The 56,442-nt window shown below is 73.1% G+C and carries 54 protein-coding genes, 1 tRNA gene and 1 pseudogene (2 of these 56 only partly in view); 34 read left to right on the top strand and 22 right to left on the bottom strand.

The genetic code is table 11. From position 1 onward, the window contains the following. Positions 1-951: the 3' portion of a nucleoside triphosphate pyrophosphohydrolase gene (locus ACGFI2_RS03690; RefSeq protein ID WP_393509997.1), read on the top strand. The gene continues 39 nt to the left of window position 1, outside the view; the window shows 951 of its 990 coding nt (coding positions 40-990); its start codon lies beyond the left edge, outside the window; the stop codon is at positions 949-951. A 354-nt stretch (positions 952-1,305) separates the two neighbouring features. Further along, positions 1,306-2,925 (top strand): DUF885 domain-containing protein, encoded by a 1,620-nt coding sequence (locus ACGFI2_RS03685; protein WP_393509994.1) that lies wholly within the window; start codon positions 1,306-1,308, stop codon positions 2,923-2,925. A 3-nt stretch (positions 2,926-2,928) separates the two neighbouring features. On the opposite strand, the gene ACGFI2_RS03680 is transcribed toward ACGFI2_RS03685, so the two are convergent. Then, positions 2,929-3,621 (bottom strand): hypothetical protein, encoded by a 693-nt coding sequence (locus tag ACGFI2_RS03680; protein ID WP_393509992.1) that lies wholly within the window; start codon positions 3,619-3,621, stop codon positions 2,929-2,931. Between the two features lie 212 nt (positions 3,622-3,833). On the opposite strand from ACGFI2_RS03680, the gene eno reads away from it, so the two are divergent. The 5 genes from eno to ACGFI2_RS03655 are packed head-to-tail and all read left to right on the top strand — an operon-like array spanning position 3,834 to position 7,848. Continuing rightward, on the top strand, positions 3,834-5,117 hold the full coding sequence (eno, locus tag ACGFI2_RS03675; RefSeq protein ID WP_393509989.1) for a phosphopyruvate hydratase: 1,284 nt from the start codon (positions 3,834-3,836) through the stop codon (positions 5,115-5,117). A 28-nt stretch (positions 5,118-5,145) separates the two neighbouring features. After that, positions 5,146-5,781, top strand: coding sequence for a septum formation initiator family protein (locus ACGFI2_RS03670; protein WP_393509986.1), 636 nt, complete (start codon positions 5,146-5,148; stop codon positions 5,779-5,781). Between the two features lie 22 nt (positions 5,782-5,803). Further along, positions 5,804-6,361 (top strand): DUF501 domain-containing protein, encoded by a 558-nt coding sequence (locus ACGFI2_RS03665; RefSeq protein WP_393509983.1) that lies wholly within the window; start codon positions 5,804-5,806, stop codon positions 6,359-6,361. Position 6,362: 1 nt separating this feature from the next. Next, positions 6,363-6,875, top strand: a complete 513-nt coding sequence (locus ACGFI2_RS03660) for an amino-acid N-acetyltransferase (protein WP_393509980.1) — start codon at positions 6,363-6,365, stop codon at positions 6,873-6,875. 43 nt (positions 6,876-6,918) lie between these two features. Then, positions 6,919-7,848 (top strand): exopolyphosphatase, encoded by a 930-nt coding sequence (locus ACGFI2_RS03655; RefSeq protein ID WP_393510092.1) that lies wholly within the window; start codon positions 6,919-6,921, stop codon positions 7,846-7,848. A gap of 196 nt (positions 7,849-8,044) precedes the next feature. On the opposite strand, the gene ACGFI2_RS03650 is transcribed toward ACGFI2_RS03655, so the two are convergent. After that, complete coding sequence (locus ACGFI2_RS03650) at positions 8,045-8,233, bottom strand: hypothetical protein (protein WP_393509977.1); 189 nt, start codon at positions 8,231-8,233, stop codon at positions 8,045-8,047. A gap of 226 nt (positions 8,234-8,459) precedes the next feature. Here ACGFI2_RS03650 and ACGFI2_RS03645 point away from each other — a divergent pair, with 226 nt between their 5' ends. The 11 genes from ACGFI2_RS03645 to ACGFI2_RS03595 all read left to right on the top strand — a co-directional run bounded on the left by ACGFI2_RS03645 (position 8,460) and on the right by ACGFI2_RS03595 (position 17,400). Next, complete coding sequence (locus ACGFI2_RS03645; RefSeq protein WP_393509974.1) at positions 8,460-8,609, top strand: hypothetical protein; 150 nt, start codon at positions 8,460-8,462, stop codon at positions 8,607-8,609. A gap of 120 nt (positions 8,610-8,729) precedes the next feature. After that, a complete protein-coding gene (locus ACGFI2_RS03640; RefSeq protein ID WP_269693751.1) occupies positions 8,730-9,062 on the top strand; it encodes a PadR family transcriptional regulator in 333 nt (110 codons plus the stop codon). Then, entirely contained in the window at positions 9,059-10,024 is a 966-nt protein-coding gene (locus tag ACGFI2_RS03635; protein WP_393509971.1) for an HAAS signaling domain-containing protein, read from the top strand. The genes ACGFI2_RS03640 and ACGFI2_RS03635 overlap by 4 nt, the downstream gene beginning before the upstream one ends. Positions 10,025-10,288: 264 nt before the next feature. Beyond that, entirely contained in the window at positions 10,289-10,975 is a 687-nt protein-coding gene (locus ACGFI2_RS03630) for a dienelactone hydrolase family protein (RefSeq protein ID WP_393509969.1), read from the top strand. A 19-nt stretch (positions 10,976-10,994) separates the two neighbouring features. Beyond that, positions 10,995-11,708, top strand: coding sequence for a uracil-DNA glycosylase (locus ACGFI2_RS03625; RefSeq protein WP_393510089.1), 714 nt, complete (start codon positions 10,995-10,997; stop codon positions 11,706-11,708). A 20-nt stretch (positions 11,709-11,728) separates the two neighbouring features. Then, on the top strand, positions 11,729-12,466 hold the full coding sequence (locus tag ACGFI2_RS03620; protein WP_393509966.1) for a DUF4129 domain-containing protein: 738 nt from the start codon (positions 11,729-11,731) through the stop codon (positions 12,464-12,466). Next, the gene (locus tag ACGFI2_RS03615; RefSeq protein ID WP_393509963.1) at positions 12,463-13,044 is read left to right on the top strand and encodes a hypothetical protein; all 582 of its coding nucleotides are present in this window, start codon (positions 12,463-12,465) and stop codon (positions 13,042-13,044) included. Before ACGFI2_RS03620 ends, ACGFI2_RS03615 begins: the two co-directional genes overlap by 4 nt. Then, positions 13,044-14,042, top strand: coding sequence for an AAA family ATPase (locus ACGFI2_RS03610; protein WP_393509961.1), 999 nt, complete (start codon positions 13,044-13,046; stop codon positions 14,040-14,042). Before ACGFI2_RS03615 ends, ACGFI2_RS03610 begins: the two co-directional genes overlap by 1 nt. Beyond that, a complete protein-coding gene (locus ACGFI2_RS03605) occupies positions 14,042-15,406 on the top strand; it encodes a DUF58 domain-containing protein (protein WP_393509958.1) in 1,365 nt (454 codons plus the stop codon). The genes ACGFI2_RS03610 and ACGFI2_RS03605 overlap by 1 nt, the downstream gene beginning before the upstream one ends. Next, positions 15,403-15,963 carry a hypothetical protein gene (locus tag ACGFI2_RS03600; protein ID WP_393509956.1) on the top strand — a complete coding sequence of 187 codons (561 nt, stop codon included), beginning with the start codon at positions 15,403-15,405 and terminating at the stop codon, positions 15,961-15,963. The genes ACGFI2_RS03605 and ACGFI2_RS03600 overlap by 4 nt, the downstream gene beginning before the upstream one ends. 102 nt (positions 15,964-16,065) lie before the next feature. Further along, the gene (locus tag ACGFI2_RS03595; protein WP_393509953.1) at positions 16,066-17,400 is read left to right on the top strand and encodes an NAD(P)/FAD-dependent oxidoreductase; all 1,335 of its coding nucleotides are present in this window, start codon (positions 16,066-16,068) and stop codon (positions 17,398-17,400) included. A 13-nt stretch (positions 17,401-17,413) separates the two neighbouring features. Here ACGFI2_RS03595 and ACGFI2_RS03590 read toward each other — a convergent pair whose 3' ends face one another. Continuing rightward, the gene (locus ACGFI2_RS03590) at positions 17,414-19,243 is read right to left on the bottom strand and encodes a hypothetical protein (RefSeq protein WP_393509950.1); all 1,830 of its coding nucleotides are present in this window, start codon (positions 19,241-19,243) and stop codon (positions 17,414-17,416) included. A 102-nt stretch (positions 19,244-19,345) separates the two neighbouring features. Between ACGFI2_RS03590 and ACGFI2_RS03585 the strand changes: the two genes are divergently transcribed. From ACGFI2_RS03585 to ACGFI2_RS03575, 3 genes are all read left to right on the top strand, one after another. Next, a tRNA-Leu gene (locus ACGFI2_RS03585) sits at positions 19,346-19,426 on the top strand. Positions 19,427-19,536: 110 nt separating this feature from the next. Continuing rightward, positions 19,537-20,370, top strand: a complete 834-nt coding sequence (locus ACGFI2_RS03580; RefSeq protein ID WP_393509947.1) for a Bax inhibitor-1/YccA family protein — start codon at positions 19,537-19,539, stop codon at positions 20,368-20,370. Between the two features lie 76 nt (positions 20,371-20,446). Next, the gene (locus tag ACGFI2_RS03575) at positions 20,447-20,767 is read left to right on the top strand and encodes a hypothetical protein (protein WP_393509944.1); all 321 of its coding nucleotides are present in this window, start codon (positions 20,447-20,449) and stop codon (positions 20,765-20,767) included. Positions 20,768-20,933: 166 nt separating this feature from the next. Here ACGFI2_RS03575 and ACGFI2_RS03570 read toward each other — a convergent pair whose 3' ends face one another. The 4 genes and pseudogenes from ACGFI2_RS03570 to ACGFI2_RS03555 form a co-directional block, all read right to left on the bottom strand. Next, positions 20,934-22,409: a CHAD domain-containing protein gene (locus ACGFI2_RS03570; RefSeq protein WP_393509941.1), complete on the bottom strand. Its 1,476-nt coding sequence runs from the start codon at positions 22,407-22,409 to the stop codon at positions 20,934-20,936. Positions 22,410-22,449: 40 nt separating this feature from the next. Beyond that, entirely contained in the window at positions 22,450-23,712 is a 1,263-nt protein-coding gene (locus ACGFI2_RS03565) for an acetyl-CoA C-acetyltransferase (protein ID WP_393509938.1), read from the bottom strand. Positions 23,713-23,769: 57 nt separating this feature from the next. Continuing rightward, positions 23,770-24,582: an SGNH/GDSL hydrolase family protein gene (locus tag ACGFI2_RS03560; RefSeq protein WP_393509935.1), complete on the bottom strand. Its 813-nt coding sequence runs from the start codon at positions 24,580-24,582 to the stop codon at positions 23,770-23,772. After that, positions 24,579-25,663 (bottom strand): annotated as a pseudogene (locus ACGFI2_RS03555) (SGNH/GDSL hydrolase family protein). Before ACGFI2_RS03555 ends, ACGFI2_RS03560 begins: the two are co-directional and overlap by 4 nt. A 140-nt stretch (positions 25,664-25,803) precedes the next feature. Here ACGFI2_RS03555 and ACGFI2_RS03550 point away from each other — a divergent pair. Together ACGFI2_RS03550 and ACGFI2_RS03545 are read left to right on the top strand one after the other, a co-directional pair. Beyond that, positions 25,804-26,160 (top strand): YkvA family protein, encoded by a 357-nt coding sequence (locus tag ACGFI2_RS03550; RefSeq protein WP_393509932.1) that lies wholly within the window; start codon positions 25,804-25,806, stop codon positions 26,158-26,160. Positions 26,161-26,236: 76 nt separating this feature from the next. Continuing rightward, the gene (locus ACGFI2_RS03545) at positions 26,237-27,607 is read left to right on the top strand and encodes a cystathionine beta-synthase (protein WP_393509929.1); all 1,371 of its coding nucleotides are present in this window, start codon (positions 26,237-26,239) and stop codon (positions 27,605-27,607) included. Between the two features lie 82 nt (positions 27,608-27,689). Here the strand turns inward: ACGFI2_RS03545 and ACGFI2_RS03540 are convergent, their stop codons facing one another. The 5 genes from ACGFI2_RS03540 to ACGFI2_RS03520 all read right to left on the bottom strand — a co-directional run bounded on the left by ACGFI2_RS03540 (position 27,690) and on the right by ACGFI2_RS03520 (position 34,324). Beyond that, positions 27,690-28,199 carry a GNAT family N-acetyltransferase gene (locus ACGFI2_RS03540; protein ID WP_393509926.1) on the bottom strand — a complete coding sequence of 170 codons (510 nt, stop codon included), beginning with the start codon at positions 28,197-28,199 and terminating at the stop codon, positions 27,690-27,692. Continuing rightward, positions 28,199-29,125, bottom strand: coding sequence for a ribonuclease Z (locus ACGFI2_RS03535; protein ID WP_393509923.1), 927 nt, complete (start codon positions 29,123-29,125; stop codon positions 28,199-28,201). Before ACGFI2_RS03535 ends, ACGFI2_RS03540 begins: the two co-directional genes overlap by 1 nt. Positions 29,126-29,508: 383 nt before the next feature. Further along, positions 29,509-30,693 (bottom strand): osmoprotectant NAGGN system M42 family peptidase, encoded by a 1,185-nt coding sequence (locus tag ACGFI2_RS03530; protein ID WP_393509920.1) that lies wholly within the window; start codon positions 30,691-30,693, stop codon positions 29,509-29,511. Further along, entirely contained in the window at positions 30,690-32,531 is a 1,842-nt protein-coding gene (gene ngg, locus ACGFI2_RS03525) for an N-acetylglutaminylglutamine synthetase (protein WP_393509917.1), read from the bottom strand. The genes ACGFI2_RS03530 and ngg overlap by 4 nt, the downstream gene beginning before the upstream one ends. Then, positions 32,528-34,324, bottom strand: a complete 1,797-nt coding sequence (locus ACGFI2_RS03520; RefSeq protein ID WP_393509914.1) for an N-acetylglutaminylglutamine amidotransferase — start codon at positions 34,322-34,324, stop codon at positions 32,528-32,530. The genes ngg and ACGFI2_RS03520 overlap by 4 nt, the downstream gene beginning before the upstream one ends. 630 nt (positions 34,325-34,954) lie before the next feature. Here ACGFI2_RS03520 and ACGFI2_RS03515 point away from each other — a divergent pair. Beyond that, positions 34,955-35,917, top strand: a complete 963-nt coding sequence (locus tag ACGFI2_RS03515) for a radical SAM protein (RefSeq protein WP_393509911.1) — start codon at positions 34,955-34,957, stop codon at positions 35,915-35,917. A gap of 9 nt (positions 35,918-35,926) precedes the next feature. Here the strand turns inward: ACGFI2_RS03515 and ACGFI2_RS03510 are convergent, their stop codons facing one another. From ACGFI2_RS03510 to ACGFI2_RS03485, 6 genes are all read right to left on the bottom strand, one after another. Beyond that, complete coding sequence (locus ACGFI2_RS03510) at positions 35,927-36,211, bottom strand: hypothetical protein (RefSeq protein WP_393509909.1); 285 nt, start codon at positions 36,209-36,211, stop codon at positions 35,927-35,929. 169 nt (positions 36,212-36,380) lie between these two features. Beyond that, positions 36,381-36,974: a hypothetical protein gene (locus tag ACGFI2_RS03505; protein ID WP_393509906.1), complete on the bottom strand. Its 594-nt coding sequence runs from the start codon at positions 36,972-36,974 to the stop codon at positions 36,381-36,383. 115 nt (positions 36,975-37,089) lie between these two features. Beyond that, positions 37,090-37,752 (bottom strand): peptide-methionine (S)-S-oxide reductase MsrA, encoded by a 663-nt coding sequence (msrA, locus tag ACGFI2_RS03500; RefSeq protein WP_393509903.1) that lies wholly within the window; start codon positions 37,750-37,752, stop codon positions 37,090-37,092. Between the two features lie 76 nt (positions 37,753-37,828). Continuing rightward, a complete protein-coding gene (locus tag ACGFI2_RS03495) occupies positions 37,829-38,080 on the bottom strand; it encodes a hypothetical protein (RefSeq protein ID WP_393509900.1) in 252 nt (83 codons plus the stop codon). Further along, a complete protein-coding gene (locus ACGFI2_RS03490; protein ID WP_393509897.1) occupies positions 38,068-38,253 on the bottom strand; it encodes a hypothetical protein in 186 nt (61 codons plus the stop codon). Before ACGFI2_RS03490 ends, ACGFI2_RS03495 begins: the two co-directional genes overlap by 13 nt. 131 nt (positions 38,254-38,384) lie before the next feature. Further along, entirely contained in the window at positions 38,385-38,801 is a 417-nt protein-coding gene (locus tag ACGFI2_RS03485; protein WP_393509894.1) for an HIT family protein, read from the bottom strand. Between the two features lie 222 nt (positions 38,802-39,023). Between ACGFI2_RS03485 and ACGFI2_RS03480 the strand changes: the two genes are divergently transcribed. The 4 genes from ACGFI2_RS03480 (at position 39,024) to ilvA (ending at position 44,027) form a co-directional block, all read left to right on the top strand. Further along, positions 39,024-40,079: a YncE family protein gene (locus ACGFI2_RS03480; RefSeq protein WP_393509891.1), complete on the top strand. Its 1,056-nt coding sequence runs from the start codon at positions 39,024-39,026 to the stop codon at positions 40,077-40,079. Positions 40,080-40,180: 101 nt separating this feature from the next. Continuing rightward, positions 40,181-41,323: a cystathionine gamma-synthase gene (locus tag ACGFI2_RS03475; protein ID WP_393509888.1), complete on the top strand. Its 1,143-nt coding sequence runs from the start codon at positions 40,181-40,183 to the stop codon at positions 41,321-41,323. Between the two features lie 17 nt (positions 41,324-41,340). Beyond that, the gene (locus ACGFI2_RS03470) at positions 41,341-42,753 is read left to right on the top strand and encodes an amidase (RefSeq protein ID WP_393509885.1); all 1,413 of its coding nucleotides are present in this window, start codon (positions 41,341-41,343) and stop codon (positions 42,751-42,753) included. Between the two features lie 53 nt (positions 42,754-42,806). Further along, on the top strand, positions 42,807-44,027 hold the full coding sequence (gene ilvA / locus ACGFI2_RS03465; RefSeq protein ID WP_393509882.1) for a threonine ammonia-lyase: 1,221 nt from the start codon (positions 42,807-42,809) through the stop codon (positions 44,025-44,027). Positions 44,028-44,158: 131 nt separating this feature from the next. On the opposite strand, the gene greA is transcribed toward ilvA, so the two are convergent. Beyond that, positions 44,159-44,659, bottom strand: coding sequence for a transcription elongation factor GreA (gene greA / locus ACGFI2_RS03460; RefSeq protein ID WP_393509879.1), 501 nt, complete (start codon positions 44,657-44,659; stop codon positions 44,159-44,161). A gap of 146 nt (positions 44,660-44,805) precedes the next feature. After that, on the bottom strand, positions 44,806-45,240 hold the full coding sequence (locus tag ACGFI2_RS03455; RefSeq protein ID WP_393509876.1) for a DUF4307 domain-containing protein: 435 nt from the start codon (positions 45,238-45,240) through the stop codon (positions 44,806-44,808). Positions 45,241-45,462: 222 nt separating this feature from the next. Here ACGFI2_RS03455 and mca point away from each other — a divergent pair, with 222 nt between their 5' ends. The 3 genes from mca (at position 45,463) to ACGFI2_RS03440 (ending at position 49,389) form a co-directional block, all read left to right on the top strand. Then, a complete protein-coding gene (gene mca, locus ACGFI2_RS03450; RefSeq protein ID WP_393509873.1) occupies positions 45,463-46,344 on the top strand; it encodes a mycothiol conjugate amidase Mca in 882 nt (293 codons plus the stop codon). 48 nt (positions 46,345-46,392) lie between these two features. Further along, positions 46,393-46,677: a hypothetical protein gene (locus ACGFI2_RS03445; RefSeq protein ID WP_393509870.1), complete on the top strand. Its 285-nt coding sequence runs from the start codon at positions 46,393-46,395 to the stop codon at positions 46,675-46,677. Between the two features lie 180 nt (positions 46,678-46,857). Continuing rightward, entirely contained in the window at positions 46,858-49,389 is a 2,532-nt protein-coding gene (locus ACGFI2_RS03440) for a putative bifunctional diguanylate cyclase/phosphodiesterase (RefSeq protein ID WP_393509867.1), read from the top strand. Between the two features lie 40 nt (positions 49,390-49,429). On the opposite strand, the gene ACGFI2_RS03435 is transcribed toward ACGFI2_RS03440, so the two are convergent. Next, the gene (locus tag ACGFI2_RS03435) at positions 49,430-50,455 is read right to left on the bottom strand and encodes a phosphatidylinositol-specific phospholipase C domain-containing protein (RefSeq protein WP_393509864.1); all 1,026 of its coding nucleotides are present in this window, start codon (positions 50,453-50,455) and stop codon (positions 49,430-49,432) included. Between the two features lie 142 nt (positions 50,456-50,597). Here ACGFI2_RS03435 and ACGFI2_RS03430 point away from each other — a divergent pair, with 142 nt between their 5' ends. The 3 genes from ACGFI2_RS03430 to purE all read left to right on the top strand — a co-directional run bounded on the left by ACGFI2_RS03430 (position 50,598) and on the right by purE (position 54,358). Continuing rightward, the gene (locus ACGFI2_RS03430; protein ID WP_393509861.1) at positions 50,598-52,634 is read left to right on the top strand and encodes a thioredoxin domain-containing protein; all 2,037 of its coding nucleotides are present in this window, start codon (positions 50,598-50,600) and stop codon (positions 52,632-52,634) included. Positions 52,635-52,709: 75 nt separating this feature from the next. Continuing rightward, a complete protein-coding gene (locus ACGFI2_RS03425; RefSeq protein ID WP_393509858.1) occupies positions 52,710-53,870 on the top strand; it encodes a 5-(carboxyamino)imidazole ribonucleotide synthase in 1,161 nt (386 codons plus the stop codon). Beyond that, the gene (gene purE, locus ACGFI2_RS03420; protein ID WP_393509855.1) at positions 53,867-54,358 is read left to right on the top strand and encodes a 5-(carboxyamino)imidazole ribonucleotide mutase; all 492 of its coding nucleotides are present in this window, start codon (positions 53,867-53,869) and stop codon (positions 54,356-54,358) included. The genes ACGFI2_RS03425 and purE overlap by 4 nt, the downstream gene beginning before the upstream one ends. A gap of 383 nt (positions 54,359-54,741) precedes the next feature. Here purE and ACGFI2_RS03415 read toward each other — a convergent pair whose 3' ends face one another. Beyond that, positions 54,742-56,442, bottom strand: partial view of an SCO7613 C-terminal domain-containing membrane protein gene (locus ACGFI2_RS03415; RefSeq protein WP_393509852.1) — the 3' end only. The gene runs 3,213 nt beyond the window's last position; only the last 1,701 of its 4,914 coding nucleotides appear in the window; its start codon lies beyond the right edge, outside the window; its stop codon occupies positions 54,742-54,744.

The following is a 56,442-nucleotide window of genomic DNA, read 5'->3' as shown; positions in this document are numbered from 1 at the left end:
CTCCCGGCCGGCCTGCTGACCTCGGCCGCCTGGGACGCCGTACGCTCCGCGCCCGTTCTCACCGGCGTCGACGGCGAGCTGACCCGGGCGGTCCGGACGGCCGGCGCCGAGGTGCGCGTGGTGACCGAGGGCGCGACGCAGGCGCTGCTGGACGCCGCCGCGACGCACGGCGGCGCGGTCTGGCTGGCCGGCCCGGCCGGCGACGAGGCGCTCGCCCGAGAGCTGGGGTTGCGGCTGGCCCGCCAACCGGGCCTGGCCGAGCTGGAGCTGATGTACGGCTCCTGGGACCCGCCGGGCGCCCGGCTGCTCGACGCGGTCGAGGTGATGGACCGGCTGGCGTCCCCGGGCGGCGATCCGTGGAAGCGGGCGCAGACCCACCGCAGCCTGGCCGCGTTCCTGCTCGAGGAGTGCTACGAGGCGTACGACGCGATCGGCGCCGACGACACCGACGCGCTGCGCGAGGAGCTGGGCGACGTGCTGCTCCAGGTGCTGCTGCACGCCCGGTTGGCGGAAGACCTGCCGGAGGGAAAGAGCTGGACCGTCGACGACGTGGCCGGCGGCCTGGTCGAGAAGATGGTGCGGCGCAACCCGCACGTGTTCTCCGGCGAACAGGCCGGCACGATCGAAGAGATCGAGGCCAACTGGGAGCGGATCAAGCGGGCCGAGAAGACCCGTGACTCGGTGCTCGACGGCATCGCGCTGAGCCAGCCCGCGCTCGCCCTGGCCGCGAAGATCCTGGACCGCGCCGGCCGGGTGGGGTTGGCCGTGCCACCGCCGCTCGCCGAGTCGCAGGTCGACCCGGAGGCGCGGCTGGGCGCGAGCCTGCTGGCCACCGTGGCCGCGGCCCGGCAGGCCGGCATCGACCCGGAGGCGGCGCTCCGTCGCGCCACCCTGGCGTACGCCGAGGCGGTCCGCGCCGCCGAGCGCGCCACCCCCGACCAGCCCACCTGACCCACACTCGCCCCCGGCCCTCGGCCCCCGCGCGCCCGGGCCTTCTGACGCGGGAACGACCGTCGATCTTGGAGTTACGGCCCTCGGGAATCGGGTGAATCGGATAAAGGTGGGGCCGCAACTGCAAGATCGCGGTTCTGAGCCCGGAGCTCGGAGCCTGCGCTGTATTCGATCTGCTTCCTGAAGTGCGAGATCTGGTATCCGCACCTCGGGAGTTCTGAAGATCTTGGAAGGAAAGTGCCCCTGGAAGGGCAGCCCCTGGAAGGGCCGTTTCGTACCAAGATCTCGCAGCCGAGCCGAGCCGAGCCGGGTTCGGTTGGGGGGCGCGTCGGGGGCGGTCGGTAGGGTTCGGGGATGGAAGCGTTCGTGCCGCTGGCGGAGCGGATCGTGGAGGCGTTGCTGGAGAGCCGGCCCGGGTTGGCCACCTCCGCCGGGGACCACCGTTACGACGACCGCCTGCCCGACCTCTCCGCGGACGCGCTCGCCGCCGACCAGGCGATGCTGAAGGACGCGGCCGACGCGCTCTCCGAGATCGACCCGGATGTGCTCGACGTCGACGAGGGCGTCGACCACGCGCTGCTCAGCAGCCTGGTCGACCGGGCGCTGTTCGAGGCCACCGAGATCCGCAGCCACGAGTGGGACCCGCTGCGGCACAACCCGGGTCCGCTGCTGCACGCGTTGCTGGCCCGCCCCTACGCGCCGGTCGAGGAGCGACTCGGCCACCTTGCCGGGCGCCTCGATGCCGTACCCGATGCGTTGGCGACCGCCCGCGCGACGCTGCGGGACATGCCGCGGGTCCACGCCGAGACGGCGGTCGGGCAGTTCGCCGGCGCGGCGGCGCTGGTCCGCGACGAGGTGCCGGCGCTGCTCGCGCAGGCGCCGGCGCTGCGTGACCGGGTGGAGCCGGCGGCCACCGCCGCGATCGCCGCGCTGGACGAGTTCGTGGCGTGGCTGCGGGCGGGGCTGGCGGCGGACGCCGGGCCGGGGCGTGACCCGCGGCTGGGCCGGCGGCGCTGGGAGGCGCGGCTGTGGCACACGCTCGACACCGAGCTGGGCGCCGCCGAGGTGCAGCGCCGTGCGTGGGCCAACCTGGACCGGGTGACCGACGAGATCCGGGCGGCGGCGGTCGAGCTGGTCGGCGGTCCGGCCGACGACGAGACGGTACGCCGCGCGCTGGGCCTGCTCGCCGCGGAGCACCCGGACGACGCGACCATCGTGGACCTCGCCTCGGTGACGCTCGACGAGGCCGCCGACTTCGTCCGCCACCACGACCTGGTGAGCACGGTCGACGACCCGTGCGTGATCCAGGAGATGCCGGAGTTCGCCCGGGGCGTGGCGGTGGCCTACTGCGACTCGCCGGGGCCGCTGGAGACCGCCGACGTGCCGACGTTCTACTGCATCGCGCCCACCCCGTCGGACTGGCCGGCGGAGCGGGTGGAGTCGTTCTACCGGGAATACAACGACCACATGATCCGCAATCTGACCGTGCATGAGGCGATGCCCGGTCACTTCCTCCAGCTCGCCCACGCCCGCCGCTACGCCGGCCCGACCCGGGTGCGCGCGCTCACCGAGTCCGGCGTGTTCATCGAGGGCTGGGCGGTCTACACCGAGGAGCTGATGGCCGGGCTGGGCTTCGGTGGGCTGCCGGTGCGGTTGCAGCAGCTCAAGATGCAGCTCCGGATGACCATCAACGCGCTGCTCGACCAGCTCGTGCACTGCGACGACCTGCCCGAGGCGGAGGCGATGGCGCTGATGACCGGGCGTGGCTTCCAGGAGGAGGGTGAGGCGAGCGGGAAGTGGCGGCGCGCGTTGCTCACCTCCACCCAGCTCTCCACCTACTTCGTCGGCTACAGCGAGATGGCCGGGATCGCCGCGGCCCGGCCGGACGGCGTGGCGGTGCGCGACTGGCACGACGCGATGCTGGCGCACGACTGCCCGCCGCCGCGCCACCTGCGCACGCTGCTGGGGGTGTAGAGGTCAGGACGTCTTCGTGCGGCGGTCCACCACGCCGGCGCCGGCCGGCGGGTCGAACGTGGCGGCCTCCACCGTCTCGGTGTAGCGACTCAGCGTGACCTCGGCGGCCTTGCCGTCGAGCGTTCCGGTGAAGCTGCCCAGCACTCCCTCGTTCGTCACGCAGGTGGCGAAGCGTTCCCCGGCGTTGGCGACGTCCACGCAGGTGGCGTGGTGCCCGGCGAGGGTGGTGTCGCTCTGCTTGATGACCGCGTCGGGCTCCAGCGCCGCGTCGGTGAGCAGCCGGATCACCGCCGGCGGGGTGACCAGGCCCTGCTTGCGGGCCTCGTCGTAGACGATCACCGACGGCTTGCCGGCGGTGAGCACCGGCGGCGACACCGTGCAGGAGGTGCGGGCGGAGGTGCTCGCGCACCGGGTCACCGCCTCCTGGGTCACCGTGATCTTGCCACCCGGCCAGGTGTAGGCGGAGCGGAGCGGCTTGGCGGTCTGCGCGATCGAGGCGGTCCGGCCGCCGGCGAGTTGGTAGTCGGCGGCCCAGGTCTGCTCCAGCGCCCGGTCCATCCGCGCGGCGAGGTCGTTGACCAGGTCGGCCCGCCCGAGCGCGACGCCCGCGTCGTCCAGGGTCTGGCAGCCGGTGACCGAGAGCGACGCGATGACCGAGGCGGCGAGCACGCGGAGAGTGGTCGTGGCGGCAGGCATGATGCCCAGCCTTGTCGATCGACGCAACCTCTCGCAAACCGGTTGCCGGTTGACGACCGGTAAACCGGGAATGTCCGTCTCATTCGTCACGGTGAGGGCCGCCCCGACCAGCATGCCGGAAGGCGGGGACCGATACGCTGCGTTCAACACCTGCCCCAGCCGCACCGTCGCGGCCCGAACCGGACCGGCACACACAAACGAGGAGCGACTCAGTGGCAACCATCGAGGGAATTGTCGCCCGGGAGATCCTGGACTCGCGGGGCAACCCGACGGTCGAGGTCGAGGTCGGGCTCGACGACGGCACGATCGCCCGCGCCGCGGTGCCGTCCGGCGCCTCCACCGGCGCCTTCGAGGCGGTCGAGCTGCGCGACGGCGACAAGGACCGCTACCTGGGCAAGGGTGTCGAGAAGGCGGTCGCCAACATCGAGGACCGGATCGTCGACCAGCTCATCGGCTACGAGGCCAGCGAGCAGCGGCTGATCGACCAGAAGATGATCGACATCGACGGCTCGGACAACAAGGGCGAGCTGGGCGCCAACGCCATCCTCGGCGTCTCGCTGGCCGTGGCGAAGGCCGCCGCGGGCAGCGCCGAGCTGAGCCTGTTCCGCTACCTGGGCGGCCCCAACGCGCACCTGCTCCCGGTGCCGATGATGAACATCCTCAACGGTGGCGCGCACGCCGACTCGAACGTCGACATCCAGGAGTTCATGATCGCGCCGATCGGCGCGCCGACGTTCCGGGACGCGGTCCGCTCCGGCGCCGAGGTCTACCACGCGCTGAAGTCGGTGCTGAAGAAGAAGGACCTGTCCACCGGCCTGGGCGACGAGGGCGGCTTCGCCCCGAACCTGCCCACCAACGCCGCCGCGCTGGACCTGATCGCCGAGGCGGTGGAGAAGGCCGGCTACCGGCTCGGCACCGACATCGTCTTCGCGCTCGACGTGGCCGCCACCGAGTTCTTCGACAACGGCGCCTACACGTTCGAGGGCAGCGCGAAGAGTGCCGAGGAGATGAGCAACTACTACACCAAGCTCGCCGGCGACTACCCGATCGTGTCCATCGAGGACCCGCTGGCCGAGGACGACTGGAGCGGCTGGGCCACGCTGACCGCCGCGCTGGGCGACCGGATCCAGATCGTCGGCGACGACCTGTTCGTGACCAACCCGCAGCGCATCGCCCGGGGCATCGCCGAGCGGGCCGCCAACGCGGTGCTGGTCAAGGTCAACCAGATCGGCTCGCTCACCGAGACGCTGGACGCCGTGGACCTGGCCCACCGGGCCGGCTTCAAGTGCATGATGAGCCACCGTTCCGGCGAGACCGAGGACACCACCATCGCCGACCTGGCGGTCGCCACCGGCTGCGGCCAGATCAAGACCGGCGCCCCGGCCCGCTCGGACCGGGTGGCCAAGTACAACCAGCTCCTGCGGATCGAGGAGGAGCTGGCCGACGCGGCGCGGTACGCCGGCGCCGGCGCGTTCCCGCGTTACCGTTCGGCCTGAGGTCAGCGCTCCGGGGAGGGGTGTGACGATGCAGCAGCGCCGCACACCGGGTGGCCAGCGGCCCGCCCGCCGGCCGGGTCAGGCCGGCCGGGCGGGCGGTGCCCGGGTCCGGTCCACGGCCCGCGACGGCGGCGTCCGCGCGGAGACGCGCGCCGCCGGGCGGTCACCCGGCGCGTCCCGCGTCACCGAGGGCGTACGCGCCGCGAACCGTCCGGGCGCGGCCCGGCGCACCGCGGCCGGCGGCCCGGTCAAGCGGCTCACCGCACCCCAACCCCGGCGCTTCACCGGGCGCGCCACCGTGCTGTTCGCGGTGCTGATCGCGCTCGCCCTGGCGTACACCTACCCGGTCCGGGTCTACCTGGACCAGCAGGCGAACATCGAGCGGATGGAGGCCTCCCAGGCCGAGCAGCGGCGGCTGATCGAGAGCCTGACCGCCGAGGCGGCCAAGTGGAAGGACGACGCCTACGTCGAGACCAAGGCGCGCGAGCGCTTCTTCATGGTCCGTCCGGGCGAGACGGCGCTCGTGGTGCTGCGGGACCCGGAAGGCGCGGCCAAGGACGCCGGCAAGGGCGCGAAGCCGGGGGCGCCGAGCGCGCCCGAGCCCTGGTACGACACCCTGTGGTCGAGCGTGCAGGGGGCCAACGCCGAACGCCCCGACAAGTGAACGATTTCGAGAGGCAACGTCCGTGAACGTCGTACCACCGCAGGATCCGGCGGCGGACTCCGTACCCCCGCCGGAGCGCCGGCCGGCCACCGAGGCCGACCTGGCCGCGGTGGCCGCCCAGCTCGGACGCACACCGCGCGGCACCCGGGCGGTGGCCCACCGGTGCCCCTGCGGCCTGCCCGACGTGGTGGAGACGACGCCCCGGCTGGCCGACGGCACGCCCTTCCCGACGCTGTTCTACCTGACCTGCCCCCGGGCCACCGCGGCGTGCAGCCGGCTGGAGTCGGCCGGGCTGATGAAGGAGATGGCCGAGCGGCTCGCCGAGGACCCGGAGCTGGCCGCCCGCTACCGGGCCGCGCACGATGACTACCTGGCCCGCCGCGACGCGATCGGCGAGGTGCCGGAGATCGCCGGCATCTCCGCCGGCGGAATGCCCGGCCGGGTGAAGTGCCTGCACGTGCATCTCGGCCACGCGCTGGCCGCCGGCCCGGGGGTGAACCCGTTCGGCGACGAGACGCTGGCCCTGGTGGAGAAGTGGTGGGCCGCCGGCCCCTGCGTGGACGTGCCCGCGGCGGAGTGAGATGAGCACCTCCGACGAGGTCGTGGTCCGCCGCGCCCGGACCGCCGACGTGCGCGGCATCCGCCGGCTGGTGGACACCTACACCGACGACCGGCGGCTGCTCAGCAAGGCGACCGTGACGCTCTACGAGGACGTGCAGGAGTTCCGGGTCGCGGTGACGCCGGACGGCACGGTGGTCGGCTGCGGCGCGCTGCACGTGATGTGGGAGGACCTGGCCGAGATCCGTACGGTGGCGGTGGACCCGTCCCGCCGGGGGCACCGGCTCGGGCACCGGATCGTCGGCGAGCTGATCGACGCGGCGCGCGAGCTGGGCGTCGCCCGGATCTTCGTGCTGACGTTCGAGACCGGCTTCTTCGGCGCGTTCGGCTTCCGCGAGATCGACGGCGCCCCGGTGCCGCAGCCGGTCTACGAGCAGCTCCTCCGCTCCTACGACGAGGGTGTCGCCGAGTTCCTCGACCTGGAGCGGGTGAAGCCCAACACCCTCGGCAACACCCGCATGCTGCTGCGCCTCTGACGGTGCCGGTGGCTGTCGTAGGGTGACAGCCGTGACTGCGCGCGTGGGGGCCATCGACTGCGGGACCAACTCGATCCGACTGCTGATCGCCGACCTGCCGGATCCGGCCGCGGGAGACGCCGCGCCGCTGGTGGACGTCAGCCGGCGGATGGAGATCGTGCGGCTGGGGCAGGGCGTCGACCGGACCGGCATGCTCGCGCCCGAGGCGATCGAGCGGACCCGGGTGGCGCTCGCCGACTACGCGGCGGAGATCGAGAAGGCCGGCGTCGACCGGGTGCGGATGTGCGCCACCTCGGCCTCCCGCGACGCGTCCAACGCCGCTGACTTCCGGGCCATGGTCGAGCGGACCCTCGGCGTGTCGCCGGAGGTGGTGACCGGCGACGAGGAGGCCCGGCTCTCGTTCACCGGCGCGGTGCGCGGCCTGCCCGCCGACGCCGAGCCGCCGTACCTGGTGGTCGACATCGGCGGCGGCTCCACCGAGTTCGTGGTCGGCACCCGCGAGGACGGCGTGCGCGGGGCGATCTCGGTGGACATCGGCTGCGTCCGGATGACCGAGCGGCACCTGCACGGCGATCCGCCCGGCCCGGCGGAGATCGCCGCCGCCGAGGCGGACATCGCGGCGGCGGTGGACCGGGCGTTGGCCGCCGTGCCCGGCCGGGAGGCCGCCACACTGGTCGGGCTCGCCGGTTCGGTCACCACCGTGGTGGCCCTGGCCGAAGGGCTCCGGGAGTACGACCCGAGCCGCATCCACCACGCCCGGGTGCCGTACGAGCGGGTGGCTTCGGTGACCGCCTACCTGCTCGGGGCCACTCGGGAGCAGCGGCTGGCCGAGCCGGTGATGCACCCGGGCCGGGCCGACGTGATCGGCGCCGGCGCGCTGGTGCTGCGCGTGATCATGGAGCGGGCCGGAATGCCGTCGGTGGTCGCCTCCGAGCACGACATCCTCGACGGCATCGCCTGGAGCCTCGCGTAGCCATGGTCGATCTGCCCGACGAGAGGCTCGATCGTCCCACCTGCCAGGAAGCCGGGAGATCTTGGAAGGCGAGTGCCCCTCTAGGGGCCATTTCGCTCCAAGATCTCGGGCGGCGGCGTCGATCTAGGAGGTGTGGCGCCACGGTATGTCGGGTTGTGGCCGATATCGGAGATGCCACAACTCCATGGTCGACGGCTCAGCCGGTCGACAGGTCCGGTCGGTGCTCCCGCACCCACTTCTCAACGTCCGACTTCCGCCAGACCTTGCCCATGGCCAGCACGGCGATCGGCTCCGGGAAGTTGCGCTGATTGGCGATCACCGACGCACGCTGGCGCGATACGTTGCCGAGCATCGCCCGGATCTCCGACACGCCCACCAACTCCACACGTTGACGATCGCAGCGGCGCAGTCCGTATACGGCGACAACTGCGGAGGCTATTGACTGCGTCAACAGGAGCCGACACGATCGGGGGATGAGTGCGTCCAATGCCTCTCCCGTGCCCGATCGCGGTCGCCGGGCCATACGACCGCACGCACCGATGCGGCCGCGCTGGCTCTGTCGGGTCTGCGCGGGCCCCTGGCCGTGCCAACCGGCCCGCCTTTTGCTGCTGATGGACTACCGGCGCGACCGGGTCGCCCTGTCGATCTACATGGCGGCCTGCCTGTTCGACGCCACCGCCGACCTGTTGAAGCAGAACCCGGATCCCCAGGAACTGTTCGACCGCTTCGTCCGCTGGACCGCCCGCCCTCCGCTCCGGTGATCAAGGAGTTCGCGTCCGAATCGCTTTCGGCCGCCGACACAAACTCCTTGATCTTCCGGTGGTGGGGTCCTGGTATGGCGTTCTTGACGGTACTACGTAATGCGGACTAGTGTGCCGAGTGTGGATACGACGCAGCTCCTCAAGGGTGTCCTCGACCTGGCCGTGCTCGCCGTGCTCAAGGACGAGGACGGCTACGGCTACGACATCCTGCGCCGGCTGCGCGAGGCCGGCCTGACCGAGGTCGGCGACGCCTCGGTCTACGGCACACTGCGCCGGCTCTTCGCCGCCGGCCTGCTCACCACCTACGTGGTGCCCAGCGAGTCCGGGCCGCACCGCAAGTACTACGCGTTGAACGCCTCCGGGCGGGACCAGCTCACCCGCTCCGGCAAGACCTGGCGCTCGTTCGCCACCACCATGGACGCACTGCTCGACGATCGGGGGATGGCGGCATGACCGTCACTGGGCAGGAGATCACGGACTACGTCGACCGGGTGCGGGCCGCGCTCGCCGACCTCCCGCCGGCTCTCCGCGACGAGTTGACCGAGGACCTTCCGGAGCACCTCGCCGAGGTGGCCGCCGAGGGCGACGGCGCGCTCGTCGACCGGCTCGGCCCGCCGGAGGCGTACGCGACGGAGTTGCGGACCGCGGCCGGCGCGGAGCCCGGCGGGCGGCCGGTCCGCCTGCGCCGGGTGAACGCCGCGCGAGAGCGGGCGGTCACCCAGCTACGCCTGCTCGACCGCCAGCTGGGCCCGCTGTTCGGGCACGCCCGGGTGGCGGACTTCCTGCGCTCGCTGCGCCCGGCCTGGTGGCTGCTGCGCGGCTGGCTGGCCGCACTGCTGGTGAGCGAGGTGATCGGTGGCGGCCGGTCCGGCCTGCTGCCCCGCCTCGACGACAGCGCGCTGGCCGGTCTGCTGCTGCTGGCCAGCGCGGTCCTCGCGTCGCTGTGGCTCGGCCGCCGCTCCGGCGGCCTCACCGGCTGGCCGCGACGACTGCACCTGCTCGGCACCGCCGTGCTGGTGCTCTTCTCCCTCGTGGTCCTGGCCGACGTGGACCGGCACGCCAGCTCGGACATGTACGCCGACTACCAGCAGACCTCGGTGGACCGGCGGCTCGACCGGATCGAGGACGTCTTCGTCTACGACCAGCAGGGGCGGTTGATCCGCGACGCCCAGCTCTTCGACCAGAACGGCGTGCCGATCCGGCTCGGCTGGCCCAACTGCGTGGACGCCTCCGGCAACGTGCCCGCGCCGCGCAACGCCTACCCGTACTGCGCCATGCGGGCCCCGTTCGGGCCGCCGGCAGACCCGACCGCACCGCCGGCGCCGACGCCGAGCGGCGCACCCGCGTCGAGCGGCGCACCCGCGCCGACGGCGACCGCCGGGCCCGAAACGCCGGTGCCGACCCCGACGCGCTGAGCCGCCCCCGCCGGTCGGCCCGGGTCGGCACGTCCACGAGCCACGCCTGTCGAGTTGAGTCGTCAACGACATCAGCTCGACAGGCGTCTCGACGAACAGCCGCCGCGTAGTCGCGGAAGGCCCTCCCACCCGGGTGGATCCACAGGAGGTGAATGCCACTGTTCTTCCGTCTTCCCCGGGCCGGTGACCGCATGGCACGCTACCGGCACGTAACAGCCAACTGTGCGACCAGCCAACGTTGACTGACCGCTAGGAGGACGGCCCATGGGCGAGATGGTGAGCTTCACCGGCAACGGGGGGACGAGCGAGGGGTATCTCGCGATACCCTCCGGCGGTGTGGCCAGCCCGGCGGTCATCGTCATCCAGGACTGGTGGGGTCTGGTGCCCCACGTGCGGGCCGTGGTCGACCGCTTCGCCGAGGCCGGCTTCGTCGCCCTCGCGCCCGACTTCCGCCACGGCGGGCCGGCCGTCAAGCCGACCGAGCCCCGGCAGATGTTGAACAGCGCCCAGATGGACGAGGCGGCCAGCGACATCGCGGCCGCCGCCGAATACCTGGCGAACCGGCCCGAGGTAGCCGGCAAGGTGGGCTGCGCCGGGTTCTGCGCGGGCGCCAGCCTGGCCCTGTGGTCCGGCACGTTCTCCGAGCGGATCGTCGCCACCGCCGCCTTCTACCCGCGCCTGCCCTGGGAGGGCATGGCCAACGGCTGGGCCGGCTACGCCGGGAAGGCGTCGCTCATCCACTGCTCCGAGGCGGACGGCCTCTCCGCCGCCGACGGGGTGCAGAGCGTCTGCCGGTCCATCGAGGCCGCCGGCGGCATCTGCCAGACGTTCGACTACCCGGGCACCGCGCACGCGTTCTTCAACGAGGACCGGCCGGAGCACTTCGACCAGCGTGCCGCCGCCACCGCGTGGGCCCGCACGCTTGAACTGTTCCGGGCCAAGCTTGGCTGAGTCACGTACCCCGGCGGAGGTGGTCGCCCGCGCGGCGCGGGCGACCGACCTGGCCGACCTCGACGGCGCGGTCAGCGACTGCTTCGCGTGCCCGCGCCTGGTCGCCTGGCGGGAGGAGGTGGCCCGGGTCAAGCGGGCCGCGTTCCGCGACCAGCACTACTGGGGACGGCCGGTGCCGGGCCTCGGCCCGCCGGACGCGCGGATCGCGATCCTCGGCCTGGCGCCGGCCGCGCACGGCGGCAACCGCACCGGCCGGATCTTCACCGGGGACCGCTCCGGCGACGTGCTCTTCGCCGCGTTGCACCGGGCCGGGCTGGCCAACCAGCCCACCAGCGTCGCCGCCGACGACGGCCTCACGCTGCGGGACACCCGGATCTTCGCCGCCGTGCGCTGTGCGCCGCCGGACAACAAACCCACCCCGGCCGAGCGGGACACCTGCGCGCCGTGGGTGCACCGCGAGGTCGAACTGGTACGCCCCACGCTGCGCGTGGTGGTCGCGCTGGGCGCGTTCGCCTGGGCCGCGTGGTGGCCGGTGCTACGGCAGGTGTACGGACAGCGCCCGCCCACACCGCGACCGGTGTTCGGTCATGGGGCACACTGGTCCGGCGAGTCCGTGCCGGCGTTGCTCGGCTGCTATCACGTCAGCCAGCAGAACACCTTCACCGGCCGGCTCACGCCCTCGATGCTGGACGACGTGTTCACCCGGGCGAAACAGCTGGCCGGGGTGGACTGAGCAACACCTGAGGCGGTGGGATGGTTTTCGGCGTACTGCGCAGGTGGTGGCCGGTCGTAGCGGTGGCGGCGCTGCTCGCGGTCGCCGCGCTCGCCGCCGGTCACTCCGCCATCGGGGCCAGCCGGATCCCACCCGCGGCGGACACCATCCCGTACGTGCCGGACTATCCGTCCGAGGCGCCGCCCTCGATCCCGGCCGAACCACGGGGGGCCGCCGAGTCCACTTCGGGTGGTGTGCCCGACTGGCTGGCCACCGCCGCCGTGGCGCTGCTCTTCGCGGTCGTGCTGGGCGCCGTCGGCTACGTGATGTTCAACGTGGTACGCGGCGCGCTGCGCCGGACCACCCGCGCGGTGCCCGCCCGGCGCACCCGGCGTACCGCCGAGGGCACCGCCCGCGAGGTGGTGGCCGCCCTGGACGCCGGGCTGGAGGAGCTGGACGACCGCGCCACCGACCCGCGGACCGCGGTGATCGCCTGCTGGGTCCGGCTGGAGGAGGCCGCGGAGGACGCCGGTGTCCCTCGGCAGACCGGTGACACCCCCACCGACCTGGTCGGTCGACTGCTGCGCGGCGACCCCGAGGCCGGCATCCCGGCGATCGCCAGCGCCGACGTGCTGGACGGGTTCGCGCACGTCTACCGGGAGGCCCGCTACGCCACCCGGGACGTCGACGAACGCACCCGCGACCAGGCCCGGGCGGCGCTGCGCCGGCTGCGCGGCGAGCTGACCAGCGTGGCGGCGGGGGAGGCCAACCCCACATGAGCACCAGCATCGACGATCTGCTCACCTCCGGCGAGGAGCCCACCGGCGGAGCCGAACGGCCGTCCGGCGGTCGGGCCCGGGCGCTGCTGCGTACCGTGCTGGTCACCGCCGCCGTCGTGGCGGTGATCCTGGTCGGCCTGCGCGCCGTCGGCCTGCGGGTGCCGATCTGGATCATCGTGGCGGGCGTGCTCGCCGTGCTCGCCGTACGCCGGGTCACCGCCGCGCTCTCGCCCCCGCCGCCGCCCCGCGCCGGCGCCCGGGCCCCCGCCGGGGAGGAGCCCGGCACCTGGAACTGGTCCGCGCGGGACGCGCTGCGGACCGCGATCAACGGCTGGGAACGGCCGCTCGACTGGTGCGCCGACAACCGGGAGCGGTTCACCTCGCGGGTGCTGCCCCGCCTGGGCGAGCTGGCCGACGAGCGGCTGCGCCAGCGGCACGGCGTGACCCGCGAGTCCGACCCGGCGCGCGCCCGCGCCCTGCTGGGCGAGCCGCTCTGGACGTTCCTCGGCACCCCCGTCCGCCGCCCTCCGACGCCGCGCGACCTCGCGGCGATCGTCGCCGAACTGGAGAAACTCTGATGAACGACGTGGACCGGAGCATGCCCCCCGCCGAGGTGGGCCGGCTCGCCCGGGCCGTCCTGGACGCGGTCGGCACCGTCGTGGTCGGCAAGCGGGAGGCGCTGGAACTCGTGCTGGCCGGCATCCTCGCCGGCGGTCACGTGCTGCTGGAGGACCTGCCCGGCCTGGGCAAGACGCTCACCGCGCGCTGCTTCGCGCAGGCGCTCGGGCTGGACTTCCGCCGGCTCCAGTTCACCCCGGACCTGTTGCCCGCCGACGTCACCGGCTCCTTCCTCTACGACCAGAGCAGCGGCGACTTCTCCTTCCGCGCCGGCCCGCTCTTCACCAACCTGCTGCTCGCCGACGAGATCAACCGGACGCCGCCGAAGACCCAGTCGGCGTTGCTGGAGGCGATGCAGGAGAAGCAGGTCTCGGTGGAGGGCGTGACCTACCGGCTGGACGAGCCGTTCCACGTGCTGGCCACCGCCAACCCGATCGAGTACGAGGGCACCTACCCGCTGCCCGAGGCGCAGCTCGACCGGTTCCTGCTGCGCGTCTCCTTCGGCTATCCCGACCACGACGAGGAGTGGGAGGTGCTGCGCCGGCGCATCGCCCGCCGCCGTGAGGAGGCCGAGATCAAGCCGGTGGTGGACGCCGGCACGGTGCGCGCCATGCAGGCCGCGCTGGAGGACGTGGTCGTCGAGGACTCGATCGGCCGCTACATCGTGGCGCTCACCGCGGCCACCCGGGAACACCCGTCCGTGCTGGTCGGCGCGTCGCCGCGCGGTTCGCTGGCGCTGCTGCTGCTGTCCCGGGTGCGGGCGGTGCTCGCCAACCGGGACTACGTGGTGCCGGAGGACGTGAAGGCGGTGGCGGCGCCCGCGCTGGCGCACCGGGTCACCCTGCGGCCGGAGATGTGGCTGCGCCGGGTGGACCCGTCGTTCGTGGTCGGCGAGGTGCTCGAGTCGACGCCCGCGCCGGCCAGCGGCGCGCTGCCCAGCTACGCCGCCGGGCGCTGATGGACGCGCGGGCCGAGCCGGCGGGCGGCTGGACGCCCACCTGGGCGCTCGGCCGGGCCGTGCTGCTCACCGGCGTGCTGGTCGTCGCGGCCGTGCTGCTCGGCCGGATCGATCTGGTGGTGCTGGCCACGCCGTTCGCGCTGGGCACCGCGTACGGGCTGCGCCGCCGCCCGGCCGCGCAGCCCGAGCTGGAGTTGAGCGTCACCGACACCCACCTGGTCGAGGGGTCGCCGATGGCCGCCGCGGTGGCGGTGGCCAACCCGGACCAGATCGGGTACGACCTGGCGGTGGTGCGGACCCGGATGTCGCACTGGCTGCGGGTGGAGCAGGTCGGTTTCGGCGGCGCCGGGCTGGACGTGAGCCGCTCCGGCGGCGCGGACCGGCCGTTCGTCACCTCGGTGCCCCCGGGCGCCGCCGTCGACCTGGAGCTGACCGGCACCGCGTTGCGCTGGGGCCGGCACCCGTTCGGCCCGGCCGGCGTCCGGGTCGCCGCCGCCGACGGGCTGCTGGTGTCCCGGGCCGTGATCACCGATTCGATCCGGGCCCGGGTCTACCCGCGCACCGAGCCGTTCGACGCGGTCGAGGCGATGCCCCGGGCCGCCGGGCTGGTCGGCGGCCACCGGTCGCGGCGCCCGGGGGAGGGCGGCGAGCTGGCCGGGGTACGCGTCTTCGCGCCCGGGGACCGGCTGCGCCGGATCGACTGGCGGGTGTCGTTGCGGGCCCGCCAACTGCACGTCGCGGCCACCCTCTCCGACCGGGACGCCGAGGTCGTGGTGCTGCTGGACGTGCTGGCCGAGGCGGGCCGCTCCGGCGGCGTACGCGGGCCGGCGTCCGTGCTCGACACCACGGTCCGGGCCGCCGCCGCGATCGCCGAGCACTACCTGCACCGGGGTGACCGGGTGGCGCTGCTGGAGTACGGTCCGGCCGCCCGACGGCTGCGCCCGGCCACCGGTCGCCGCCAGTACCTCACCGTGCTGGAGTGGCTGCTGGACGTGCACGCCGACGCCTCCCCGCACGAGCCGTACGACCAGGTGTTCGGCCCGCAGGTGCTCTCCTCGGACGCGCTGGTGGTGGTGCTCACCCCGTTGCTGGACGAGCGTTCGGCGCAGATGTTGGCCCGGCTGGCCCGCGGTGGGCGGTTCGTGGTGGCGGTGGACACGCTGCCGGCCGAGCTGCCGGTGCCGAAGGACCGGGGTTGGGCCGAGGTGGCGTACCGGCTGTGGCGGCTGGACCGGGACACGATGATCGGCCAGCTCCGGGAGCACGGGGTGCCGGTGGTGCGCTGGGACGGCGCGGGCAGCCTGGACGAGGTGCTGCGGGACGTGTCCCGCCTGGCCACGGCGCCCAGGGTGGGGGCCCGATGAACGCCGTGGTCGAGCGGGTTCGGGGGCTGCGGTTCCGGGCCGCGCGGGTCAGCGCGCTGCCGCTGCTGGTGCGCGGCGGCATCTTCCTGGTCGTGCTGGCCGGCCTGCTGCTCGCGTACCCGGTGCAGTTCCTGGCCCCGCGGGCGCTGCTGGCCCTGACGGTGGTCGCGGTGCTGCCGGCGGTCGGGCCGCGCCGGATCTGGCCGACCTTCGCCGCGCTGGTGACGGTCGCCGGCTGGCTGCTGGCCACGCTCGGCTACGACCGGCCGCCGGCGCTGTGGCGGCTGCTCGCCGTGGCCACGCTGCTCTACCTGGCGCACACGCTCTGCGCGCTCGCCGCGCTGCTGCCGTACGACGGGCTGATCGACCCGGACCTGGTGCTGCGGTGGCTGGCCCGCGCCGGCGGGGTGGTGCTGGCCAGCGCCGTGCTCGGCATCGTGCTGGCCTGGCTCGGCGGGATCGGCGGCACCGACGGTTCGCAGGCGGCGACCGTGGTAGGGCTGTTGGTCGCGGTGGGCCTGAGCGCGCTCCTCGGGTGGCTGCTGCGTCGCAGATGACGGGACGTGGCGGGGCGTTGCGCAGGTCACACGGGTTGTGCTCCGTCACAGAAGGGGGTCTCGCGCGGTATTACCGGAGCCGCCCGGGGAAAGATGGACGATGTGAATCCGAAACGGATCCTTGTCGTGGGTGCCGGGCACGTCGGCCTGTACGCCGCTCTGCGCCTGTCCAAGAAGCTGAACTCCCGTGAGGCCGAGGTGGTCGTCGTCGACCCGCAGCCGCACATGACGTACCAGCCGTTCCTCCCGGAGGCTGCGGCCGGCAACATCTCCCCCCGGCACGCTGTGGTGCCGCTGCGGCGGGAGTTGCGGAAGTGCACCGTGGTGGCCGGCACGGTCACCCGGATCGAACACGGGCGGAAGACCGCCGTGGTGCAGCCGATCAGCGGCCCGGCCCGGGAGATCCCGTACGACCACGTGGTGGTCGCCCCCGGCTCGGTCTCCCGCACCCTGCCGATCCCCGGCCTGCACGAGAACGGCATCGGGTTCAAGACCATCGGCGAGGCCATCTTCCTGCGCAACCACGTGCTGGACCGGCTCGACGTGGCGGCCGCCACGACCGACCCGGAGGTCCGAAGCCGCGCGCTGACGTTCACCTTCGTCGGTGGTGGCTACGCCGGCATCGAGGCGCTCGCGGAGATGGAGGACATGGCCCACGACGCGCTTCGCTACTACCCCGAGCTGAAGCCGGAGGAGATGCGCTGGGTGCTGGTCGAGGCGACCCAGCGGGTGCTGCCCGAGGTCGACCGGGACATGGGCGCCTACACCGTGCAGCAGCTGATGAAGCGGAACATGGACATCCGGTTGGACACCCGGCTGGAGTCCTGCGTCGACGGGGTGGTGAAGCTCTCCGACGGCGACAGCTTCCCCTCCGACACCATCGTCTGGACCGCCGGCGTGAAGCCGTCGCCGATGCTGGACGCGACCGACCTCCCGCGCGACGAGCGGCGCCGGGTCACCTGCCGGCCGACGTTGCAGGTCGTGGACGGCGACCGGGTGGTCGAGGGCGCCTGGAGCGCCGGTGACTGCGCGGCCGTGCCGGACCTGACCAAGGAGCCGGGCAACTTCTGCTCGCCGAGCGCCCAGCACGCGGTGCGGCAGGCGGCCCGGATGGCCGACAACATCGTCAACGTGGTCCGCGGGCGTGAGCCGGTCGACTACAAGCACAAGCACGCGGGCAGCGTGGCCAGCCTCGGCCTGCACAAGGGCGTGGCGCAGGTCTACGGCATCAAGATGACCGGCTGGCCGGCGTGGTTCATGCACCGGACGTACCACATGTCGCGGATCCCCTCGTTCAACCGCAAGGTCCGGGTGGTGGTCGACTGGTCGCTGGCGTTCTTCCTCAAGCGTGAGGTGGTCGCCCTGGGCCAGCTGCACGACCCGCGTGAGGAGTTCTCCGAGGCATCCGCCCCGCCGGTCGGCGCGACGCGCGTCTGAGCCCTGCCCGGGGTCAGAAGCGCCAGGTCCACGCGTCGGCGATCCGGGTTCCCGGCCCGAAGAGCGCCTCCAGGGTGCGTCGCAGCGGTTGCGCGTGCGGGGCGTCGTCGGTCAGCGCGACGCAGGACGCGCCCCAGGCGTCGACGTCCCGGGCGGCCTGGCGGCGCTGCCGGTCGCCGACCGCCGGCGCCACACCCCGCCGGGCCACGTCGGCGAGCAGGACCGAGGTGGGGCGCTGCCAGGTGCCCATGGTGGCCGAGCCGGCGCGGCCGTACGGGCCGATGAAGAAGCCCTCCGGCATGCCGAACTCGACCCCGGTGGCGGTGGCCCAGCGCATCGGTCCGGGCTGCTGCGGGGTGGCCGTGGGCACCGGCACCAGCACCCCGCCTGGGCGTACGCACTGCCGCCATTGACCACCGGTGACGAAGTCGGGCAGCGGTGGCCGGTCGATGGTGGGCAGCGGCGTGGGGAAGACGCTGAGCAGTGCGGCGCCGACCGTGAACGGCACCAGCCGGCGGGCCGGACCCGGCTCGCGCAGCGCCCGGTGCACGGCGAGCGTGAGCACGGTGCCCACCAGCGGCAGCACCGCCAGGGCGAAGCGGGTCGGCAGCGCGCCGTCCACCACCGGCAGGCCGTCCAGCAGCGCGTACGGGCCGGGTACGCCGGTGCGCTCCCCGCCGGCCACGACCTCGGGGCCGAGCGCGAGCGCGGCCATGACGAGCGCCCCGGCCACGGTGGCGAGCACCAGCGGACGTCGCCCCGACCGGACCGCGCAGCCGGCCGCCACCAGCAGCAGCGGCCAGCCCAGGAACGTGGTGAACTCGGCCGGGCCGGTGGTCAGCCGGACCGAGTCCGGGCTGCCGAACACCGTCAGCGCGGAGAGCCGAACCCAGCCGGCCAGGTCGGCGGAGAAGTAGGCCGCCGGGAACATCCCGTCCGCGACGCCCTGCGGCCCGGCGAACTGGACCCAGAGCGGGTACGCCAGCACCAGCAGCGCCAGCCCGGCGGCACCGAGCAGCCCGCCGGCGAAGCCGGGCAGCGCCCGGCGGGCCAGGTCGCGTTCGGCCAGCCCGTACCCGACGGCCATCACCGCCAGGGTGAGCGCGGTGAGGAAGAGCACCTCCTCGCCGACGAAGACGCCGACGGTGACGGTGGCGGCCAGCCCGACCGCCGAGGATGCCATCCGGCGGCGGTCCGGGCCGGCCGCCCGGCCGGCCGGGTCGGCCGCGCGCAGCAGCCGGACCACCAGCCAGACCAGCGCCGGGACCAGCCACTGCGCGGTCATGTGCAGGTGGCCGTTGCTCTGCGAGACCATGCCCGGCCCGAAGCCGCAGAGCGCCGCGCCGAGTCCGGCGGCCAGCCGGTGGGCGCGCAGCGTCCGGGTGAACAGCAGGTACCAGGCGACCGCGGTGCCGGCCAGGTTGCCGGCGACCAGCAGGGCGAACGTGACCGGGGCCCCGAACGTCAGGGTGACCGGCGCGAGCAGCACACCGAGCGCGAGGACCGAGGTGTTGGCCATCAGGTTGACCCCGTCGGGCGCGTTGAGCCGGTCGGTGACCAGGCCGAGTTCGCCGCGCAACGCCCGTGCGTCGAGCGCCAGGAACCACTCGTAGAGCGTCTGGTCGGCGGGGTTGAGGGCGAGCATCCTGGTGCCCGGCGTCGGCCACAGCCCGCGGGTGAGCCAGCCGGCGAACGCCACGAACAGCAACCCGACCAGCAGGTCCGCGCGGTGCCGGCGGACGGCGGCCCACAGCCGGGCCGCCCGCGCGGTGGCGACCACCGGCGCGGGGCGGACCGCCTGGTCACGGTCGGGCCCGGGGTCCGCGCGGGCGGCGCTGGTCACGGCCTCGACCCTATCGGCCGCACCCGACGGGGTACGCCGGAGCGCGGCGCAGCCGCTACGGTGAGATCTGCACCGCCGCGTGTCGACGCGCCGGTGTCACCCGCCCGGGTGGTGGAACGGCAGACACGGCCGCCTTAAAAGCGGCTGCCGAAAGGCGTGCGGGTTCGACCCCCGCCCCGGGCACCTGAACTCTCAGCTTTCCCACAGCTTCGCGCCGCACGCGGTCTGTTCGCCCCGTCTACCCTGGAGACGCACGTCTACGTGCGAACGACCCCCTGAGGGAGGCCTGAGAAGTGAAGTCCACGAACCCGGTGCTCGCCCGGCTCGGCCAGGCGGCCGAGCGTGAGCGGGCGACCGGGTACGCCCAGCCCGGGCCGTACGGTCAGCCCGGATACCCCCAGCAGTACCCGCCGCAGCAGCCCTACCCGGGCGCTTACGGCCAGCCGGCGGCCCCGCCCGCGGTGACCCCGATGACCATCGACGACGTGGTCGTCAAGACGGTCCTCATGCTCGGCCTGCTCGGCGTCTCGGCCGCGGCGGCCTGGGTGCTCGTGCCGGACTCCCTGGTCGGCGTCGCCTGGATCGGCGCCGCGGTGGTCGGCCTGGCGCTCGGCCTGATCATCTCGTTCTCCCGGATGGCCAACCCGGCGCTCGTGGTGGCGTACTCGATCGTCGAGGGCGTCTTCGTCGGCATGGTCAGCAAGGCGTTCGAGTCGCTCTACGACGGCATCGTGCTCCAGGCGGTGGCCGCCAGCTTCGGCGTCTTCTTCCTGATGGCGATGATCTACAAGGCGCGGATCATCCGGGCCACCCCGAAGTTCGCCCGGATCATGGTGGCGATCATCGCCGGCCTGTTCGGCGTCATGCTGGTCAACCTGGTGCTGTCGCTGTTCGGCGTGAACACGCACCTGCGCGACGGCAGCCCGCTCGCGATCGGCTTCAGCCTGGTCTGCATCGTGGTGGCGTCGCTGAGCTTCGTGCTCAACTTCGCGCAGATCGAGGAGGGGGTCCGGATGGGGCTCCCGCAGCGCTACGCCTGGACGGCCGCGTTCGGCATCGTGGTCGGCCTGGTCTGGCTCTACCTGGAGATCCTGCGGCTGCTCAGCTACTTCCAGGGCGACGACTGACCCGCTCCGCCGCCGACGCCCGCCTGCCGCATCCGCGGCGGCGGGCGTCGCCGTTTCCCCCGTAGACTCGGCGGTGATGAGCGCAGCGGAACTGGACCGGGCGGTGACCCTGCTGGTGCGGCAGGTCGGGCACTGGCAGCAGCCACGCTGGTCCGCGCCGGCCGAGGGAAGCAACGTGTCCCGGGCGGACCTGGTGCACAAGCTGGTTCAGGAGATCGCCAACCTGGCCGCCGACGTGGCCGGTGAGCCGCGCCGGGAGGTGCCCCGGCTCCCCAGCGACCTGGCGCTGCCCGACCAGCTCCGGGTGGTCGCCGCCGACCTGACCCTGGCCGCCCCGCCGGAGCCCGTGCTGGCCGGCGTCGTCGAGGCGGTGACCCGCACCCGCTCCGCCCTCTGACCACGGCTCTCGACCAGACGCCCGTCCCTGCGGTGCCCGCTTCCGTGGTGCCCGCTCCGATGCCCGCTCCGCGGTCGCGGTTCCGGCGGCCTGCGTGTCGGGGCATCCCTCAGCGGCGTCGCGGTCGCCGGTGCTGGCGAGGGAGAAGCCGACGACGGTCGGGCGGTCAGCGCCTCAGCCAGCGGCGTACCTTGCGGCGCCGGGCCCGGTCCCGCGCCCGGATGACCGCCGGCAGGTCGTGACCGGCGGCCTCGGCCTGGCGGGCGTGCAGCACGCCGTAGGTGAACGCGTTCTCGCCCTCGGCGTACGCCTGGAGGGCCTGCCGGCGCAGCACCTCCCGGGTCACCACCGAGTCCTGGTGGGTGCCGAGCAGGTCCTGGAGCGTCTTGAGTCGCTTGACCAGCCGGGCGGCCGGCCGGCCCACGGCCGGTTCGCGGACCTCGACCGCGTACCGGGCCGCCTTGTACTTCTTGCGCGCCTCGTGCAGCGCGACGTCCCCGGCCGGCCCGCCGACGGCGAGCGCCGCGTCCAGCCGGTCGTCGGCCCGGCGCACCGCACGCCGGATCCGGCGGTCCACCCAGCGGCGGTCGACCTCTCCGGTCGGGGCGTCGACCAGCCGGTCCAGGCGGATCAACAGGTCGGGGTAGCGGTCGGCGTCCAGGGCCGCCCGCAGCGCGGCCGTCGACCGGGCCAGGTCGGCGGCGAATCGCTCGCCGAGCCGCGCGGGGACCGGGCCGAGCACCAGCTCGGCCGGGAGTTCATGCACCGCCGTGTCGAGCCGGGCGGCCATCACCTGGATGTCGCGTACCCGGCCCAGTTCGCCGCCGAGCCACCGCAGCTCGGCGCGGACCGCCTCGCTCTCCCGCCGGTCCCACAGGCCGCGGAACGTGCGCAGGGTGGCCCGCAGTCGGCGGAGCGCGACGCGCATGTCGTGGACCGCGTCCTCGTTTCCCTGGTACGCCGCGGCGTGGTTGCCGACGATCGCGTCCCGCTGCTCCCGGGCGTACCCGACGGCCGGCCCGGCCGGCGGGCCGTCGTCGAATCCGGCCAGGCGCTCCGCGACCGCGCGGTGGGACTTGCTGACCGGCACCTCCCGGGCGCCGGCCCCGGCCAGCCGGTCGGTCACCGCGTCGAGCAGCTCCTCGTCGCCGTCGACCAGCTCGACCTCGACCTCGTGCCAGGTCCGCGCGGCGCCGTCGACCAGGTCCTCGGAGCGCACGTCGTCCTCGGCTACCTCGGCCAGCACCCGGCCGTCCGCGTCCAGCAGTCGCCGCTCCCGGCGGTGGTTGACGATCCGGGCCGCCGGGGCCACGGGCCGGCCCCGGGACGCGCCGCGGATCAACGCGACCAGCTCCGGCGGTGGACCGGCCTCGGCGGCCCCGGCCGGGAACTGGTGCTCGACCCGGGCCCCGCCGACCGCGCCCACCTTCAGGTGCCAGCCCGCGTCGTGCCCGCCGGTACGCCGCCGCAACGCGTGCCCGCTCCGCAGCAGGCGTAGGTCCTCGGTGTCCCAGTAGACGGCGTCGAGATCCGAGGCGGTGGCGTCGGACATGGTCACGACGCCACCGCACCCGGTCAGGTCGGGCAGCCGGAAACCCTCGTCGCCGGCGTACTTGCGCTCGCGTTCCACGACGGTCCCCATGCCGCTGCCGATACCCGGTTCCCCGGGGGGTGAATCGACCTCAGCTGAGCCGTTCGAGCACCATGGCCATGCCCTGGCCGCCGCCGACGCACATGGTCTCCAGACCGATGGTCCGGTCGTGCCACTCCAGCGCGTTGAGCAGGGTGCCGGTGATCCGGGCGCCGGTCATGCCGAACGGGTGGCCGACCGCGATCGCGCCGCCCATCACGTTCAGCTTCTCCTCCGGGATGCCGAGCTGCCGGTACGAGGGGATCACCTGGGCGGCGAACGCCTCGTTGATCTCCACCAGGTCGACGTCGTCGATGGTCATGCCGGCCCGCTTCAGCGCCTGCTTCGACGCCTCGACCGGGCCCAGGCCCATGATCTCCGGGGAGAGCGCGGTGACGCCGGTGGAGACGATCCGGGCCAGCGGGGTGAGCCCCAGCTCGGAAGCCCGTTCCGCGCTCATGATCACCACGGCCGCGGCGCCGTCGTTCAACGGGCAGCAGTTGCCGGCGGTGATCCGGCCGTCCGGACGGAACACCGGCTTGAGCCCGGACACCGCCTCCAGGGTCACCCCGGGACGCGGGCCGTCATCGGTGCCGACCACCGTGCCGTCCGGCGTGGTGACCGGGGTGATCTCGCGGGCCCAGAAGCCGTCCGCGATCGCCTTCTCGGCCAGGTTCTGGCTGCGGACGCCGAACGCGTCCATGTCCTCGCGGGTGACGTCGTGCACCTGGGCCAGGTTCTCCGCGGTCTGACCCATGGCGAGGTAGACGTCCGGCAGCTCGCCGGACTCCCGCGGGTCGGTCCACACCTCGGCGCCGGCCTGCGCGCGGGCCTTCGACCGTTCGCGCGCCTCGGCGAAGCGCGGGTTCTCCCAGCCGCCGCCGACCAGCGCCTGCGCCTCCGGCGGCAGGGTGTCCGAGTTACCCCGGGCGTACCGGGAGACCATCTCCACGCCGGCGGAGACGAACACGTCGCCCTCGCCGGCCCGGATCGCGTGCATCGCCATCCGGGTGGTCTGCAGCGAGGAGGCGCAGTAGCGGGTCAGCGTGGCGCCGGGCAGCCCGTCCAGGCCCAGCAGGGTGGCGACCACCCGGGCCATGTTGAAGCCCTGCTCGCCACCGGGCAGGCCGCACCCGAGGTAGAGGTCGTCGATGGTGGTCGGATCGAGCGCCGGGACCTTGTCGAGGGCGGCCTGGACGATGGTGGCGGCGAGGTCGTCCGGGCGTACCTCGCGCAGGGAACCCTTGAACGCGCGGCCGATGGGGGACCGGGCGGTGGCGACGATGACGGCGTCGCGGGGCGACTCAATCGGCATGAACCAACGTTAACCCGCGGGTAACATCCCGTGAAGTCACGCGCCGGGCGGGAAATGTCACCCCGCCGGCGGCCGGCGGTGGTGCCGGAACGCGACCGCGGCGGCCGCCTCGACCGCCGGGAGCAGGGCGTGCGCCCAGACCCGGTAGCCGTCGGCGGACGGGTGGAAACCGTCATGGCAGAGCGTGCCGGCGTCGGCCCGGAACACCGGGCCGGTCTCGGTGCCCAGGTCGACCACGGTGCCCCCGGCGTCGAGCACGGCCACCGTCTGGGCCCGCGCCATCCGCCGCCCGGACCAGCCGAGCACCTGGCGCAGCGGGGCGGCGACCGCGCGTACCGCGCCGAGGTCGGGACAGGTGCCCACGACGACCTCGACATGGGCTTCACGCAGCCGGCGGATCGCCGAGCCGAGATAGGCCGCCGCGTCGGCCGGCCGGCTCAGCGCGGTGGCGTCGTTCGCCCCGATCAGGATCACCGCCACGTCGGGCCGCTCGCCGAGCAGCGCCCGGGCCACCTGGGTGGCCAAATCGGTGGCGCGGGACCCGGAGACGCCGACGCTGGACAGGTGCACCCGCCGGCCGGTCGGCCCCTCGGCGAGCAGGTGGGCGAGCTGTCCGCCGATGGTCTCCTCGAAGCGGTCCACGCCCACCCCGAGCGCCGACGAGTCGCCGAGCAGCACCAGCCGCAGCGGCGGCGCGTCGGCCCGGCCGACCGTGGCCCGCAGCACGAGCCCCAGCTCGGGCTGCGCGTACTCGCGGCTGCGGGCGGCGATGGCCTGGCCGGCGAGGACCGCCGCGCCACCCACCGTGCCGGCCAGCAGCGACAGGGCCGCGGCCCGGCCCCACCGCGCCGCCTCGTGCTGCCCGCTCATGCCATCACCTCCCGGTGTCCGACGCTGCGCTCGCTCATGCCGTTCCCTCCAGCGTGGCCGAGTCGGCGGCGGTGCCGGTCGGGGGCACCGCGCCGACGCCGAAGAAGGCCCGCCGGCGCAGCTGGGCCCACCGTCCGCCGGGCCCGCGGTCGCGCCCCCGGAGCTGGGCGCCGCTGACCTCCGTGCCGGCGTGCCGGGCCGCCGCGTGGGCGGCCTCCGGGAGCGACCGTACGCCTTCCAGCCCGGCGAGCGAAGGCCCGCGTTCGGGCACCGCCCCCAGCGCGGAGAGCACGGTGGGCAGCAGCGCCGCGGCGGCCATGGCGTAACCCTCCCCGGAGGGGTGGAAACGGTCCCAGGCGAACATCCGGCCCGGCTCGGCGGCGAACCGCGGCCCCAGCAGGTCGCCCAGGGAGACCGTCCGGCCGCCCGCCTCCACCACGGCCACCGTCTGGGCGGCGGCCAACTGGCGGCTCCAGCGCCGGGCCAGCCACCGCAGCGGCGGCTGGATCGGCCGGATCGTGCCCAGGTCGGGGCAGGTGCCGACGACCACCTCGCAGCCGGCGGCGCGCAGCGTGCGGACCGCGTCGACCAGATAGCGCACGGCCACCGCCGGCGGGGTGCGGTTGGTGACGTCGTTGCCGCCCACCAGCACCACGGCGACGTCCGGCGTGACCTCCAACGCGGACTCGACCTGCGGCTTCAGACCGGCCGACAGGGCGCCCACCACGGCGAACCGGTGCAGCCGGACCGGCCGGTGCAGTCGCCGGGACAGCCCGGTGGCCAGCAGCGAGCCGGGCGTCTCGCGGCGCCGATGCACGCCGTAGCCGGCGGCCGAGGAGTCACCCAGGATGACCACGGTGACCGGCGGGCCGGGGAACCGCGCGCCGTAGACGCCGTCGCAGCGGGGCGGCGGCGCCTCGGCCATCGGGATGGTGCGGCGGGCCTGCCGGGCCTGGCCGAGCAGCACCCCGCCGGTGGCGGCCGTGGCCGCCACCGTGGCGCCCGTGCCGATCGCCGCGAGGCGGGCGATCCGCCAGGCGCGCTGCCGGCGGGCCGGCGCGACGGAACCAGCGTCCCCCATGAGCCGACAGTATCGCGCCGGTACGACCCCCGCCCGCCGTGATCGGGTGGCTGGGCGACGGCCGTTCTGGGTACCTGTGGGGATGCGGACGCGGGCTTGCCCCGGTGGCGCACCCTGGTCGGGCGGAGAAGGGCGGAATCATGGGGAAGACGTTGAAGCGAAGCGCCGCGTTCGCCGCGCTGGCCCGGGCACTGGCGGCCGGGGCACGCAGCGGGCCGTCGCTCGGCGCCCGGTTGGCCGCGCTGCCCCGGATGATCCGGGCCACCGGCCGCGGGGAGTACGACGGCGGGCTGCGACTGGCGCTCATGGCCGGGGCGGCGGCGTACGTCGTCTCCCCGATCGACCTGCTGCCGGAGATCCCGCTGGCGATCTTCGGACTGGCCGACGACGCGGTCATGGTCACCTGGCTGGCCGGCAGCGTGCTCGCCGAGACCGAACGGTTCCTGGAGTGGGAGGCACGCCGCAGCTCCGTCATCCCGGGGCATGTGGCGCCCTGACGGCACGTACGCTGGGCGGCGATACCGGCTGACCGGCCGCCGGAGGTGCCGGCGGCGCGACGAAGGGCACAACGAGGTGCAGTACTACGACAACGTCGTCGAGCTGATCGGCAACACCCCGCTGGTCCGCCTGCGCAACGTCACCGAGGGCATCCAGGCGACCGTGCTGGCGAAGGTGGAATACGTCAACCCCGGCGGCTCGGTCAAGGACCGGATCGCGCTGCGGATGGTGGAGGACGCCGAGAAGGCGGGCATCCTCGGCCCGGGCGGCACGATCGTGGAGCCGACCAGCGGCAACACCGGCGTCGGCCTGGCCCTGGTGGCCCAGCTCAGGGGCTACCGCTGCGTCTTCGTCTGCCCGGACAAGGTCAGCCAGGACAAGCAGGACGTGCTGCGGGCGTACGGCGCCGAGGTGGTGGTCTGCCCGACCGCCGTCGCGCCCGAGGACCCGCGCTCCTACTACAACGTCTCCGACCGGCTGGCCCGGGAGATCCCCGGCGCGTGGAAGCCCGACCAGTACAGCAACCCGGCCAACCCGCGCTCGCACTACGAGACCACCGGCCCGGAGCTGTGGCGGCAGACCGAGGGGAAGATCACCCACTTCGTCACCGGCGTCGGCACCGGCGGCACCATCTCCGGCATCGGCCGCTACCTCAAGGAGGCGTCCGAGGGTCGGGTCAAGGTCGTCGGCGCGGACCCGGAGGGCTCGGTCTACTCCGGCGGCACCGGCCGGCCCTACCTGGTCGAGGGCGTCGGTGAGGACTTCTGGCCGGAGACGTACGACCGCTCGATCGCCGACGAGATCGTCGAGGTGTCGGACAAGCAGTCCTTCGAGATGACCCGCCGGCTGGCCCGCGAGGAAGGGCTGCTGGTCGGCGGCTCCTGCGGCATGGCCGTGGTGGGCGCGCTGGAGGTGGCCCGCAAGGCCGGGCCGGACGACGTGGTCGTGGTGCTGCTGCCGGACGGCGGCCGGGGCTACCTGTCGAAGATCTTCAACGACCGGTGGATGGCCCGGTACGGCTTCCTCGACGACTCGGGCACCGAGCCGACCGTGGCGGACGCGCTCGCCGGCAAGCCGGGCGGCCTGCCCGAGCTGGTGCACGTCCACCCGACCGAGACGGTCCGCGACGCCATCGACTACATGCGCGAGTACGGCGTCTCCCAGCTCCCGGTGCTCAAGGCCGAGCCGCCGGTGGTGACCGGCGAGGTGGCCGGCTCGATCGCCGAGCGGGACCTGCTCGACGCGCTCTTCACCGGCCAGGCCCACCTGCACGACACGATCGAGCGGCACATGGGCGAGCCGCTGCCGATGATCGGTGGTGGGCAGCCGGTCAGCGAGGCGGTCGGGCTGCTGGGGAAGGCCGACGCGGCGCTCGTGCTGGTCGACGGCAAGCCGAAGGGCGTGCTCACCCGCCAGGACCTGCTGGCCCACCTCGGCGCCCACTGACGTGTAAGGCGGGCCCCTTCTCAACGCCTGGCGGATAGGAAGGGGCCCGCCTATACCGAATGCGTTAACAGGGGGCGCCTCCTCACACCTCACGGGCGTAGCGGAGCTGGGGAACGAGGGCGGAGCCGATGCGGTCGGTGCGGCGCAGGCCGGTGGGCCGCCAGCCGCCGCGCTCGTAGAAGCGGCGCGCGGAGGCGTTGTCGTGCAGCACCCAGAGCGCGGCCCGGGTCCAGCCCCGGGCCCGCATCGCGTCCAACGCATCGACCATGAGCGCCCGCCCGGTGCCCCGGCCCCGCTCGTCCGGGTCCAGGTGGATGGCGTTGAGCAGGCCGGTCGCCGGGTCACCCTCGTCGTCCGGGCCCAGGTAGCTGAAGCCCACCAGCCGCCCGTCCCGCTCGACCACGGTCATCCGGTGGTCGGCGCCCTCCCAGGTGAGCCGTTCCACCCAGTAGTGGCCCATCGCCTCGGGGGTGGGGTCGGCCAGGGACTCCGGCGGCAGGAACGACGCGTACGCCGCCACCCGGGAACGCTGGTGCAGGGCGCCGACCGCCATCAGGTCGGCCTCGGTCGCGGGGCGTAGGGAGACGGTCACTAGGGCGACGGTACCCGTCGCGGCGGGACCGCCACCGTCTCCAGGTCCTCGGCGATCACCAACTCCCCGGCGAAGTGTTCCCGGGCCTCGTCGTGGAACCGGCGCGGGTCGGCGTACCGCTGGGAGAAGTGGGTGAGCACGAGGGTGCGTACCCCCGACTCGGCCGCCACCCGCGCGGCCTGGCCCGCGGTGAGGTGACCGACCTCGGCGGCGAGCGCGGCCTCCGACGCCAGGAACGTCGACTCGATGACGAGCAGGTCGGCGTGCTCGGCCAGCGCGTACACCCCGTCGCAGAGCCCGGTGTCCATGACGAACGCGAACCGCTGCCCCGGCCGGGTGACGCTCACCTCGTCCCGGGTGACGCGGCGCCCGTCGAGGTCCAGGTGGCCCTCGCGGAGCAGTCGCCCCACCGCCGGACCGGCGATGCCGTACGCGGACAGCCGCTCCGGGAGCAGCCGGCAGCCGTCCGGCTCGACCAGGCGGTAGCCGTAGGTCTCGACGGGGTGCCGCAGCCGGCGGGCCTCCAGCGTGCCGATGCCCAGCACGATCCGCTGCCCGTCGGCGTCGATCGGCTGGACGGCCAGTTCGGCGGTCTCGTGGAAGCTCGACGCGTGGCGCAGCCGGGCGAAGTAGTCGGCGCCGCCGGCGGGGAAGTGCACGGCCACCGGGCGTGGCACCCGGTCCAGGGAGAGCCGCTGGATCATGCCGGGCAGCCCGAGGCAGTGGTCGCCGTGGAAGTGGGTGACGCAGATCCGGGTCAGGTCGGTGGCGGTGACCCCGGTGTGCAGCATCTGGCGCTGGCTGCCCTCGCCCGGATCGAAGAGGATCACCTCGTCGTCCCAGCGCAGCAGGTACCCGTTGTGGTTGCGCCGGCGGGTCGGGGCCTGGCTGGCCGTACCCAGGACCATCAGCTCACGCATGGACACCGCATCCTCCGCTGGCTGGACGTCCGTTCCGGCTTCGCCGGCTGGACGCCCGTTCCGGCTTCGCCGGCTGGACGCCCGTTCCGGCTTCGCCGGACATGAAGCGACCCCCGGGGCTTCCGCGCTCGCGCGCGGGCCGGCTGGACTGGGCCGGCACCCCGGGGGTCGGGTGGCTGTCGTGGTTTCGCCGCACCGCTGCCACACGGTCTCGACGATCGTGCTGTGCCCGCCTCGCGGCGGACGATGTTCACTGTCGAGGACAGCGGCTAGCGGACAGCCACCTCACGAGTCCGATTGCTATACAAGTCTGGACCACCTCCTTTCCCGTGTACCGCCACGCTATCCACTTCCCGGCGGCCGCGGCAACGGATTTCGATCACAGACGTTCACTCCACGCCGATCGGACCCTCGCGGGGCCCGTCCTCGTGCGCGGGCTGCACCGCCAGCGACGGGAAGTCGGCCAGGTCGCCTTCCGGCTCGGCGTCCCACTCGGGGAATACCAGCGGGCTCTGCAGATAGAGGCAGAGCAGCTGGGTGAGCTGGTGCAGGCCGTCCAGGTGGGTCCGCTCGTGGCCGTGGGTGGCGTCCACGCCGAAGCCGAGCAGCGCCACCCGGGCGTGCGCCCCGGCCTCGACCGCCGACGCCGCGTCCGAGCGGTAGTAGTCGAACACGTCCCGGACCAGGTCGACGCCGTGCTCGTCGGCGATCGAGGCCAGGTTCCGGGTCAGGTGGTAGTCGAACGGGCCGACGCCGTCGCCCATGGCCAGGGTGGCGGCGTTCTCCCGGGACTGCTGGCCGGGCGCGACCACCGCCGCGTCCACCGAGACGATCTCCGCCACGTCCGGGTCCAGCCCGTGGCTGGCGCCGTGGCCGATCTCCTCGGTGACGGTGACCAGCAGGTGCGCGGTGACCGCCGGGGTGACGCGTGCGTCGACCATGGCCTTGAACGCGGTCAGCACGGCGGCGACGCCGGCCTTGTCGTCCAGGTGTCGGGACTTGACGTACCCGCTGGGGGTGACGGACGGGTTGGGCAGCAGCGCGACGAAGTCGCCGACGTCGATACCGAGCGCCCGCAGGCCGGCCTCGTCGGTCACCGGTTCGTCGACCCGGACCTCGACCAGCTCCCAGCCGACGCCCTGCAGGTCGACCGCCTCGTTGTAGCGGTGCCCGCTCGCCTTCAGCGGCAGCACCTGGCCGGTGACCAACCGGTCCAGGTCGTCGGTGAAGATCCGCACGTGGGCGCCCTCGGCGAAGCGGGCGCTGTGCGTGCCGATCGGGTTGATCTCCAGCCGGCCGTTCTCCTTGAGCCGCTTCACCATGCCGCCGATGGTGTCGGTGTGCACCACGACGGCCCGGTCCGCACCGGTCGACCGGGGCCCGGGCAGGCTGGCGCTCAGCGCCCCGCGCCGGGTCAGCGTGGAGCTGATCCCGAGCGCGGAGAGCCGTTCGCCCACGTACTGCTGGATGTGGTCGGTACGCCCGGACGGGCTGGGGATCTCCAGCAGTTCCACCAGCACCTGGCGCAGGTATTCGAGGTCGAGCTTGAGCGGTTCGGGTTTCCGTGCGGTCATGCCCCTGAGCCTGCCGCACCGGCCGGCGACCAGAGTCGCTGCGGTGCCCGCGTGCCCGGGAAGAGCAGGTCGACGAACCGTTCGACGGTCGGCTGCGGCTCGTGGTTGGCCAGGCCCGGCCGTTCGTTGGCCTCGATGAAGACGTGTTCCGGCGCGTCCGGGGCGGGCACCAGCAGGTCCAGCCCGGTGACCGGGACGTCCAGCGTCCGGCTCGCCGTCACGCACGCCTCGGCGATCGCCGGGTGCAGCTCGGCGGTCACGTCGTGGATGGTCCCGCCGGTGTGCAGGTTCGCCGTCCGCCGGACCGCCAGCACCTGCCCCTCCGGGAGCACGTCGTGCATCCGGAAGCCGGCCTCGGCTACCACCTCGCGGGTCATGTCGTCGATCGGGATCCGGGACTCGCCGCCGGTGGCGGCGGCGCGGCGGCGGCTCTGCCGGTCGATCAGCTCGGTGACGTCGTGCACCCCGTCGCCGGTGATCTGCGCCGGCCGGCGGACCGCGGCGGCCACCACCTCGTGGTCGATCACCACCACCCGCAGGTCCTCGCCCGCGCGCAGCTCCTCGATCAGCACGTCCGGGCAGAAGCGCCGGGCCAGCTCGACCGCGGCGGCCAGCGCCTCCGGCGTCCGCACGCCGACGGTGATCCCGTTGCCCTGCTCGCCGCGCGCCGGCTTGACCACCACCGGGCCCACGTCGGCCAGGAACGCCAGGTCGTCGGCGTCGCCGGTGGCGGTGCGCCCGCGCGGCACGGACAACCCCGCCTCGGCGAGGATGCGCCGGGTGACCCGCTTGTCGTCGCAACGGCTCATCGCCACCGCCGAGGTCAGCTCGGACAGCGACTCGCGGGTGTGGATGGTCCGGCCGCCGCTGGTCAGCTTCAGCTCACCCCAGTGCGGGTCGGTCACCGCCACCCGGATCCCGCGCCGCATCGCCTCGTCCGCGACGATCTTCGCGTACGGGTTGAGCTCGTCGTACCCCTCGGGCATGGCGGGCAGGAAGAGGCGTTCGTTGATCGGGTTCTTCCGCTTCACGCAGAGCGTGCCGGTGCGGTGGAAGCCGAGTCGCTCGTAGAGCCGGATCGCGCCCGAGTTCTCGGCCAGCACGGACAGGTCCACGTACGCCCGACCGCGCGCGTCGAGCCGGTCGGCGAGCGCGGTGAGCAGCGCCTGACCGGTGCCGGGCGGCGCGGTGTTGAAGTCCACCGTGAGGCACCAGAGGCTGGCGCCGCCCTCCGGGTCGTCGAAGACCGCGACGTGGTCCACGCCGGTGATGGTGCCGACCACCTCGCCTGTCACGTCCTCGGCGACCAGGTGCAGGAACCGGTCGGTGCCGGCGTTGTCCACCAGCACCTCGACCGGGGCGGTGACCATGCCGTTGCGGGCGTAGATCCGGTTCACCGCGTCCGCGTCGTCGGCGTCGCGCAGCGCCCGGATGGTCAACCCGGGGACCTCGCCGCCCTCGGTGGCGGCCGGCCGGCGCTCACCCAGCGGCAGCCGGTAGGTCAGCGACGGGTCGATGAACAGCTCGTCCGGCAGCCGGGAGACAAGCACGTGCGGATCGCGCAGGTAGATGCAGATGTCCCGGGCGCCGTTCGCCTCGGAGCGCAGCACGTCGGCCACGTGCACCTGGTCGGCGAAGGTCTGGCCGAAGACCAGCCGGCCCCAGCCGCAGTCCAGCACCACGCCGGAGGCGTCGGTGGCGGCGGCGGTGGACGGCAGGCCCGACTCCGGCGTGCCCGGTGCGACCGGGTCACCCCCCGGACCGGTGCGTTCCCGGCGCCGGCCCAGCACCCGTTCCCGGTCGGTACGTGCCGTGCCGGTGGCGAGGGTGTCGGTCACGGTGAGTCGATTCCGTGGCTCTGGAGCCACATTTCCAGGAGTCCCAGTTGCCACAGCTTGTTTCCGTTCAACGGGGTCAGTTCGGCATTCGGGTCGGCGAGCAGCGCGTCGACGTAGTCGGCGCGGAACAGGTCACGACGGCGCGCCTCCGGGGCGCTCAGCGCGTCGCGTACCCGGTCGAGGAGCTTGCCCTCCAGGTGGGTGAGGCCGGGCACCGGGAAGTAGCCCTTGGGCCGGTCGATGACCTCGTGCGGCAGCACCCGCCGGCCGATCTCCTTGAGCACGCCCTTGCCGCCCTGGGCCAGCTTCAGCTCGGGCGGGCAGCTCGCGGCCAGTTCGACGAACTCGTGGTCGAGGAACGGCACCCGGGCCTCCAGCCCGTGCGCCATGGTCATGTTGTCGACCCGCTTCACCGGGTCGTCGGTCAGCATGACCTGGGTGTCGATCCGCAGGCCGGCGTCGACCGCGGTGTGCGCGCCGGGCCGACCCAGGTGCGCGGCCACGAACTCGCGCGCCGGGTCGCCGTCGGCCAGCCAGTCGGGGTTGAGCACCCGGGCCAGCCCGGCCGCGTCGCGGTCGAAGAACGCCTTCGCGTACGTCTCGAGCGCCTGCTCCCGGTCCACCCCGGCCAGCGGCGGGTACCAGTGGTAGCCGCCCAGGATCTCGTCCGCGCCCTGGCCGGACTGGACCACCTTCACGTGCCGGGCGACCTCCTGGCTGAGCAGCCAGAACGCCACGCAGTCGTGGCTGACCATGGGTTCGCTCATGGCCGCGACGGCGGCCTCCAGCGGCGGCAGCAAATCGCCGGTGGGCACCCGGATCTGGTGGTGGTCGGTGCCGAACGTCTTCGCCACCAGGTCGGAGTAGACGAACTCGTCGCCCTCCCGGCCGCCCACCGCGTCGAAGCCGATGGAGAACGTGGCCAGGCCGGAGCGGCCCTGCCCCTCGCCGGCCAGCAGCGCGACCACCAGGCTGGAGTCGAGGCCGCCGGAGAGCAGCACACCCACCGGCACGTCGGCCACCATCCGCCGGCGCACGGCGGTGGTCAGCGAGTCGAGCAGCGCGTCCTGCCAGTCCCGCTCGGACCAGCCGGCCCGCTCGTCGGCCCGGCCGAACGAGGGGTCCCAGTAGACCCGCTCCCGGGTGGTGCCGTCCGCCTCGTACACCTTGACCGTGGCCGGCGGCAGCTTGGTGACGCCGCGCAGGATGGTCCGCGGCGGCGGCACGATGCTGTGGAAGCTCAGGTAGTGGGCGAGCGCCACCCGGTCGATGGTGGTGTCGACGCCGCCGCCGGCCAGCAGCGCCGGCAGGGTTGAGGCGAAGCGCACCACACCGGGGCTCTCGGCCAGGTAGAGCGGCTTGATGCCGAGGCGGTCCCGGGCCAGCACCAGGCGGCCGGTGTCCCGCTCGCTGATCGCCACCGCGAACATGCCGATCAGGTGGTCGACGAAGTCGAGCCCCCACTCGGCGTACGCCTTGACCACGACCTCGCTGTCGCCGGCGGAGAAGAAGCGGTGGCCCTTGGCCTGCAGCTCGGCGCGCAGCTCCCGGTAGTTGTAGATGCAGCCGTTGAAGACTCCGGTGAGGCCCGCGGCGGCATCGACGATCGGTTGGCCGCTGGCGGCGGACAGGTCGATGATCTTCAGGCGCCGGTGTCCCAGCGCGGTCGGGCCCTGCGACCAGACGCCACTGTCGTCGGGCCCTCGGTCACTCATCGTGGCCGCCATCCGCTCCACCGCCGAGACGTCGGCGCGTGAACCGTCACGGCGGAACTCTCCCGCAAGTCCGCACATGCGAGCCAATGCTGCCAGAGCTTGTTGCAGTTCGCCTGTTGGGACGATGACGAACGTGTGACACCTTGCTACAGTGCGCCGTCACCGACGGTGGTCGTCCGTCACGCCTCCGGTTCCGGCCCGCCCGGTGGCGGATGCCCGAAATGTACCGGGCCCACGGTGTGACGAACACCGCAGGCCCGGTTCTCCGCCCGGCCTAGCTTCCGGTACGGGCCCCACCGACCGGGCAGCTCAGCCCCGTTGGGGACGAGCCTTCAGACATGTGACCCAAAGCCTGGATCCGAGGCGGCACCGTCGTTCACGTCCTGTCCCGGCTCGTCAGCCGCGCCGGAACGTGCACTTCGGCGGCAGTGGCGAAGGCTCCGGGACGGACTTGGACCGCCCTGTCCCTGCGCCATGACAGCGCGTGTTCAGGTAGTGAGTCACCTCTTGGCCCTGATCACGGTGTACGCGATACTGACAAAGCCGCAGTTTAGGAGCGTTGATGCCGAATCGTCGATGGTCCAAGCAGGGACAACAAGTAGCGGAGGCGGTTGCAGAGAACACTGCAAGCGCCTCCAGCGGCAATTAACTGACGACAGGAATTTGTCGACCCTTGCCCGATGGCGGTCTTTAGCCGACGCCCGCCGAATGACGTCTTCCTTCTCGGCAACTCTCGACAACTGCACTGCTGACGCTGCCTGCCGTGTCGGCGATCGAATGGGCGTACCCTCAATCTGGCTTGAATTGGTTGAGGATTGCAATCTGAACTGCGTATTCTGCTACAACCCTTGGCGGCCCCAACACTCATCTCTGCGCACTCAAGCCACTATCAGTGCGGCCATGTTGCGGACAGTGATATCAACAATTACCGCCAAGTTCGGTCCGGCCCAGGTAACGCTCTCCGGTGGAGAACCACTCATGTATCCCGGATTGAGTGAACTGACTGGTCATCTTTCAGCGCTCGGACATCAGATAGGAATGACCAGTAACGGCCGCAGCGCAACACGCCGACGGATCGCCGAACTGAAGCACCGAGGATTGTCCCATATGAGCATACCGGTGCATTCGGCACATGGCCGCGTCCACAACGAGTTGGCCGGGGCTCCGTCGTGGTCAGGGGCAATTCGCGCGCTTTCGCTTGGGCTCGAATTGGGTATTTCTGTAACGATGAGTTGTGTGCTGACACGTCGGAACATCGCCGGTGTGGGTGGCGTCGCCGAGATCGCTGCGCAGCTCGGGATCAAGCGATTCGTTCTGAACTCTTTTCACGTGACAGGCCAAGGGCTGGCGCGGGCTGATCTTTCTATAACCGCCGACGAGTTCGAGGACGCTAAACACATGGCCAGGGCCGCGCTGCCAGTGTCGACCGACTTGGTGGTCGGGGCCCCGCCGGATTCTAAGCGTGGTACACGCACTGCCATCGATAGACTCGTCGTCTCGCCGTACGGTGACATTAAACTCTGCGCGCAATCGACTCGTGGCGTTGTGAATGTCCTGAGCGACGGTATGGAGCAGCTTGAGAAACTGCTGGACGGGATCAGCAACGGGAGTGGACAAGTTTACATTGATCGCGTTGATAACTGCAGCTGCTTCAGTCCTTCATCGCCGTGATACGGTTCCTCACTCGCGAAAATTTATGTCTCCTCTTATCTCCCTCGCCTGCACCACGTCTCCGGTTACATCACCGCCGATAGTATTGCCTTGCTCCGAGGTGGCGCCTTCTGTTCCGTGGTTGGCCTTGCCGGCTTGAAGTAGATTTGCCGTTAAGGCGGACAACGCGGTAATGACGACTACTCCGCTCCAAGCCCACCATGAATTTTTCAAGTCCGTCGCAATATTGATCAACACCGCCAATGCGGAGGAAACTACTGCGACGCCGAAGGCTGCTGCCAGGGTCATCCTCATGAGCGAAGCATGGGTGTGGTCAGCGCACCTGTCAACCAAATCCGGTGTCTTATTGGCAGATCTAGATGCCGCAGCCCTCTGCCAACCGGTCACATCAGCTTGCTGGTCCGTGGTTGCAGTACCCTCCCGGATTTGGCCCCCAGCGAACAGTGCGGGTGCTCTCACCGGGCTACCCGGTAAAGGTCGGGTCGCTATATCCGATCTGGCGCATCTTCGAGGCCGCGAAGACGACCACGATCTCATCGCCCGGGATGAACACGTCGTCCGGCTTCTGGAACTGCGGCGTGCAGGCCACGAACCACACCGGTCCTCCGTCGAAGTCCAGTCGTAGAGCGGTGGGTACGACCACGTCGTACGGCGGGCTGATCACCTCACCGTTCAACCGCATCGTGGGTCCGATCGTGAACCGGTCCCACGAGACCCTTGCCTCACGCACCGGCTGCTCCAGCAAGGCCTTCCATCGCGAATCGGCTCCCGGCTCGACACGCTGCGTTCCGTCCTCGTCGAGATGGCGGGTGATGGGCTCCAGGAACACTTCCACGCCGTACGGGTAGAAGGTCGCGGTCCAGGTCACGGTCACGGGACCAGCATCGGTCGTCAGCTGCGCGCCCATCACGGCGTGGTGACAGTCGCCGAAGTCCCAATCGGGTTCCGGCCCGACGCCGTGCAGGTCCCAGTAGTCAACGGAGAGCACTCGACGGCGCCGCAGCGAGTTGACCCGGCGGTCGAAGCTGGCACGAACATCGCCGTCATCGTTGGTCACGACCGCAGGATCTCCCGGCGGTACTCGGCACGACAACGCCTTATGGGTCACCAGTCGGCGCACCCGCTGCGAAGCGGCCACCGTCGAGATGGCGGTGGCCGCTTCGCAAAAGGATTCAGCCGGCGGTACGGGCCACACCGACCGGGCAGCTCAGCCCGTTCGGCCCGTGGTTGCAATATCCGCCAGGATTTTTCGTCGGGGCCAGGTACTGCTGGTGGTAGTCCTCGGCGAAGTAGTAGTCGCCAAGCGGGGCGATCTCGGTGGTGATCTCACCCTTGCCGGCACGCGCCACGATCGGCGCGAACGCGTCCCGCGAGGCCTGCGCGGCGGCGCGCTGCTCGTCGGTGGTGGTGTAGATCGCCGATCGGTACTGGGTACCGACGTCGTTGCCCTGGCGCATGCCCTGGGTCGGGTCGTGGTTCTCCCAGAAGACCTTGAGCAGATCCTCGTAGGCGATCGTCGACGGGTCGTAGACCACCTGGACCACCTCGGCGTGCCCGGTCATGCCCGAGCAGACCTCCTCGTACGTCGGGTTGGTGGTGAAGCCACCCGCGTAGCCGGCCGACGTGGTGATCACGCCGGGCAGGGTCCAGAACAGGCGCTCGGCGCCCCAGAAGCAGCCCATGCCGAAGACGGCGACCTGCGCGCCCTCGGGGAAGGGGCCCTTCAGTGCCGACGGCAGCACCTCGTGCCGGTCGGCGACCGGCATGGCGAGCGGGCGGCCCGGCAGGGCCTGGTCAGGAGAGATCATCTCGGCCTTCATGCGGCGGAGGAACACGGTGGGACTCCTCTCGTGGCTTTCCCAGCCTGTGCAACAGCGCCGGTCCCCGGTTCCTTACCCGTTCCAACTATGGTCAGGCGGGCCGACCACGCCGGTAGCGGCTCTTTGTGTATTCGTTCACCCATTTCTGGCTGCTCCGCCACGTGCCGTCGTCCGCCTTGACGGCCTTCAGCCGCCCTCTTGCCGCAGCGACGCGTAAGGCGTTCTCGGTCAGGTCGGCCGTCGCCAACGCCGGAAGCGGCAGCAACTTCACCGGACCGGCCACGGCCGGCATGAGGAAGCGGTAGAGGTTCGCGGTGACGCTGCGGGCAATCAGCTCACCCAACAGCCCTGGGTCTCGACTTCCTGAAGAACGAAGGTGTTCCCCTCGATCGCGGTGCTGTTGTGCGCCTCCTGGTGCCAGATCTCGGCCCAGATGTCCTCCGCTTCGGCGGGTGTCGGTAGCCCGCCCAGCCGGTCGCGCAGTTCGCGAACCGCCTCCTCCATGCGCTGATACACAGCGGCGCGGGAAGGGCGCCCAGGGCCGGACATGACCTGCTCCAATTTGTTCGGTTTGAGGAATCAAAACGTACCGAACAAATTTGCCGTCCTCGGCCGACGCGCCGAGCGGACGTCTTGAGGGGTTCCGGTCAATGGTCCAGCGCGGCGGAGATCCGGCCGGCGAAGCCGGCCGCCTCGGCGTCGTCGGCGTAGCGGGTACGTGGCCAGAAGAAGCCGCGCAGCCCGTCGCCCTTCGTCCGGGGCACCACGTGGGTGTGCAGGTGCGGGACGGACTGGGACACCTTGTTGTTCATCGCCACGAACGTCCCACCGGACCCCAGACCGGCCTCCACCGCCACGGCCACCCGTTGGACCAGCCGGAAGTAGCCGGGCAGCGCGTCGGCCGGCAGGTCGGCGAGCGTCACCAGGTGGGTGCGGGGCACCACCAGCACGTGTCCCTTGAACACCGGCCGGGTGTCCAGGAACGCCACCCCGTTCGGCTCGTCGGTCACGGTGAAGGCCGGCACCCCACCGGCCACGATGCCGCAGAACACGCACCCGCTCATCCGGGCAGCGTAGTTCCGTGCCCCCACGACCGCTCGCGGATGTGGTACCTATTGACAAGTCTGGATCGGCACATTCGGGGGCGACGGTGCCGGCGAGCGACGGTGACCGGAGGTCGGTTTCCTGGGACGTCGCGTCGTTCCGGTCCACCTCCGGCGCGGCGGTCCGGCGCCCATGCGGCCGTGGCCCACCGCCACGGTCGCCCGTCGTGAAGGGAACACCCCTTGCGCCTCAACAGACGCTCCGCGCTGGCTCTCGCCGCGCTCACCGGCGCCCTGCTCGCCGCCACGCCCGTCGCGCCCGCCTCGGCAGCGGCCGCGCCCCGGGCCGTGCCCCTGCCGATCGCCGACGCCGCCGACGTGGTGTCGGCCGGCGACCGGGTCTTCGTCAGCGGCGGCCGGAACTCGACCGACGTGGTGGTGACCGCCGCGAACGGTGACGTGCTCGGCACCGTGTCCAACCTGCCCGGCCCGACCGACCTGCTGCTCAGCGCCGACCGGCAGACGCTCTACGTGGCGTTGCCCTCGGCCGACGCGATCGCGGCGATCAACACCGGCACGCTGACCGAGTTCGCCCGCTTCGGCACCGGTGCGGCCGGCTGCAACCCCTCCTCGCTCGCGCTGACCGGCCGCTACCTGTGGTTCGGCTACGGATGCGGCGACAGCAGTTGGAACGGCAACATCGGTCGACTCGACCTGGGCCGCCAGCCGGCCGCCCTGACCACCGGGCTGGCCCGGCAGACCTACTACGGCGCGCCGCTGCTGACCGCCGCGTCGCAGAACCGCGCGGTCCTGCTGGCCGGGCAGCAGAGCCTCAGCCCGGGGTCGGTCGACGCCTACGGCATCGGTGCGGCCGGCGCGCTCAGCTTCCTGCGGACCAACGAGTTCTCGGCGCTCGGCAGCAACCTGGGCGACATCGCGCTGAACCCGGCCGGCGACACCGTCTACACCGCCTCCGGGGCGCCCTACGAGGTGCTGGCGTTCCCGTTCGCCGACATCAGCACCCCGTCGGCGACGTACCCGACCGGCCCGTACCCCGTCGCGGTGGAGCTGACCCGCGACGGCGCCCGGGTCGCCGCCGGCGTGGACGGCTACTACGACCCCGACGTGTTCGTGTTCGGTCTCGGCGGGATCGAGCAGGCCCGGTTCGAGCTGGGTGGGCTCCTGGTCGACGGCGGCCTGGCCTGGGCGCCGAACGGCACCCGGCTCTACGCGATCACCTCGGACTGGACCGGGACCGTGCCGGCCACCCTGCACGTGCTGCCGGTGCCGGCGGCGTGACCGGTGCCGCCCCGCTCCCGCCCCGCCGGCGGGAGCGGGGCGGGTCACCGTGGTGGGGACATTCCCTACCCGCCGGGGCCGCAGGGACTAGCCTTCCGGGCATGAACCACGGCTTCGAGACGCTCGCCATCCACGCCGGTCAGGACCCCGAGGCCCGCACCGGCGCGGTGATCCCACCGATCTACCAGACCAGCACCTACGCCCAGGACGCCGTCGGCGCGCCCCGCGAGGGCTACGAGTACAGCCGCTCCGGCAACCCCACCCGGGACGCGCTCCAGGAGTGCCTGGCGGCGTTGGAGGGCGGCCCGGTGGGGCTCGCCTTCGCCAGCGGTCTGGCCGCCGAGGACACGCTGCTGCGGGCCGTGTGCAAGCCGGGCGACCACGTGGTGATCCCGGACGACGCGTACGGCGGCACCTACCGGCTGTTCGCGAAGGTGGCCGAGCGGTGGGGTCTCGACTTCACCCCGGCGAAGGTCTCCGACCCGGACGCGGTCCGCGCCGCGATCCGGCCGGGCGCCACCCGGATCGTGTGGGTGGAGACCCCGACCAACCCGCTGCTCGGCATCGCCGACATCGCCGCCCTGGCCGCCGTGGCGCACGACGCCGGCGCGCTGCTGGTGGTCGACAACACGTTCGCCTCGCCGTACCTGCAGCAGCCGATCGCGTTCGGCGCGGACGTGGTGGTGCACTCCACCACCAAGTACGTCGGCGGGCACTCCGACGTGGTCGGTGGCGCGCTGGTCGCCGCCGACCGGGCGCTCGGCGAGGAACTGCGCTACCACCAGAACGCGATGGGCGCGATCAACGGCCCGTTCGACGCCTGGCTCACCCTGCGCGGCATCAAGACCCTCGGGGTACGGATGGACCGGCACTGCGACAACGCCGAGCGGATCGCCGCCTATCTGGACGGCAACGCGAAGGTGGCCCAGGTCATCTACCCGGGCCTGTCCTCGCACCCCGGGCACGAGGTGGCCGCCAAGCAGATGCGCCGGTTCGGCGGCATGATCTCGTTCCGGGCGGCCGGTGGCGAGGAGCACGCCGTCGAGATCTGCAACCGGGCCCGGCTGTTCGTGCTCGCCGAGTCGCTCGGCGGCGTCGAGTCCCTGATCGAGCACCCGGGGCGGATGACACACGCGAGCGCAGCCGGCTCGCCGCTTGAAGTTCCTGGTGATCTCGTGCGACTGTCTGTCGGCATCGAGACGGTCGACGACCTGCTCGCCGATCTGGAGCAGGCACTGGGCTGACCGCTGGACGACGGAGGGTGGCAGTGCCGGACATCTTGCCGACGACCTGGGTCGGGGCGACCGCGAAACAGATCGCCCGGGCGGTACGCCGTGGCGACGTCTCGGCCACCCAGGTGGTGGCCGACCACCTCGACCACGTGTCCCGGGTCGACGCCGAGCTGGCCGCGTTCCGCACGGTACGCGGCGGCGAGGCGATCACCGAGGCGGAGAAGGTCGACGAGCAGGAGGAGTTGGCCGACCTGCCGCTGGCCGGCGTGCCGGTGGCGGTCAAGGAGAACACGCCGGTGGCCGGCCTGCCCACCTGGAACGGGTCGGTCGCGATGCGTACCCCGGTGGCGGAGGCCGACCACGAGGTGGTCCGCCGGCTGCGCGGCGCGGGCGCGGTGATCCTCGGCGTGACCCGGATGCCGGAGTTGGGCCTGTGGGCCCTGACCGACGACGACACCGGGGTGACCCGCAACCCCTGGGACCCGACGCGTACCCCCGGTGGCTCGTCCGGCGGCGCGGCCGCCGCGGTGGCCGCCGGGCTGGTGCCGATGGCCCACGGCAACGACGGCCTCGGCTCGATCCGCATCCCGGCGGCCTGCTGCGGCCTGGTCGGGCTCAAGCCCGGCCGGGGCGTGGTGCCCTGCCAGCTCGGCGCGGACGACTGGTTCGGCCTCACCGAGCACGGCGTGCTGACCGGCACGGTGGCCGACGCGGTGGTCGGCTTCTCGGTGCTGGCCGGGCGCCGGCCGGACAAGCTGGTCCCGCCACCGCGGCTGCGGGTGGGCGTGTCGCTGCGCTCCCCGGTGCGCGGCGTCTCCGCGGACGCGGCGAACCGGGACGCGGTCGCCGCCGCCGGCCGGCTGCTCGCCGCCGCCGGGCACGACACCGTCCCCACCGACCCGGTCTATCCGACCCGGCTCGGCCTGCAGGGCATCGCCACCTGGTTCGCGGCTGCCGCCGCCGACGTGCGCGCCGCCGGCGTCGCGCCGCGCCAGCTCCAGCGGCGCAGCCGCCGGCACGTCGCGCTCGGCGAGTGGGCGCAGCGCCGTGGGTACGTCCGGGAGGCCGACCGGACCGCCTGGCGGGAGCGGTCGGTGCACTTCTTCGACGACCACTCGGTCGACCTGCTGCTCACCCCGGCGCTGGCCGGGCCGCCGCCGGAGGCCGCCGGCTGGTCCGGCCGGTCCTGGCTGGCGAACATGAGGACGAACATCCGGTACGCCCCGTACGCCGCGCCGTGGAACATCGCCGGCCTGCCGTCGATCGTGGTGCCGGTGGGTCGCCGCCCGGACGGGCTGCCGGTCGGGGTGCAGTTCGTCGGCCCGCCCGGCTCCGAACTGCTGCTGCTCGGGGTGGCCGGCCAGTTCGAGATGCAGGCGCCGTGGACGCGGCACGCCCCCGGCTATCCCCGGGTCGGGACGGGGTCACCCGCCACCGCGTGATCGTCCGTGACGTCGCCGCAGCTTCCGCCGGGGGTGAGTGGCACGATCGGGGCATGACGGAGATGGTCGGCCTCGCCGACGTACAGGCCGCGCGGGAACTGCTCGCCGGTGTCACCCGCACCACCCCGCTGGAGCCCTCCCGGCCGCTCAGCGCCGCGCTCGGCGGGCCGGTCTGGCTCAAGTGCGAGAACGTGCAGCGCGCCGGGTCGTACAAGGTGCGCGGCGCGTACGTGCGGATCTCCCGGCTCTCCGACGACGAGCGGGCCCGCGGCGTGGTGGCGGCGAGCGCCGGCAACCACGCCCAGGGGGTGGCGCTCGCCGCCGGCCTGGTCGGCGCGCACGCCACCGTCTTCATGCCGGTGAACGCGCCGCTGCCGAAGGTCGCCGCGACCAAGGGGTACGGCGCCCGGATCGAGCTGGTCGGCAACACGGTGGACGAGTCGCTGATCGCGGCGCAGACGTTCGCGGAGCGGACCGGCGCGGTGTTCATCCACCCGTTCGACCACCCGGACGTCATCGCCGGTCAGGGCACGGTGGCGCTGGAGATCCTCGAACAGTGCCCGGACGTGCGCACCATCGTGACCGGAGTCGGTGGCGGCGGGCTGGTGTCGGGGATGGCGGTGGCGGCCAAGGCGCTGCGCCCCGACGTGCGGGTGATCGGGGTGCAGGCGGCGAGCGCCGCCGCCTTCCCGCCCTCGCTTCGGGCCGGCGAGCCGGTCCGGCTGCCCTCCTTCGCGACGATCGCCGACGGCATCGCGGTCGGCCGTCCCGGCGAGCTGACGTTCACCCATGTCCGCAAGCTGGTCGACGACGTCGTCACGGTCTCCGAGGAGGACATCTCCCGGGCGTTGCTGATGCTGCTGGAGCGTGGCAAGCAGGTGGTGGAGCCGGCCGGCGCGGTCGGCGTGGCGGCGCTGATGGCCGGCGTCGTGGAGGTGGCCACGCCGGCGGTCGCGGTGCTCTCCGGCGGCAACATCGACCCGCTGCTGATGCTCCGGGTGATCGAGCACGGGCTGGCGGCGGCCGGGCGTTTCCTGCGGGTCACGGTGCGCTGCTCCGATCGGCCCGGCCAGCTCGCCTCGCTGCTCAGCGAGATCGCCGAGCACCGGGCCAACGTGGTGGACGTGGTGCACCAGCGCGCCAACCCGCACCTCGGGCTCGGCGAGGTGGAGGTGGCGCTCTCGGTGGAGACCCGCGGGGTGGAGCACTCGGACACGCTGATCAGCGCGTTGCGCGCCAGCGGCTACCAGGTGGCCTTCGCGGGCGAGGGGTGAGCCCGCCCGGAACCGCGAACGCCCCGGCCGGATGATCCGGTCGGGGCGAACGGGGTGTGGCTCGGGCCCGAGGAGCCTGTCAGCCTCGGTCGGGTCGGACCCGAGCCGGCCGGCGCGGGTCCGCCGGCGGGTCAGCCCGAGTAGGGCTCGAAGGAGACCACCGTCACCTTGATGTCGGCGCCGCTCGGAGCGGTGTAGGTGCAGGTCTGGCCCGGCTTCCCGCCGAGGATCGCCTTGCCGAGCGCGGACTCGGGGCTGTAGACCGTGAGGTCGGTGGTGGAGGCGATCTCGCGGGAGCCGAGCAGGAACGTCTCGGTGTCGTCGGCGTCGTCGTCGAAGTAGATCGTGACGACCATGCCGGGCGACACCGCGTCGGTGTCCGGCGCCTCACCGACCTTGGCGGTGCGCAGCAGCTCCTTGAGGTAGAGGATGCGCCCCTCGGCCTTGCCCTGCTCCTCGCGGGCGGCGTGGTAGCCACCGTTCTCCCGCAGGTCGCCCTCCTCGCGCCGGGCGTTGATCTCGGCAGCGATGACCGGCCGGTTGGCGATCAGCTCGTCGAGCTCGGCCTGCAGGCGGTCGTGAGCGTCCTGGGACAGCCAGGTGGCGGGCGCCTCGTTTCCATGTGTGGACACAGGCGATCTCCTCGGTTGGTGCGGACTGGCTGACAGGTGAAACCACCAAGTTACCAGTGCCGCACCGGTGGAGGTGTGGTCGATCGCCCCGGGTGCCGGTGGCGGGACCGGGGGCGGGTGTCCCGGCAACGCGCCGGGCGTCCGGCTCAGCCGGCCGGTCGGCAGCGCAACACCTCGCCGATGAACGGCCGGGCGCTGGTCGGCACCTCCTGTCGGTACCGGACGTGTCGCTGGCCTGGTTCGGCGGTCACGGTGGCCTCGACGTGGCCTACCTCGGCGCCGTCGTGCGAGCGGGCCCGCAGCAGGCAGGTGGCGGAGCCGCCCGGCGGCACGGTGACCCGGAAGTCGACCACCACCCGGGAGTCGGTGATCCCGGTGTAGCTGATCACCTCGCCCTGGTAGGCGGGATCGCCGTACTGGGTGTAGAGCTTCGCGGCGCCCAGCCCGAGGACGGCCAGCACGACCGTCACCACCAGGGCGAGCAGGAGCGGTCGGCGGCGCCTCGGCTCCCGGCGGCGGCCGTATCGGCCGGGCGGGAAGACCGGCGCGTCCGGTGCGACTGTGGCGTGCGTCTCGCTCACCGGCGGGTATCTCCTGGCGTTGTTGTCGGCGGCATCGGCAAGAATGGCAAGGTCCATCTTCCCAGCCCGGCGCTGAGTCAAGGATGGCAGGTCGGCTTCGGCCGGCCGGGGTGGTCCCGACCACTCCGGCAACGGTCCCGACCGGCCGTCACGGGGGCTTTCGCGGGCGCGGAGGGAGATTCCGGCAGGTCAGCCGGTCGGCACAGACGAGGAGCGCCGAAGGTGGCAGAACAGCTGCGTCTCATGGCGGTGCACGCCCATCCCGACGACGAGTCGAGCAAGGGCGCCGCCACCATGGCGAAATACGTCGCCGAGGGGGTGGATGTCCTGGTCGTCACCTGCACCGGCGGTGAGCGGGGCAGCGTGCTGAACCCCAAGATGGACCGGCCCGACGTGTGGGCCAACATCGGCGACATCCGCCGGGCCGAGATGGACGCCGCCCGCGCCGTCCTCGGCGTCGAGCAGGCCTGGCTCGGCTTCGTCGACTCCGGGCTGCCCGAGGGCGACCCGCTGCCGCCGCTGCCGGAGGGCTGTTTCGCGCTGCAGGAGGTCGAGGTCGCCGCCGCGCCGCTGGTGCGGTTGATGCGGCAGTTCCGCCCGCACGTCGTCACGACCTACGACGAGGAGGGCGGTTACCCGCACCCGGACCACATCATGACCCACCGGGTCACCGTGGCGGCGTTCGAGGCGGCCGGTGACCCCGAGCGTCACCGGGAGCTGGGCGAGCCGTGGCAGCCGCTGAAGCTCTACTACGACGTGGGCTTCTCCCGTGCCAAGATCATGAGCCTGCACGAGGCGATGCTCGCCGCCGGCCACGAGTCGCCCTACGGCGACTGGATGAAGCGTTGGGAGGAGCGGCCCGACAAGGGGGAGCGGATCACCACCCGGGTCGACTGCGCCGCCTACTTCCCGGTCCGCGACGACGCGTTGCGCGCCCACGCCACCCAGATCGACCCGGACGGGTTCTGGTTCCAGGTGCCGATGGACCTGCAACAGCGCGCCTGGCCGACGGAAGACTTCCAACTCGCCCGCTCGCTGGTGGACAGCCCGATCCCCGAGTCCGACCTCTTCGCCGGGGTGCGCGAGACGTGCCGTGCCCGCTGACGCCCGCGGGAGCTACCCTGGTCGTCAGCCGCACATCGGAGGAACACCATGCTGACCACCGCCCAGGTGCTCGCGGAGAACAACTTCGGTGACACCCGCACGGGTGGTCTGGCCGGCCCGATGGGCCTCTTCCTCATCGTCGCGCTGGCCACCGTCACCGTCCTGCTCATCCGCAACATGAACGCCCGGCTGCGCCGGCTGCCGGACCGGTTCCCGCACCCGACGGAGCCGGGCCGGGCGGACGCGACAGTCGTCGATCCGACAGACGGGGCCGTGGAGCAGGATTCACCGACGAATGCTCCCAACGGCTCCCAGCAGCGCCGCAACGGCTGAACACCGCGTGAATCACGCCCGAGCCGGTCGTTCACCCCTGTTGCGGCCACCGGCTTTGGCTTAGCCTTCCGCCGGGGGGACCGTCAGGCCCCGGACCCTGCGCGGAAGGGGGGCGCCGATGTCGAAGGCAGCAGCAGGTCCCCACCGTGCCCCGAATCCACGTCCCGCCCGGGCGGGGCCGTGACCTCCGAACCGGCCGACCGTCCCCCGGACCGGCTCGGCCTGCGCGGCACGCCGGTGAGCGTCGTGCTGCTGACCGCCGCGGTCGCGGTCACCGCGCTGCTGGCCGCCGTGCTCGGTCTCGGCGTACCGGCGCATCTGCCGTCGGGTGACCCGCTGCCCGGCCCGGCCCGCTTCGGCCTCGCCGCGGTCGCCTTCGCCGTGGCCCAGTTGGCCCGGCTGCGCTTCCGCACCGCGGCCGGCATGGTCAGCATCACCTGGGGCGAGGCCGCGCTTGTGGTCTGCCTCTGGCTGGTGCCCGCCGGCTGGCTCCCGGCCGCGGCGCTGCTCGGCACCGGCGCCGCCTGGACCACGATGTCGCTGGTGTCCGACCGGCGCCCGGTGCTGGAGCTGGTCCGCATCACCGGCTCGCTCACCGCCGCCACGGCGCTGGCCGGTGCCGTCGCCAACGCGCTCGGCCGGCCGCTGCTGGCCGCGCCCACCCCGGAACTGGCCCTCGCGCTGAGCGCCGGCGCGGTGACCTACCTGGTCACCACCGGCTGGCTCGGCGCCGCCACGATCGCCCTGCGGCACGGCATCCCGATCGGGCCGCCGCTGCTCGCCGCGCTGCGCGGCAAGCTGCTCATGTTCGTCGGCAACGTCGCGGTCGGCCTGGTGGTGGTCGCGCTGCTGGAGCTGGACCCGCGCTGGCTGCTGCTCCTGCCGCCGCCGCTGTGGCTGCTCCAGCAGACCTACCGGCACCGGCTCCGGGCCGATGCGGAGCGGCGTACCTGGCGGGCCTTCGCCGAGGCCACCGCCGCGCTCAACCAGCTCGACGAGCGCGGGGTGGCGACCGCCGCGGTGACCCGCGCGCTGACCCTGTTCGGGGCCGAGCTGGTCGAGGTGGACGTGGCGCGCGGGGACGGGCGCTGGCGCCGCTACCGGGCCGACCTCGGCGGGCAGGTGCGCGATCGTGAGGTGGAGCCGTCCGCGTACGCCGCCTCGGTCGAGCACGAGCTGGTCCGCCGGCTCGCCGTGGGCGCCGTCGAGGTGGGCCGGCTGCGGGTGCGGTTCGCCCCGTCCGCCCCGCCCAGCCACCGGGAGCGCGACGGCGTGGCCGCCTTCGGGGACGCTCTGGCCGCTGCCCTGCACGACGCGGCGACCCACCGCGAGCTGCGACTGGTCACCGCCCGATCCTCGTACGAGGCGGTGCACGACCAGCTCACCGGGCTGCTCAACCGGTCGGCCCTGCTGGCCCGCGGCGACCAGGCGCTGCGGCAGCGCCCGCACGACCACCCGGTGGCCCTGCTGCTGCTGGACGTGAACCAGTTCAAGGAGGTCAACGACACCCTCGGGCACGCGGCCGGTGATCAGTTGCTGCGGCTGACCGCCAACCGCCTGGCCGTGCTGACCCGCCCCGGTGACCTGCTCGGCCGGCTCGGTGGCGACGAGTTCGCGTTGCTGCTCACCTCGGTCCCGGTGGTCGAGGACCGGACGGCCCCGCTGGCGTACGCGCTGCGCCAGGCCCGGGAGGTCGCCGAGCGGCTCGCCGCCCCGACCGAGGTGGCCGGGGTGCGGATGTCCGTCGAGGTGGCGGTCGGCGTGGTGGTGGCCGACGCGGGCACCGCCGACCTGACCGAGCTGCTGCGGCGTGCCGACATCGCGATGTACCAGGCGAAGGAGGGTGGCGGCAGCGTCGCCGCGTACGACAGCTCCCGGGACGCCGCGAGCACCGACCACCTGGCGTTGCTGGCGGAGCTGCGGGAGGCGCTGGCCGCCGACGACCAGCTGGTGCTGGCGTTGCAGCCGGCGGTGGACCTGGCCACCGGCGCCCCGACCGGGGTGGAGGCGCTGATCCGGTGGCGGCATCCGCGCCGGGGCTGGCTCGGCCCGTCCGACTTCATCCGCCCGGTGGAGAACAGCGAGCAGCTCGGCAGCTTCACCCGGTACGTGCTGAACAAGGCGCTGGAGGTGGCCGCCGGGTGGGCGCGGGAAGGGCTGGACGTGCCCATCTCGGTGAACCTGTCGGCGCGCAGCCTGCTCGACCCGCGGCTGCCCGCCGAGATCGAGGAGGCGTTGCGCCGGCACCAGGTCCCGCCGCACCGGCTGGTCCTGGAGATCACCGAGACGGTGGTGATGAGCGAGCTGGAGGTGATCGACGAGGTGCTGGCCGGGCTGCGGGCGATGGGCGTGCAGCTCGCCGTGGACGACTTCGGCACCGGCTTCTCCTCGTTGACGTTCCTCACCCGGATCGCGGTGGACGAGCTGAAGGTGGACCGCTCCTTCGTGATCCGGATGGCCGACTCGCCGGAGGCGGCGGCGATCGTCCGTACCACCGTCGGGCTCGCCCACGAGCTGGGCCTGCGGGTGGTGGCCGAGGGTGTGGAGACGGCCGAGCAGCGCGCCGCCCTGGCCGAGCTGGGCTGCACCGCGGCCCAGGGCTACCACTTCTTCAAGCCGATGCCGGCGGACAAGATCGGCGCGGTGCTCGGCTCCCTGCGCGACACCGCCCGCGACAACGTCTTCCCGCTGCGCGCCGACGGCGCCTCCTGACCTGGCTCCGCGGATTCACGGAATTTGGGTGGGGTGGGGGTCAGCCTCGGGGGAGGACGTCGTCGAGGACTGTGGGCAGGGTGGACCAGTCGGCGGAGGCGATGCTGGCGTGCGCGCGGGCCAGCTGGGCGACCCGGGCCGCCGCCGCGTCGGCGTCCCCGCCGGGGACGGCCGGCGGCACGTTCTGCGCGTCGGTCATCACCAGCAGATAGTGGTTCGTGTCGTACCAGGCGGTGTCGATGCCGCCGGTCAGGTACGCCGAGGCGTCGCCGTCGAAGAGCACGAACCAGGGCCGCAGGGTGGTGTCCGCGTACCTGGAGCGGGGGTCGCCGGCCTGGGCCCGGTGCACGGCCGGGAACGCCCGGGCGGTGCCCAGAGTGTCGGCCGCGGCCAGGCCGGCCAGGTGGCGGGCGTACTCCACGTCGGTCCAGAGCGTGTCGGTCGGGTTGCCCTCCTCGACGGTGCCGGGGATCAGCTCCACGACCACCTTGCCGGCGAGCTGCGCCCGGGTCGGCCAGGCGTCCGCGCGGGCGGCGGCGTCCAGGGTGGGGTGGCCGCCGAGCAGGTCGGCGGGGCGGAACACCCGGTCGCCGAGCCGCGCGGCGAGCACCGCGTCGAGCTGGGCCGGCCCCTGTCCGGTACGGCTGCTGAACCCGGTCTTGAGTTCCAGCTTGAGGACGACCGGGCCGGCGTCCGGGTGGGCGCCCAGCCAGAGCCGGATGTCGTCCAGGCAGTTCTCCAGGTTCTTGTTCCGGGTGCCGGTGTAGAGCTGCGCCGCGCTGGTGGCGGCCACGCAGTTGTTGTCGTTGCCGAGCGGGTTGCTGTGGCTGACCCGCCACTGGCGGGTGAGCACGTCCGGCCAGACGTCCAGCTCGATCAGCCCGGGCCGGGCGTCGAGCGCCTGGGCCAGGTAGGCGTAGGTGCCGCGCTCGTACGTGTTGTGGATCCCGACGGCGGTGGTGGCGGACCAGCGGGTCTCCGGCGGCACCGCGGCGGACGCGGCGCCCGGGGTGAACGCGGAGCCGGCGAGGGCGGCGAGAGCGAGCAGGGCGGGGAGTCTGCGCATGGACCGTCTCCTTCGGACGTACCGGCGGTGGGCGCGCCGGGCATGTGCCGATCTAAATAGAAGAAGGTGAATAGCGGAAGGACGTTCCGTGGCTCGCGCCGGTCCGGCGGCGGCCTCGCGGGCCGGCGGATAGGGTCGGGTGGTGAACCGACTCGCCCAGGCCACCTCGCCCTACCTGCTCCAGCACGCCGACAACCCGGTCGACTGGTGGCCCTGGTGCGACGAGGCGTTCGCCGAGGCGAGACGGCGCGACGTGCCGGTGCTCATCTCGGTCGGCTACGCGGCGTGCCACTGGTGCCACGTGATGGCCCACGAGTCCTTCGAGAACGAGGCCGTGGCCCGGCTGATGAACGACGACTTCGTCTGCGTCAAGGTCGACCGGGAGGAACGCCCCGACGTCGACGCCGTCTACATGACCGCCACCCAGGCGATGACCGGCCAGGGCGGTTGGCCGATGACGGTCTTCGCCACGCCGGACGGCACCCCGTTCTTCTGCGGCACCTACTTCCCCCGGGCCAACTTCGTCCGACTGCTCGGCTCCGTCGCCACCGCCTGGCGGGACCAGCGGGAGGCGGTGCTGCGCCAGGGCGCCGCCGTGGTCGAGGCGATCGGCGGCGCCCAGGCCGTCGGCGGCGTGACCGCCCCGCTCACCGCCGAGCTGCTCGACGCCGCCGCCGCCCAGCTCGCGCAGGAGTACGACGAGACGAACGGCGGCTTCGGCGGCGCGCCGAAGTTCCCGCCGCACATGAACCTGCTCTTCCTGCTGCGGCACCACCGGCGCACCGGTTCCGCGCGCAGCCTGGAGATCGTCCGGCACACCGCCGAGGCGATGGCCCGCGGCGGCCTGAACGACCAGCTCGCCGGCGGCTTCGCCCGCTACTCGGTGGACGGCCACTGGACCGTGCCGCACTTCGAGAAGATGCTCTACGACAACGCGCTGCTGCTGCGGGTCTACACCCAGCTCTGGCGGCTCACCGGCGACCGGCTGGCCCGCCGGGTGGCCCGGGACACCGCGCGCTTCCTCGCCGACGAGCTGCACCGGGCCGGTGAGGGCTTCGCCTCGGCGTTGGACGCGGACACCGAGGGCGTCGAGGGGCTCACCTACGTCTGGACGCCCGCCCAACTCGTCGAGGTGCTGGGCGAGGAGGACGGCCGCTTCGCCGCCGACCTGTTCACCGTCACCGAGGCCGGCACCTTCGAAGAAGGCGCGAGTGTGTTGAAGCTCGCCCGGGACGTCGACGACGCCGACCCGGCGGTCCGGGCCCGCTGGCGGGACGTGGTGGGCAGGCTGCTCGCCGCCCGGGACACCCGTCCCCAGCCGGCCCGCGACGACAAGGTGGTGGCTGCCTGGAACGGGCTGGCGATCACCGCGATCGCGGAGTTCCAGCAGGTCGCCGCGCTCCACGTGGCCCCTGACGACGAGGACGCGAACCTGATGGAGGGCGTGGTCATCGTCGCCGACGGCGCGATGCGCGACGCCGCCGAGCATCTGGCCGCCGTGCACCTGGTGGACGGCCGGCTGCGCCGGGTGTCCCGGGACAAGGCCGTCGGCGACCCGGCCGGGGTGCTGGAGGACTACGGCTGCGTCGCGGAGGCGTTCTGCGCGCTGCACCAGCTCACCGGCGAGGGACGCTGGCTGACCCTGGCCGGTGAGCTGCTCGACGTGGCGCTGGCCCGGTTCGCGGCGCCGGACGGCGGCTTCTACGACACCGCCGACGACGCCGAGCGGCTGGTCACCCGGCCCGCCGACCCGACCGACAACGCGACGCCGTCCGGCCGCTCGGCGATCGTCGCGGCGCTTGTCGCGTACGCGGCGTTGACCGGTGAGACGCGCTACCGGGAGGCGGCCGAGCGGACGCTGTCGACCGTCGCGCCGATCGTCGACCGGCACGCCCGGTTCACCGGCTACGCGGCCACGGTCGGCGAGGCGCTGCTCTCCGGCCCGTACGAGATCGCGGTGGTGACCGACGACCCGGCCGGCGACCCGCTGGTGGCCGCCGCGCACCGGCACGCCCCGCCCGGCGCGGTGGTGGTGGCCGGCGCCCCGGACCAGCCCGGCGTGCCGCTGCTCGCCGGCCGGCCACTGGTCGACGGCCGGCCCACCGCGTACGTCTGCCGGGGCTTCGTCTGCCAGCGGCCGGTGACCTCGGTCGACGAGCTGGTCGCCCAGCTCGGCTGAGCCGCCGGCGGCGCTGGTGGGACGCCCCGCCCTCGCGGTCCGGCCGGTCGCCGGCCCGGCTAGGCTGGCGGCGCTATGGACTCCCGGACCGGACTCCCCGTCGTCGGCATGGTGGGTGGCGGCCAGCTCGCCCGGATGACTCACCAGGCCGCCATCGCCCTCGGCCAGTCGCTGCGCGTGCTGGCGCTCTCGCCGGACGACGGCGCGGCGCTGGTCGCCGCCGACGTCCAGTACGGCGACCACACCGACCTGACCGCGCTACGCACGTTCGCGAAGGGCTGCGACGTGGTCACCTTCGACCACGAACACGTCCCGAACGCGCACATCCGGGTGCTGACCGACGAGGGCGTGAAGCTGTTCCCGCCGGCCGATGCGCTGGTGCACGCGCAGGACAAACGGGTGATGCGGGAGCGCCTCGGCGAGCTGGGCGCGCCGAGCCCGGCCTGGCGTCCGGTGGAGTCGCCGGCCGACCTGGTCGCGTTCGGCGCGGAGACCGGCTGGCCGGTGGTGCTCAAGGCCGCCCGGGGCGGCTACGACGGCCGGGGCGTCTGGATGGTGGACGACGCCGACCAGGCCGCCGAGCTGGCCGCGACGTTGCTCGACGGCGGCACGCCGCTGCTGGTCGAGGAGCGGGTGGCGCTGCGCCGGGAGCTGGCCGTGCAGGTCGCCCGGTCGCCGTTCGGTCAGGTCGCCGCGTACCCGGTGGTGGAGACGGTGCAGCGCGACGGCATCTGCGTGGAGGTGCTGGCGCCCGCGCCCGACCTGCCCGAGGAGCGGGCGGTCGCGGCCCAGCAGCTCGCCATCGACCTGGCCACCTCGCTCGGCGTGGTCGGGCTGCTCGCGGTCGAGCTGTTCGACACGCCGGCCGGGCTGGTCGTCAACGAGTTGGCCATGCGTCCGCACAACTCGGGGCACTGGACCATCGAGGGCGCCCGCACCTCGCAGTTCGAGCAGCACCTGCGGGCGGTGCTCGACTATCCGATGGGGGACACGTCGCTCACCGCGCCGGTCGTGGTGATGGCGAACGTGCTCGGCGGGGAGCCGGGCGGGATCTCGATCGACGAGCGACTGCACCACCTGTTCGCCGCCGAGCCGGGGGCCAAGGTCCACCTGTACGGCAAGCAGGTGCGTCCGGGCCGCAAGATCGGGCATGTCACGGTGCTCGGAACCGACCTGGCCGACGTACGGGCCCGGGCCGCGCGCGCGGCCCGCTGGCTCCAGGAGGGGCGTGCATGAGCACCGTTGGGCTGATCATGGGGAGCGACTCGGACTGGCCGACCATGCGGGCCGCCGCCGATGCGCTGGACGAGTTCGGCGTGCCGCACGAGGTCGGCGTGGTCTCGGCGCACCGCACCCCGCTCAAGATGATCGAGTACGGCCGGGAAGCCGCCGCTCGCGGCGTCCGCGTGATCATCGCGGGCGCGGGCGGGGCGGCTCACCTGCCCGGCATGGTCGCCTCCGTCACCCCGCTGCCGGTGATCGGTGTGCCGGTGCCGCTGAAGCACCTGGACGGGATGGACTCGCTGCTGTCCATCGTGCAGATGCCGGCCGGCGTGCCGGTCGCCACCGTGTCGATCGGCAACGCCCGCAACGCCGGGCTGCTCGCCGTACGCATCCTGGGCGTCTCCGACCCTGCGTTGCGCGACCGGATGGCCGCCTACCAGGCGAGCCTGGAGGACCTGGTCGCCGAGAAGGAAGCCGCGCTCCGCGCCTCGCTGCGCTGACCCGAAACGCTCACCCTCCGTGTTGAGGCGCCGGGTCGCGGACAGTAACCAAAGTCGTGGCGCTGGGCGGTGGCCCGTCGCCGCCTTTGCTCTGCAGCCACCGACGCAGCACGGATCCGGGCTGGTCATTGGTACCGATGGCCGCATCTCACCCCGACCCTCGCCGGTCGCGTTCGGTTACCGATGCGTCCGTGGCTGCAAAGCAAAGGCGGAGGGGCGGGTGCGGGCCGCGCCAACCGACCGCTACGCAAAGCGACCGATTGACGTGCCAGCCGGGCCACGGGTTGACGCGCCGCCGGCAGGGCGACGGATCCGGCGCGGCGGACGACGGCTGCTGACACCATCCGCCGGACGGCGGTCGTCCAGCGTCGGCCGCCGGCGCCTCAGCGCATCCCGCGCAGCGCGGTCTGCAGACGTTCCTGGGCGCGGCGGCGGCGCTCGTTGCTCGCGCCGAGCACCAGCAGGACGAGGCCGACCGGGATCAGCACCAGCCACGGGCCGAGGCTGAACAGCGCGTGCACCGCGGCGATCGCGGTCACCGTCGCGCCGACGATCACCGGCGCCTGCTGCCGGCTGGTCGAGCCGAAGATCAGCACCGCCACGGCGCCGAGCAGCAGCAGCACCTGCCGCAGCATGCTGGAGTCGGTGGCCACCACGATCGCCAGCGAGGGCAGGAACGCGGTCACCAGCGCCGGCCCGTACGCCACCCAGCTCGACATGTCCGGCCGGTGGCGCAGTTGCAGCACCCCGACCAGCAGGGCCAGCGCCGCGAACGGCAGCGTGTACGCCTCGGGCAGCGCCACGTCGGCCACCCGCATCAGGATCCACCAGGCGCTGATCTCGCAGGCCACCACCGCCCAGAACAGCAGGTTCCGCTCCACCGGGCGTCGCCCCGGTCGGCTGGCCGCCACCCCGAGCACCGCGCCCCACGCGGCCAGCAACGCGGCGATGTGCCGGGGCGAGTCGTACGCCAGGGCCAGCGCGATCAGCGCCGCGCCGTAACCGCTCCACTCGACGGTGGCCGCCTCCCGGTACGCCTCGGGCCGGCGCAACCGGGGCAGGGTGGCGGCGAAGACCTGCAACGCGGCGCCGACCGCCAGCACCCCGAACGCGGACCAGACCGCCGCGAGCCCGGCCACCAGCCCCACCGTCAGCACGAAGAGCTGGGCCATCAGCGAGGCGAACAGCCAGCCGAGGATGCGGGCCCGCTGGGTGGTGCCGAAGAACGCGGCGACCAGGCCCACCGCGACCGCGCTACCAAGCGTGATCAGGGTCAGGTCACGGGTGGCGAGGGCACCGGCGAGCCCGGCGCCGCCGGCGGCGAGCCCGATGGCGAAGACCAGCACCCGGGCCACCCGGATCGAGCGGCCCGGCTCGGCCGGCGCCGGCGGCGGGGTCAGCGCCAGCCCCAACATCGAGATGGTGAACACGACCAGCCCGGCCTGCGCGGTGATCGGCCAGCCCTGACCGAGCGCCACCGGCGTGATCAACAGCGTGAGGGCCGCCCCGGGCAGGACCACCGGCACCGCCCGGGACCGGCGACCGCCGCTGAACCCGGTCGCGGCCAGCGCCGCGGTCGCGGTCAGCAGCAGCGCGGTGAGCACGTGGGTGGGGTCCACGGCGTCCGGCGGCGGGGTGAGCAACTCCGGCGGCGGCCCCTGCCACACCCGTCCCAGCACGACGAACGTCGAGAAGAGCGCCACCACCAGCGGCGGCGCCAGGGTGACCAGTGCCAGCGCGGTGGGCAACGCCGCCGCGGCCAGCGCCCCGGCGGCCGGGCTGACCCGCCACCGCAGCTCGGTGGGATCGTCCCGGTCCCGGCGCAGCGCCCCGTTCAGCAGCACCGACCAGCGGCGTACCGGCCGGGCCGAGCCGGCCGGCGGGACGGTGGCCGCCCGGATCAGCTCGGCGAGCACGCCGAGCAGCGCCGCGGCGGCGGCGAACACGCCGGCGGGCAGGTGCACCAGGAGGGCGGCGGTGGCGGTGACGGTGGCCGCGCCGACGACCGCCACGCTGGCGTACGGAAGGTACTGCGGCACCTGCCGGCGGACCGCCGCGATCACGGCCAGGCCGATGCTGGCGGC

Origin of the sequence: Micromonospora sp. NPDC049282 (genome assembly GCF_043197045.1) — a bacterium.
Lineage (GTDB): Bacteria > Actinomycetota > Actinomycetes > Mycobacteriales > Micromonosporaceae > Micromonospora.
The sequence above is the reverse complement of the archived record's forward strand: the minus strand, read 5'-3'. Positions and strand labels throughout refer to the sequence as shown.

Coding starts and splice junctions, on each gene's coding strand:
- ACGFI2_RS03685 (WP_393509994.1), top strand. CDS start 1,306: ATGGAAGCGTTCGTGCCGCTGGCGGAGCGGATCGTGGAGGCGTTGCTG.
- ACGFI2_RS03680 (WP_393509992.1), bottom strand. CDS start 3,621: ATGCCTGCCGCCACGACCACTCTCCGCGTGCTCGCCGCCTCGGTCATC.
- ACGFI2_RS03670 (WP_393509986.1), top strand. CDS start 5,146: ATGCAGCAGCGCCGCACACCGGGTGGCCAGCGGCCCGCCCGCCGGCCG.
- ACGFI2_RS03660 (WP_393509980.1), top strand. CDS start 6,363: ATGAGCACCTCCGACGAGGTCGTGGTCCGCCGCGCCCGGACCGCCGAC.
- ACGFI2_RS03645 (WP_393509974.1), top strand. CDS start 8,460: ATGGACTACCGGCGCGACCGGGTCGCCCTGTCGATCTACATGGCGGCC.
- ACGFI2_RS03635 (WP_393509971.1), top strand. CDS start 9,059: ATGACCGTCACTGGGCAGGAGATCACGGACTACGTCGACCGGGTGCGG.
- ACGFI2_RS03630 (WP_393509969.1), top strand. CDS start 10,289: ATGGGCGAGATGGTGAGCTTCACCGGCAACGGGGGGACGAGCGAGGGG.
- ACGFI2_RS03620 (WP_393509966.1), top strand. CDS start 11,729: ATGGTTTTCGGCGTACTGCGCAGGTGGTGGCCGGTCGTAGCGGTGGCG.
- ACGFI2_RS03615 (WP_393509963.1), top strand. CDS start 12,463: ATGAGCACCAGCATCGACGATCTGCTCACCTCCGGCGAGGAGCCCACC.
- ACGFI2_RS03610 (WP_393509961.1), top strand. CDS start 13,044: ATGAACGACGTGGACCGGAGCATGCCCCCCGCCGAGGTGGGCCGGCTC.
- ACGFI2_RS03605 (WP_393509958.1), top strand. CDS start 14,042: ATGGACGCGCGGGCCGAGCCGGCGGGCGGCTGGACGCCCACCTGGGCG.
- ACGFI2_RS03600 (WP_393509956.1), top strand. CDS start 15,403: ATGAACGCCGTGGTCGAGCGGGTTCGGGGGCTGCGGTTCCGGGCCGCG.
- ACGFI2_RS03575 (WP_393509944.1), top strand. CDS start 20,447: ATGAGCGCAGCGGAACTGGACCGGGCGGTGACCCTGCTGGTGCGGCAG.
- ACGFI2_RS03570 (WP_393509941.1), bottom strand. CDS start 22,409: ATGGGGACCGTCGTGGAACGCGAGCGCAAGTACGCCGGCGACGAGGGT.
- ACGFI2_RS03565 (WP_393509938.1), bottom strand. CDS start 23,712: ATGCCGATTGAGTCGCCCCGCGACGCCGTCATCGTCGCCACCGCCCGG.
- ACGFI2_RS03560 (WP_393509935.1), bottom strand. CDS start 24,582: ATGAGCGGGCAGCACGAGGCGGCGCGGTGGGGCCGGGCCGCGGCCCTG.
- ACGFI2_RS03550 (WP_393509932.1), top strand. CDS start 25,804: ATGGGGAAGACGTTGAAGCGAAGCGCCGCGTTCGCCGCGCTGGCCCGG.
- ACGFI2_RS03530 (WP_393509920.1), bottom strand. CDS start 30,693: ATGACCGCACGGAAACCCGAACCGCTCAAGCTCGACCTCGAATACCTG.
- ACGFI2_RS03520 (WP_393509914.1), bottom strand. CDS start 34,324: ATGTGCGGACTTGCGGGAGAGTTCCGCCGTGACGGTTCACGCGCCGAC.
- ACGFI2_RS03515 (WP_393509911.1), top strand. CDS start 34,955: ATGACGTCTTCCTTCTCGGCAACTCTCGACAACTGCACTGCTGACGCT.
- ACGFI2_RS03510 (WP_393509909.1), bottom strand. CDS start 36,211: ATGAGGATGACCCTGGCAGCAGCCTTCGGCGTCGCAGTAGTTTCCTCC.
- ACGFI2_RS03485 (WP_393509894.1), bottom strand. CDS start 38,801: ATGAGCGGGTGCGTGTTCTGCGGCATCGTGGCCGGTGGGGTGCCGGCC.
- ACGFI2_RS03475 (WP_393509888.1), top strand. CDS start 40,181: ATGAACCACGGCTTCGAGACGCTCGCCATCCACGCCGGTCAGGACCCC.
- ilvA (WP_393509882.1), top strand. CDS start 42,807: ATGACGGAGATGGTCGGCCTCGCCGACGTACAGGCCGCGCGGGAACTG.
- ACGFI2_RS03445 (WP_393509870.1), top strand. CDS start 46,393: ATGCTGACCACCGCCCAGGTGCTCGCGGAGAACAACTTCGGTGACACC.
- ACGFI2_RS03435 (WP_393509864.1), bottom strand. CDS start 50,455: ATGCGCAGACTCCCCGCCCTGCTCGCTCTCGCCGCCCTCGCCGGCTCC.
- ACGFI2_RS03425 (WP_393509858.1), top strand. CDS start 52,710: ATGGACTCCCGGACCGGACTCCCCGTCGTCGGCATGGTGGGTGGCGGC.
- purE (WP_393509855.1), top strand. CDS start 53,867: ATGAGCACCGTTGGGCTGATCATGGGGAGCGACTCGGACTGGCCGACC.